The 54,628-nt window shown below is 61.9% G+C and carries 57 protein-coding genes, 1 tRNA gene and 1 pseudogene; 34 read left to right on the forward strand and 25 right to left on the reverse strand.

Going from position 1 to position 54,628, the window contains the following annotated elements:
• Positions 1-97: 97 nt before the first annotated feature.
• The gene (gene gpmA, locus GH665_RS01515) at positions 98-844 is read right to left on the reverse strand and encodes a 2,3-diphosphoglycerate-dependent phosphoglycerate mutase (protein ID WP_153134392.1); all 747 of its coding nucleotides are present in this window, start codon (positions 842-844) and stop codon (positions 98-100) included.
• 137 nt (positions 845-981) lie between these two features.
• Here gpmA and GH665_RS01520 point away from each other — a divergent pair, with 137 nt between their 5' ends.
• The 5 genes from GH665_RS01520 (at position 982) to GH665_RS01540 (ending at position 3,963) form a co-directional block, all read left to right on the forward strand.
• Complete coding sequence (locus GH665_RS01520; RefSeq protein WP_097393512.1) at positions 982-1,407, forward strand: rhodanese-like domain-containing protein; 426 nt, start codon at positions 982-984, stop codon at positions 1,405-1,407.
• Positions 1,404-1,664 (forward strand): glutaredoxin 3, encoded by a 261-nt coding sequence (gene grxC / locus GH665_RS01525; protein ID WP_028199035.1) that lies wholly within the window; start codon positions 1,404-1,406, stop codon positions 1,662-1,664. The genes GH665_RS01520 and grxC overlap by 4 nt, the downstream gene beginning before the upstream one ends.
• Before the next feature lie 164 nt (positions 1,665-1,828).
• Positions 1,829-2,299 carry a protein-export chaperone SecB gene (secB, locus tag GH665_RS01530; RefSeq protein ID WP_028199036.1) on the forward strand — a complete coding sequence of 157 codons (471 nt, stop codon included), beginning with the start codon at positions 1,829-1,831 and terminating at the stop codon, positions 2,297-2,299.
• 21 nt (positions 2,300-2,320) lie between these two features.
• On the forward strand, positions 2,321-3,319 hold the full coding sequence (locus GH665_RS01535) for an NAD(P)H-dependent glycerol-3-phosphate dehydrogenase (protein ID WP_153134393.1): 999 nt from the start codon (positions 2,321-2,323) through the stop codon (positions 3,317-3,319).
• A 95-nt stretch (positions 3,320-3,414) separates the two neighbouring features.
• Positions 3,415-3,963, forward strand: coding sequence for an O-acetyl-ADP-ribose deacetylase (locus tag GH665_RS01540; RefSeq protein WP_153134394.1), 549 nt, complete (start codon positions 3,415-3,417; stop codon positions 3,961-3,963).
• Here the strand turns inward: GH665_RS01540 and trmL are convergent.
• Together trmL and GH665_RS01550 are read right to left on the reverse strand one after the other, a co-directional pair.
• Positions 3,936-4,406 (reverse strand): tRNA (uridine(34)/cytosine(34)/5-carboxymethylaminomethyluridine(34)-2'-O)-methyltransferase TrmL, encoded by a 471-nt coding sequence (gene trmL, locus GH665_RS01545; protein ID WP_153134395.1) that lies wholly within the window; start codon positions 4,404-4,406, stop codon positions 3,936-3,938. The two genes, GH665_RS01540 and trmL, sit on opposite strands and share 28 nt — an antisense overlap.
• Before the next feature lie 18 nt (positions 4,407-4,424).
• Entirely contained in the window at positions 4,425-5,219 is a 795-nt protein-coding gene (locus GH665_RS01550; protein WP_153134396.1) for a ComF family protein, read from the reverse strand.
• Between the two features lie 84 nt (positions 5,220-5,303).
• Between GH665_RS01550 and GH665_RS01555 the strand changes: the two genes are divergently transcribed.
• The 8 genes from GH665_RS01555 (at position 5,304) to GH665_RS01585 (ending at position 12,564) form a co-directional block, all read left to right on the forward strand.
• A complete protein-coding gene (locus tag GH665_RS01555) occupies positions 5,304-6,269 on the forward strand; it encodes a methyltransferase domain-containing protein (RefSeq protein ID WP_153138164.1) in 966 nt (321 codons plus the stop codon).
• A gap of 312 nt (positions 6,270-6,581) precedes the next feature.
• Positions 6,582-7,055: a DUF2244 domain-containing protein gene (locus GH665_RS01560; RefSeq protein ID WP_063494650.1), complete on the forward strand. Its 474-nt coding sequence runs from the start codon at positions 6,582-6,584 to the stop codon at positions 7,053-7,055.
• A 66-nt stretch (positions 7,056-7,121) separates the two neighbouring features.
• Positions 7,122-8,759: a cytochrome c oxidase subunit II gene (gene coxB, locus GH665_RS01565; RefSeq protein WP_153134397.1), complete on the forward strand. Its 1,638-nt coding sequence runs from the start codon at positions 7,122-7,124 to the stop codon at positions 8,757-8,759.
• Positions 8,760-8,803: 44 nt separating this feature from the next.
• Complete coding sequence (gene ctaD / locus GH665_RS01570) at positions 8,804-10,417, forward strand: cytochrome c oxidase subunit I (protein ID WP_120297519.1); 1,614 nt, start codon at positions 8,804-8,806, stop codon at positions 10,415-10,417.
• A 120-nt stretch (positions 10,418-10,537) separates the two neighbouring features.
• Positions 10,538-10,672, forward strand: coding sequence for a cytochrome oxidase small assembly protein (locus GH665_RS38910; protein ID WP_217361855.1), 135 nt, complete (start codon positions 10,538-10,540; stop codon positions 10,670-10,672).
• 43 nt (positions 10,673-10,715) lie between these two features.
• Positions 10,716-11,330, forward strand: coding sequence for a cytochrome c oxidase assembly protein (locus GH665_RS01575; RefSeq protein WP_153134398.1), 615 nt, complete (start codon positions 10,716-10,718; stop codon positions 11,328-11,330).
• Positions 11,331-11,363: 33 nt separating this feature from the next.
• Positions 11,364-11,573, forward strand: a complete 210-nt coding sequence (locus GH665_RS01580; RefSeq protein WP_153134399.1) for a DUF2970 domain-containing protein — start codon at positions 11,364-11,366, stop codon at positions 11,571-11,573.
• Positions 11,574-11,706: 133 nt separating this feature from the next.
• Positions 11,707-12,564, forward strand: a complete 858-nt coding sequence (locus GH665_RS01585) for a cytochrome c oxidase subunit 3 (protein WP_153134400.1) — start codon at positions 11,707-11,709, stop codon at positions 12,562-12,564.
• 186 nt (positions 12,565-12,750) lie between these two features.
• Here GH665_RS01585 and GH665_RS01590 read toward each other — a convergent pair whose 3' ends face one another.
• On the reverse strand, positions 12,751-12,960 hold the full coding sequence (locus GH665_RS01590) for a twin transmembrane helix small protein (protein WP_007179452.1): 210 nt from the start codon (positions 12,958-12,960) through the stop codon (positions 12,751-12,753).
• A 111-nt stretch (positions 12,961-13,071) separates the two neighbouring features.
• Here GH665_RS01590 and GH665_RS01595 point away from each other — a divergent pair, with 111 nt between their 5' ends.
• From GH665_RS01595 to GH665_RS01615, 5 genes are all read left to right on the forward strand, one after another.
• Positions 13,072-13,788, forward strand: coding sequence for an SURF1 family protein (locus GH665_RS01595; protein WP_153134401.1), 717 nt, complete (start codon positions 13,072-13,074; stop codon positions 13,786-13,788).
• Positions 13,789-13,859: 71 nt separating this feature from the next.
• Entirely contained in the window at positions 13,860-14,522 is a 663-nt protein-coding gene (locus tag GH665_RS01600; RefSeq protein ID WP_153134402.1) for an SCO family protein, read from the forward strand.
• Positions 14,523-14,544: 22 nt separating this feature from the next.
• Positions 14,545-15,654, forward strand: a complete 1,110-nt coding sequence (locus GH665_RS01605) for a COX15/CtaA family protein (RefSeq protein ID WP_153134403.1) — start codon at positions 14,545-14,547, stop codon at positions 15,652-15,654.
• Positions 15,655-15,660: 6 nt separating this feature from the next.
• Positions 15,661-16,566, forward strand: coding sequence for a heme o synthase (gene cyoE / locus GH665_RS01610; protein WP_106352042.1), 906 nt, complete (start codon positions 15,661-15,663; stop codon positions 16,564-16,566).
• 5 nt (positions 16,567-16,571) lie between these two features.
• Positions 16,572-17,201 (forward strand): SCO family protein, encoded by a 630-nt coding sequence (locus GH665_RS01615; protein ID WP_106352041.1) that lies wholly within the window; start codon positions 16,572-16,574, stop codon positions 17,199-17,201.
• Between the two features lie 66 nt (positions 17,202-17,267).
• Here GH665_RS01615 and GH665_RS01620 read toward each other — a convergent pair whose 3' ends face one another.
• Positions 17,268-17,558 carry a YciI family protein gene (locus GH665_RS01620; RefSeq protein WP_153134404.1) on the reverse strand — a complete coding sequence of 97 codons (291 nt, stop codon included), beginning with the start codon at positions 17,556-17,558 and terminating at the stop codon, positions 17,268-17,270.
• A gap of 275 nt (positions 17,559-17,833) precedes the next feature.
• Here GH665_RS01620 and GH665_RS01625 point away from each other — a divergent pair, with 275 nt between their 5' ends.
• Together GH665_RS01625 and GH665_RS01630 are read left to right on the forward strand one after the other, a co-directional pair.
• A complete protein-coding gene (locus tag GH665_RS01625) occupies positions 17,834-19,390 on the forward strand; it encodes a methyl-accepting chemotaxis protein (protein WP_167530891.1) in 1,557 nt (518 codons plus the stop codon).
• Between the two features lie 144 nt (positions 19,391-19,534).
• On the forward strand, positions 19,535-20,347 hold the full coding sequence (locus GH665_RS01630; RefSeq protein ID WP_153134405.1) for a MetQ/NlpA family ABC transporter substrate-binding protein: 813 nt from the start codon (positions 19,535-19,537) through the stop codon (positions 20,345-20,347).
• Between the two features lie 91 nt (positions 20,348-20,438).
• Here GH665_RS01630 and GH665_RS01635 read toward each other — a convergent pair whose 3' ends face one another.
• A complete protein-coding gene (locus GH665_RS01635; RefSeq protein WP_153134406.1) occupies positions 20,439-21,365 on the reverse strand; it encodes a bifunctional helix-turn-helix transcriptional regulator/GNAT family N-acetyltransferase in 927 nt (308 codons plus the stop codon).
• A gap of 370 nt (positions 21,366-21,735) precedes the next feature.
• Here GH665_RS01635 and GH665_RS01640 point away from each other — a divergent pair, with 370 nt between their 5' ends.
• The 5 genes from GH665_RS01640 to nagE all read left to right on the forward strand — a co-directional run bounded on the left by GH665_RS01640 (position 21,736) and on the right by nagE (position 29,162).
• A complete protein-coding gene (locus GH665_RS01640) occupies positions 21,736-22,470 on the forward strand; it encodes a GntR family transcriptional regulator (RefSeq protein WP_028199058.1) in 735 nt (244 codons plus the stop codon).
• A 110-nt stretch (positions 22,471-22,580) separates the two neighbouring features.
• On the forward strand, positions 22,581-23,684 hold the full coding sequence (nagA, locus tag GH665_RS01645; protein WP_153134407.1) for an N-acetylglucosamine-6-phosphate deacetylase: 1,104 nt from the start codon (positions 22,581-22,583) through the stop codon (positions 23,682-23,684).
• Positions 23,677-24,684 carry an SIS domain-containing protein gene (locus GH665_RS01650; RefSeq protein ID WP_153138166.1) on the forward strand — a complete coding sequence of 336 codons (1,008 nt, stop codon included), beginning with the start codon at positions 23,677-23,679 and terminating at the stop codon, positions 24,682-24,684. Before nagA ends, GH665_RS01650 begins: the two co-directional genes overlap by 8 nt.
• Before the next feature lie 11 nt (positions 24,685-24,695).
• A complete protein-coding gene (gene ptsP / locus GH665_RS01655; RefSeq protein ID WP_153134408.1) occupies positions 24,696-27,287 on the forward strand; it encodes a phosphoenolpyruvate--protein phosphotransferase in 2,592 nt (863 codons plus the stop codon).
• A 96-nt stretch (positions 27,288-27,383) separates the two neighbouring features.
• On the forward strand, positions 27,384-29,162 hold the full coding sequence (gene nagE / locus GH665_RS01660; RefSeq protein WP_153134409.1) for an N-acetylglucosamine-specific PTS transporter subunit IIBC: 1,779 nt from the start codon (positions 27,384-27,386) through the stop codon (positions 29,160-29,162).
• 137 nt (positions 29,163-29,299) lie between these two features.
• Here the strand turns inward: nagE and cydX are convergent, their stop codons facing one another.
• From cydX to rpoH, 5 genes are all read right to left on the reverse strand, one after another.
• Entirely contained in the window at positions 29,300-29,416 is a 117-nt protein-coding gene (gene cydX, locus GH665_RS01665; RefSeq protein WP_028199063.1) for a cytochrome bd-I oxidase subunit CydX, read from the reverse strand.
• Positions 29,417-29,444: 28 nt separating this feature from the next.
• Positions 29,445-30,581 carry a cytochrome d ubiquinol oxidase subunit II gene (gene cydB, locus GH665_RS01670; protein ID WP_153134410.1) on the reverse strand — a complete coding sequence of 379 codons (1,137 nt, stop codon included), beginning with the start codon at positions 30,579-30,581 and terminating at the stop codon, positions 29,445-29,447.
• Between the two features lie 34 nt (positions 30,582-30,615).
• Positions 30,616-32,205, reverse strand: coding sequence for a cytochrome ubiquinol oxidase subunit I (locus GH665_RS01675; RefSeq protein WP_153134411.1), 1,590 nt, complete (start codon positions 32,203-32,205; stop codon positions 30,616-30,618).
• The gene (gene cydP, locus GH665_RS01680; RefSeq protein ID WP_153134412.1) at positions 32,195-32,455 is read right to left on the reverse strand and encodes a cytochrome oxidase putative small subunit CydP; all 261 of its coding nucleotides are present in this window, start codon (positions 32,453-32,455) and stop codon (positions 32,195-32,197) included. Before cydP ends, GH665_RS01675 begins: the two co-directional genes overlap by 11 nt.
• 362 nt (positions 32,456-32,817) lie before the next feature.
• Positions 32,818-33,753, reverse strand: a complete 936-nt coding sequence (gene rpoH / locus GH665_RS01685; protein WP_030099933.1) for an RNA polymerase sigma factor RpoH — start codon at positions 33,751-33,753, stop codon at positions 32,818-32,820.
• 361 nt (positions 33,754-34,114) lie between these two features.
• On the opposite strand from rpoH, the gene GH665_RS01690 reads away from it, so the two are divergent.
• Positions 34,115-34,678 carry an acyloxyacyl hydrolase gene (locus GH665_RS01690; protein WP_153134413.1) on the forward strand — a complete coding sequence of 188 codons (564 nt, stop codon included), beginning with the start codon at positions 34,115-34,117 and terminating at the stop codon, positions 34,676-34,678.
• A 43-nt stretch (positions 34,679-34,721) separates the two neighbouring features.
• Positions 34,722-35,105 carry a nuclear transport factor 2 family protein gene (locus tag GH665_RS01695; protein WP_028199069.1) on the forward strand — a complete coding sequence of 128 codons (384 nt, stop codon included), beginning with the start codon at positions 34,722-34,724 and terminating at the stop codon, positions 35,103-35,105.
• Positions 35,106-35,286: 181 nt separating this feature from the next.
• On the opposite strand, the pseudogene GH665_RS01700 reads toward GH665_RS01695, so the two are convergent.
• Positions 35,287-36,270: pseudogene (locus GH665_RS01700) on the reverse strand (2-isopropylmalate synthase); the annotation flags it as partial.
• A gap of 535 nt (positions 36,271-36,805) precedes the next feature.
• The gene (ybiB, locus tag GH665_RS01705) at positions 36,806-37,777 is read right to left on the reverse strand and encodes a DNA-binding protein YbiB (RefSeq protein ID WP_153134415.1); all 972 of its coding nucleotides are present in this window, start codon (positions 37,775-37,777) and stop codon (positions 36,806-36,808) included.
• Positions 37,778-38,018: 241 nt separating this feature from the next.
• Here ybiB and GH665_RS01710 point away from each other — a divergent pair, with 241 nt between their 5' ends.
• Both GH665_RS01710 and maiA read left to right on the forward strand, forming a co-directional pair.
• Positions 38,019-38,717 carry a fumarylacetoacetate hydrolase family protein gene (locus tag GH665_RS01710; RefSeq protein ID WP_153134416.1) on the forward strand — a complete coding sequence of 233 codons (699 nt, stop codon included), beginning with the start codon at positions 38,019-38,021 and terminating at the stop codon, positions 38,715-38,717.
• 25 nt (positions 38,718-38,742) lie between these two features.
• A complete protein-coding gene (maiA, locus tag GH665_RS01715) occupies positions 38,743-39,387 on the forward strand; it encodes a maleylacetoacetate isomerase (protein ID WP_153134417.1) in 645 nt (214 codons plus the stop codon).
• Positions 39,388-39,462: 75 nt separating this feature from the next.
• Here the strand turns inward: maiA and ftsY are convergent, their stop codons facing one another.
• Positions 39,463-40,641 (reverse strand): signal recognition particle-docking protein FtsY, encoded by a 1,179-nt coding sequence (ftsY, locus tag GH665_RS01720; RefSeq protein WP_153134418.1) that lies wholly within the window; start codon positions 40,639-40,641, stop codon positions 39,463-39,465.
• 239 nt (positions 40,642-40,880) lie between these two features.
• Here ftsY and rsmD point away from each other — a divergent pair, with 239 nt between their 5' ends.
• The 3 genes from rsmD (at position 40,881) to GH665_RS01735 (ending at position 42,444) form a co-directional block, all read left to right on the forward strand.
• Positions 40,881-41,495: a 16S rRNA (guanine(966)-N(2))-methyltransferase RsmD gene (gene rsmD / locus GH665_RS01725; RefSeq protein WP_153134419.1), complete on the forward strand. Its 615-nt coding sequence runs from the start codon at positions 40,881-40,883 to the stop codon at positions 41,493-41,495.
• 112 nt (positions 41,496-41,607) lie between these two features.
• Complete coding sequence (coaD, locus tag GH665_RS01730; RefSeq protein WP_153134420.1) at positions 41,608-42,123, forward strand: pantetheine-phosphate adenylyltransferase; 516 nt, start codon at positions 41,608-41,610, stop codon at positions 42,121-42,123.
• 63 nt (positions 42,124-42,186) lie between these two features.
• On the forward strand, positions 42,187-42,444 hold the full coding sequence (locus GH665_RS01735) for a YfhL family 4Fe-4S dicluster ferredoxin (protein ID WP_028199076.1): 258 nt from the start codon (positions 42,187-42,189) through the stop codon (positions 42,442-42,444).
• 103 nt (positions 42,445-42,547) lie between these two features.
• Here the strand turns inward: GH665_RS01735 and hisC are convergent, their stop codons facing one another.
• From hisC to GH665_RS01775, 8 genes are all read right to left on the reverse strand, one after another.
• Positions 42,548-43,627 (reverse strand): histidinol-phosphate transaminase, encoded by a 1,080-nt coding sequence (gene hisC, locus GH665_RS01740; protein ID WP_153134421.1) that lies wholly within the window; start codon positions 43,625-43,627, stop codon positions 42,548-42,550.
• A gap of 75 nt (positions 43,628-43,702) precedes the next feature.
• On the reverse strand, positions 43,703-44,305 hold the full coding sequence (pth, locus tag GH665_RS01745) for an aminoacyl-tRNA hydrolase (protein ID WP_028199078.1): 603 nt from the start codon (positions 44,303-44,305) through the stop codon (positions 43,703-43,705).
• A 149-nt stretch (positions 44,306-44,454) separates the two neighbouring features.
• Complete coding sequence (locus GH665_RS01750; RefSeq protein WP_153134422.1) at positions 44,455-45,075, reverse strand: 50S ribosomal protein L25/general stress protein Ctc; 621 nt, start codon at positions 45,073-45,075, stop codon at positions 44,455-44,457.
• 164 nt (positions 45,076-45,239) lie between these two features.
• The gene (locus GH665_RS01755) at positions 45,240-46,196 is read right to left on the reverse strand and encodes a ribose-phosphate pyrophosphokinase (RefSeq protein ID WP_028199080.1); all 957 of its coding nucleotides are present in this window, start codon (positions 46,194-46,196) and stop codon (positions 45,240-45,242) included.
• A gap of 45 nt (positions 46,197-46,241) precedes the next feature.
• Positions 46,242-46,318, reverse strand: a tRNA-Gln gene (locus tag GH665_RS01760).
• A 50-nt stretch (positions 46,319-46,368) separates the two neighbouring features.
• On the reverse strand, positions 46,369-47,250 hold the full coding sequence (ispE, locus tag GH665_RS01765; RefSeq protein WP_153134423.1) for a 4-(cytidine 5'-diphospho)-2-C-methyl-D-erythritol kinase: 882 nt from the start codon (positions 47,248-47,250) through the stop codon (positions 46,369-46,371).
• Positions 47,251-47,315: 65 nt separating this feature from the next.
• The gene (lolB, locus tag GH665_RS01770) at positions 47,316-47,948 is read right to left on the reverse strand and encodes a lipoprotein insertase outer membrane protein LolB (protein WP_153134424.1); all 633 of its coding nucleotides are present in this window, start codon (positions 47,946-47,948) and stop codon (positions 47,316-47,318) included.
• Positions 47,948-49,789: a tetratricopeptide repeat protein gene (locus GH665_RS01775; protein ID WP_153134425.1), complete on the reverse strand. Its 1,842-nt coding sequence runs from the start codon at positions 49,787-49,789 to the stop codon at positions 47,948-47,950. The genes lolB and GH665_RS01775 overlap by 1 nt, the downstream gene beginning before the upstream one ends.
• An 87-nt stretch (positions 49,790-49,876) precedes the next feature.
• Between GH665_RS01775 and mutM the strand changes: the two genes are divergently transcribed.
• Entirely contained in the window at positions 49,877-50,707 is an 831-nt protein-coding gene (gene mutM / locus GH665_RS01780; RefSeq protein WP_153134426.1) for a bifunctional DNA-formamidopyrimidine glycosylase/DNA-(apurinic or apyrimidinic site) lyase, read from the forward strand.
• Between the two features lie 6 nt (positions 50,708-50,713).
• Positions 50,714-51,829, forward strand: a complete 1,116-nt coding sequence (gene mutY / locus GH665_RS01785; RefSeq protein ID WP_408273362.1) for an A/G-specific adenine glycosylase — start codon at positions 50,714-50,716, stop codon at positions 51,827-51,829.
• 26 nt (positions 51,830-51,855) lie between these two features.
• Here mutY and GH665_RS01790 read toward each other — a convergent pair whose 3' ends face one another.
• The 3 genes from GH665_RS01790 to hprK all read right to left on the reverse strand — a co-directional run bounded on the left by GH665_RS01790 (position 51,856) and on the right by hprK (position 54,495).
• Positions 51,856-52,488, reverse strand: coding sequence for an LON peptidase substrate-binding domain-containing protein (locus GH665_RS01790; protein WP_028199086.1), 633 nt, complete (start codon positions 52,486-52,488; stop codon positions 51,856-51,858).
• A gap of 39 nt (positions 52,489-52,527) precedes the next feature.
• Positions 52,528-53,421: an RNase adapter RapZ gene (rapZ, locus tag GH665_RS01795; protein WP_028199087.1), complete on the reverse strand. Its 894-nt coding sequence runs from the start codon at positions 53,419-53,421 to the stop codon at positions 52,528-52,530.
• Positions 53,422-53,526: 105 nt separating this feature from the next.
• A complete protein-coding gene (gene hprK / locus GH665_RS01800) occupies positions 53,527-54,495 on the reverse strand; it encodes an HPr(Ser) kinase/phosphatase (RefSeq protein WP_007179412.1) in 969 nt (322 codons plus the stop codon).
• Between the last annotated feature and the right edge of the window lie 133 nt (positions 54,496-54,628).

Raw genomic sequence — 54,628 nt, forward strand, 5'->3', positions numbered from 1 at the left:
CCCCGGCCCGTCTTCGGCAACCCAGCGGCAACCCAGCGGCAACCCAGCGGCAACCCCGCGGCATTTTTCGGCGCAGGGTTGCGGCTCGAGAACGGGCTTAGCCCGCTTTGCCTTGCTTGGCCACGGCGGCTTGCGCCTTGGCGATCGCGTCCTGGTCGCCCAGATAGTAGTGCTTGATCGGCTTCAGGTTTTCGTCGAGCTCATAGACGAGCGGCACGCCGTTTGGAATGTTCAGGCCGACGATGTCTTCGTCCGAAATGTTGTCGAGGTACTTCACCATGGCGCGGATCGAGTTGCCGTGCGCGGCGATCACGACCTTGCGGCCCGACTTGATGGCCGGCGCAATCGACTCGTTCCACAGCGGCAAAACGCGCGCGACGGTGTCTTTCAGGCACTCGGTGAGCGGCAACTGCTCGCGCGGCACCTTGGCGTAGCGCGAATCGTTGTAGGGCGCGCGTTCGTCTGCCGGTTCCAGCGCCGGCGGCGGCGTATCGTAGCTGCGGCGCCAGACCAGCACCTGCTCGTCGCCGAACTTGGCGGCGGTTTCCGCCTTGTTCAGACCCGACAGCGCACCGTAGTGGCGTTCGTTCAGGCGCCATGAATGCACGACCGGCAGATACATCAGGTCCATCTGATCCTGCACGTGCCACAAGGTGCGGATCGCGCGCTTGAGCACTGACGTGTAGGCGATATCGAACGTGTAGCCCGATTCCTTCAGCAGCACGCCCGCTTGCTGCGCTTCACGATTGCCCTGCTCGGTCAGGTCGACGTCGACCCAGCCCGTGAAGCGGTTTTCCTTGTTCCACGTCGATTCGCCGTGGCGGATGAGAACGAGTTTGTACATGAGATTGCCGGTCGGTAGTAAGGAAGCGGTAAAGCGTTGCGAGGGTCCTCTAAAGGAGCGCCGCCATCGCGTCAGACGGTTATTTTATAATGGGTGGATTGCCCTTTTCGATTTCTCTCTTTTTCGGCGGATTTTCCGTGAAGTTTTTCACTGATTACACAAACCTTGTACTGATCGCAATCGTCCTCATCTCCGGTGGGTTGCTGCTGTGGCCAACGATCAGCCGGCGTGGCCGCGGTGGCCTGTCGGCCGCTGAGGCGACCCAGCTGATCAACCGGCGCAATGCGGCGGTCATCGATCTGCGTTCGTCCGCCGATTTTGCCAAGGGCCATCTGCCCGCGGCGCGGAACCTTGAATTTGCAGAGTTGCAGGCGAAAGTCGCGCAACTCGTGAAGAACAAGAACAACCCGGTGTTGCTGGTGTGCCAGACCGGCCAGCAGTCGAACAAGGCAGCGCGTATCGTGCAGGATGCGGGATACGGCGAAGTGCATGTTCTCGACGGCGGTGTCGACGCCTGGCAGAAGGCCGGTATGCCGGTTGTGAAACAAGGAGCAGCCAAGTGAACAAAGTGATCATGTACAGCACGCAGGTGTGCCCGTATTGCCAGATGGCCGAACGTCTTTTAAAGTCGCGCGGCGTCGAGCACGTTGAAAAGGTACTGATCGACAAAGACCCGGCCCGTCGCGAAGAAATGATGACCCGGACCGGTCGGCGCACGGTGCCTCAGGTGTTCATCGGCGAGACGCATGTCGGCGGGTACGATGATCTGTCCGCGCTCGATCGCGCGGGCGGTTTGATGCCTTTGCTCGAAGCTGCCTGAACGAAGCTGCCTTGCTCATGCGCCGGCTAGCGCGCGAGTGGGGCGGATGAAATACAAGTCGGCGCGTGTCGGCCCTGCCAGGGCAGGCGATGCGCCGCAACGATCTGGCGGTCCGTGAAGCCATGGGCCGCCGCCATGCATACCTATCAGGGAATCACTCAATCATGTCCGACGAGAACAATCAGCCGTTTTTCAACATCCAGCGCATCTACCTGAAGGACATGTCGCTCGAGCAGCCGAATTCGCCGGGCATCTTCCTCGAGCAGGAAATGCCGTCGGTTGAAGTCGAAGTCGATGTGAAGGCCGAACGCCTCGCCGACACCGTGTTCGAAATCCTCGTGACGGGCACGGTCACGGCCAAGGTGTCGGACAAGGTTGCGTTCCTGATCGAAGCCAAGCAAGCCGGCATTTTCGACATCCGCAACATTCCGGCTGAACAGATCGACCCGCTGGTCGGCATTGCCTGCCCGACGATCCTGTTCCCGTACCTGCGCTCGAACATCGCCGACGCGATCACCCGTGCAGGCTTCCCGCCGATCCACCTCGCCGAAATCAACTTCCAGGCGCTGTACGAGCAACGTCTCGCGCAAATGGGCGGCCAGGAAGGCGCGGTGCAAAACGGCGTCACGCATTAACGCGTCCGTTCGGTGCCGGCTATGAAGGTTGCTGTCCTCGGCGCCGGTGCATGGGGCACAGCCCTCGCCGGCCATCTGGCCGCGCGGCACGACACGGTGCTGTGGGCGCGCGAACCCGCGCTCATCGCCGATCTCTCCGCTTCGCACGAAAACGCCCGCTATCTGGCGGGCGTTGCTTTGCCGCCGTCCCTTCGCTATGAAACGGATCTGAACGCCGCGCTCGACCACGCGCTTGCCGACGACGCGTTGTGCGTCGTGGCAACACCGGTTGCCGGTCTGCGGGGTCTGTTCCGGGCGATGCACGACGCGGGCAAGGTGCCGGCGCACGTAGTGTGGTTGTGCAAAGGTTTCGAAGCCGACTCGCAGTTGTTGCCGCATCAGGTGGTCGCGGCTGAATTGCCGGGACATGGCAGCAACGGCGTGCTGTCGGGTCCGAGCTTCGCGCGCGAAGTCGGGCAGGGCTTGCCGGTCGCGCTGACGATCGCGAGTACGTCGTTGACGTGCCGCGAACGCACGGTGGCCGCGTTCCATCATGGCGCCATGCGTATCTATACCGGCGACGACATCGTCGGCGTGGAGGTGGGCGGCGCGGTGAAGAACGTGCTGGCGATTGCCACGGGTATTGCCGATGGCCTCGGCCTCGGTCTCAACGCCCGTGCGGCGCTGATCACGCGTGGCCTGGCGGAAATGTCGCGCCTTGGCGTGACGCTCGGCGGACGAGCGGAGACGTTCACCGGCCTGACCGGGCTGGGCGATCTGATCCTGACCGCCACGGGCGATCTGTCGCGCAATCGCACAGTCGGCGTGCAGCTCGCCGCAGGCCGTACGCTCGACGATATCCTCGGTGCACTCGGTCACGTGGCCGAGGGCGTGCGTTGTGCACAAGCCGTGCTGGCGATTGCTCGCGCTCATGCGATCGAGATGCCGATCACGCAGGCAGTCTGCGCCGTGCTGTTCGACGGTGTAGCACCTCGCGACGCCGTCAGCGCCCTGCTGCGGCGCGATTCGAAAGCAGAATAAGTCTTGTCTTTCAGCCGTTTAGCGCGAAAAGCGCTGAACGGCTGCCCGCTATCGCTGTCCACGTTTAATCGACGCTTCGGACCAGCGAGGTTCCCATGCCCAGTTTCAACAATTGCACACTGGAAGCGCGCCGGGTCGATATCACGACACTCGCGGTGGATGCGATCGTCAACGCCGCGAATACCTCGTTGCTAGGGGGCGGTGGCGTGGATGGCGCGATTCACCGTGCAGCCGGCAAGGAACTGCTGCATGAGTGCGAGACGCTCGACGGCTGCGCAACCGGCGACGCGAAGATCACCGGCGGCTACCGTTTGCCGGCCAAACATGTGATTCACGCGGTTGGCCCGGTGTGGCGAGGCGGTGGGCACGGTGAGGCAGACCTTCTCGCCTCCTGCTACCAGCGCGCGCTCGAAGTGGCGTATCAGGCGCACTGCACGAGCATTGCGTTTCCCGCGATTAGTTGCGGCATCTATCATTTTCCCGCCGACGAAGCAGTGAAGATCGCCGTTGGCACCGTGCTCGAAACCTTGCCGCGCACGCCGAAAATCGGGAGTGTGATATTCGCCTGCTTCGACGACACCATGCTCGCGCTCTACGAAGCTGAATTGGAGCGCCGTCAGGCGCCGCCGTCGAAACCGGTCTGACGCCAGGCTTCGAACACGACTACGGCAACCGTGTTCGAGAGATTCAGGCTGCGGTTGCCTGGCCGCATCGGCAGACGCACGCGCTGCTCGTTGGCGAACTGGTCGAGCACGGTGTCAGGCAGGCCGCGCGTTTCGGCGCCGAACACGAACCAGTCGCCGGATTGAAACGCGTGCTCGTGGAACCGTCCCGAGCCGCGGGTGGTGAAAGCGAACATGCGCGCCGGATCGGGTGTTTCCCTGGCGACGAACGCTGCCCAATCGGCGTGCACGTTCATCTGCGCATACTCGTGGTAGTCGAGTCCGGCACGGCGCAATTTGGCGTCGTCGAGCGGAAAGCCGAGCGGCTCGATCAGATGCAGGCGCGCGCCGGTGTTGGCGCACAGGCGGATAACGTTGCCGGTGTTCGGCGGGATTTCCGGTTCGACGAGAACGACATTGAACATGATGGCTTCAGGTAGGGACTAGTTTTTCGGCGTGCGCAGCGCGACGAAGTTGGTGACGCGCCGCGCACCGGCTGTTTTGAGCGTACGTGCCAGGGCTTCGAGGGTCGCGCCGGTCGTCATCACGTCATCGACGATGCCGACATGCAGGCCCTGCACCGGCTTGGCGACCGTGAACGCGCGGCCCACATTCAGCCGGCGTGCGTCCAGGTCGAGCCGTGATTGAGGCGCGGTGTGGATCACACGATGTAGCAAGGTCGCGTCGCTGCGCACATTGAGCGCGCGGGCCAGGGGCCTGGCAATCTGCCAGGCCTGGTTGTAGCCGCGCTCGGTCAGACGTTTGCTGGCCAGCGGCACGGGGGCGAGCACGTCGGGTTTTTCGGACGCGTCGACCCAGGTATCCTGCGCGAGACGCGCAAGGCGTTGTGCGAACTCGCGCGCCAGCATCAGCCGGGCGCGGAATTTCAGGCCAAGCGCCAGTGCGTCCAGCGGCTGGCGGTAATCGGCGAGAGCCAAGGTTGCCTCGAACGGCGGCGGCTCGCCGACGCAATCCGCACAACGATAGTGTGCGTGAGCCGCCCAGCGCATTCCGGACAGAGGGACCGCGCATACCGTGCAACGCAACCTGCCTTCGTTCCAATAAGTCTCGTCACAACCGGCGCACAACGTCTTGTGCGACAAATTGCCGCACAATGCGCACAGGTTGGGCAGCACGGCGTGCACCATATGCGGCCATGCCGAATACAAGCCACGCGTGAATCGTGCAAAACGTCCGTTCGCGCTGCCGGGAGACAAGGAATTTTTTCGGAATGGCATGATTGGACCGCCCGCGAAGGCCTTTCACGCTGAATGGAAGGAAGCGAACGAGTATACTTCGTGCTCTACGCCAGTACGACACCCATGCCCCCAACTACGTCTCAATCTGGCCGTCCGGCCTATGATTCCCGGCGCCTCAGGCAGATTTTCGACCGCCGTGCGGCTAGCTTCGACAACGTGGCGTTCCTGCCGCGCGAAATCGCGCAGCGCATGCGCGAGCGCCTCGACTACATCAAGGTTACGCCAGCGAGCGTGCTCGACGCTGGGTGCGGCGCGGGCGAAGACATCCCCGCATTGCGCGAACGCTTCCCCGAGGCGCCGGTGTTCGGCACCGACCTGTCGCACGGCATGCTCAGCCGCGCGCTGCGTCACGATTCCGGCGACACGAGCTGGCGGCGTTTTCTGCCGGCCACGCTCGGCAAGGCGCTCGGCGCCCGCGGCCCGCGTTTCGCCCAGGCTGACTTCTCGGCCCTCCCGTTCGCGGCCGGCGCCTTCGAATTCATCTGGTCCAATCTTGCCTTGCACTGGCACTCGCGGCCCGACGTCGTGTTTCCCGAGTGGCAACGAGTGCTGAAAGTGAATGGCCTGCTGATGTTCAGCACGCTCGGCCCCGATTCGCTGAAGGAGTTGCGTGGCGCCTACGCCGAGGTCGAGGCGGCGCACGGCGTGGCTTCGCGCAAGCATGTGATCGACTTTGTCGACATGCACGACCTTGGAGACATGCTGGTCGAGAGCGGTTTCGAGATTCCCGTGATGGACCAGGAAACCCTCACCATTACGTATAAGTCGCCCGGGTCGCTGCTCGCGGACGTGCGCCGCTGGGGCGCCTATCCGTTCGAACGCGAGGCCAGCTCGAATGCCGTCGCGCGTAGGCTGCACAAGGCTTTGCTGGCGGCGCTCGAGGCTCGCCGGCGGCCCGACGGCACGATTGCGCTGACCTTCGAAGTAATCTACGGACACGCCTGGAAAGCCGTGCCGCGCACCACGGCCGAAGGTCATGGGATCGTGCGGATCGAGGACATCGGACGAGGTTCGTCGAGGAGCCGGTGAGGAATCAGTGAAGCGGTAAAGAGGACATCTGTTATGTCTGAAATTACCGCTTCAAAAGACGCGTGAAAGCTGCGTCAAAACGGCGCGGAGGCTTGTCGCACCTGGCTTGTGGGCCGATTGAGGCTTGCTTGTGGATGCTATGGATCGCGCCTATAATGCGTCAGTTTGTCGCCCGGAGTTCCCACATTTGGGGCGGCAGGCCCGAGGTACAGGGCTGCAATATGACGTGACGCGGAGTGGATGGAGGAGCCGTTCAGCGGTCGCGAGTAATGGCCGCAGGCGGCGATTGGAGAGGGTCGGCAGGAGGCAGCGATGGAAGCATCAGATCTGCTGGCGGATTCAGAACCAGTTCTCAAAGACTGGACGATGAAACGCAACTGTTCGATTTCGCCGCGGCAGTTTGTATGTTTCTACGTATCGCTTGCGTTGTTCTCGTTGGCAATTGCTTTCATGCTGGTTCTGGTCGGCGCCTGGCTGGTGTTGCCGTTCACCGGTATCGAATTGCTGGCGGTGGGCATCGCGTTTGCCATATACGCGCGTCATGCTGTCGATTACGAGCGTGTCCGGCTGTTTCAGAACCGGCTCGTGATCGAGCAGGTCAGCGCCGAGCGGCTCACGCAGTTCGAATTCAATCCGCGCTGGGTGCGGATCGAACCGGGTGCAACGCCGCGTGACCAGATCAAACTGGTCTCGCGCGGCCAGACGATCATGATTGGGCAACATCTCGCGCAGTATCGGCGCGCGCAGTTTGCAGGCGAACTGCGTATGTGGCTCACGCGTTGTTAGACGTATCGGGACGCGCGGCGTTCACGGGGAGCGTGAGACAGCCTTCCAGCGGGGTCGAGGGTTTGAATGGAAATTTTGGGTAAGGAAGCTATGAAAACAATCAAGCGAGCCCTCATGGGCGTGCTGGCGATGAGCGGACTGCTTTTCGCCGGTGCGGCCCTGGCAGTGGGCGATGTTCCGGGCGGCCCTGCCGTCAACGAGATCAATCTCCAGCCGCCTGCGACAAAAATCGCTGAGGAGCTCTTCAGCCTCCACATGTTCATGCTGGTTCTTTGCCTGGTGATCTTCGTCGGCGTGTTCGGCGTGATGTTCTATTCGATCTTTGCTCACCGCAAATCGAAAGGTCACAAGGCTTCGAATTTCCACGAAAGCACCACCGTCGAAATCATCTGGACGATCGTGCCGTTCATCATCGTCGTGCTGATGGCGCTCCCCGCCACCAAGACCGTCGTCGCGATGAAAGACACCACGAATGCCGACCTCACCATCAAGGTCACCGGCTATCAGTGGAAATGGGGCTACGACTACGTGAAGGGCCCGGGCGAAGGCATCAACTTCCTGTCCACGCTGGCCACGCCGCGTGCGGAAACCGATGGCCGTCAGCCGATTTCCACCACGTATCTGCAGGAAGTCGACAATCCGCTCGTCGTCCCGGTCGACAAGAAAATCCGCATCATCACCACCGCGAACGACGTGGTCCACTCCTGGTACGTGCCGGCGTTCGGCGTGAAGCAGGATGCGATCCCGGGTTTCGTGCGCGATACGTGGTTCAAGGCTGACAAGACCGGCACGTTCCGCGGCTTCTGTACCGAACTGTGCGGCAAGGAACACGCGTTCATGCCGGTAGTGGTCGAAGTGCTGTCGGCAGACGACTACGCGAAGTGGGTCGACGTGCAGAAGCAGAAAATGGCGGCGAGCCAGGACGACCCGAACAAGACCTACACGATGGCCGAGTTGATGGAGCGCGGCGGCAAGGTGTATTCGGCGAACTGCGCGGTCTGCCACCAGCCGACCGGCAAGGGCGCAGGCGTGTTCCCGGCGCTGGACGGCAGCAAGATCGCCAACGGTCCGATCGCCGAGCACGTCAGCCTGGTGCTGAAGGGCAAGAACGCGATGCCTTCGTGGGCGCCGACGTTGAACGACGTCGAAATCGCTTCGGTCATCACGTACGAACGTAACTCGTGGGGCAACCACACCGGCGATATTCTCCAGCCGAAGCAGGTTGCGGACGCCCGTAACGGCAAGCTGCCGGAAGGCGGTAATCATCTGGCCGACGCAGGCGCGGCAGCGAGCGGTGCAGAAGCGGCTTCGGGTGCAGCGGCGGCTTCGGGCGCCTCGGGCACGGAAGCAGCGGCGGCCGGTTCGGATAGCGCGGCGGCAGCGGCGGCCGCACTCCCGGCAAGCATCTACTTCGACACCGGCAAGAGCACGCTGCCGGCCGACGCGAAAGCGGCGGTCGACGCAGCCGCGGCCTACGCGAAGGCACATCCGGACGCGAAGTTCACGCTGTCGGGCTTCACCGACGCCACCGGTTCTGCCGAAGTCAACGCGAAGCTTGCGAAGACCCGTGCCGAAGCCGTGCGCGACGCGCTGAAAGCAGCCGGCATTGCCGAAGATCACATTATTTTAAAGAAGCCGGAAACGATCACGGGCGGCAGCGATGCGAAAGAAGCCCGGCGTGTCCAGATCAGCCCGGCTGCCTGACGTGTTCATGGTCAGCACCGCAGTATTCGTATTAGGAGATTGTCATGTCTAGCATCGGACACGATGTAACCGCGGGCCACGAGCACGTGCACGGCGACCATGCCCACGAAACGCCGCATGGCTGGCGTCGGTGGCTGTTCGCAACCAATCACAAGGACATCGGTACGCTGTACCTGATCTTCTCGTTCACCATGTTCCTCTCCGGGGGCGTGATGGCGCTGATGATCCGTGCCGAACTGTTCGAACCGGGTCTGCAGATCATGCGCCCCGAGTTCTTCAACCAGTTGACCACCATGCACGGCCTGATCATGGTGTTCGGCGCGATCATGCCGGCCTTCGTCGGCTTCGCGAACTGGATGGTGCCGCTGCAGATCGGCGCCTCGGACATGGCTTTTGCGCGGATGAACAACTTCAGCTTCTGGCTGCTGCCGGTGGCCGCGGTGTTGCTGGTCGGTTCGTTCTTCGCACCGGGCGGCGCGACTGCCGCGGGCTGGACGCTGTACGCGCCGTTGTCGACGCAGATGGGCCCGGGCATGGACTTCGCGATTTTCGCGATCCACTTGATGGGTGCTTCGTCGATCATGGGCGGGATCAACATCGTCGTGACGATCCTGAACATGCGCGCGCCTGGCCTCACGCTGATGAAGATGCCGATGTTCGTCTGGACATGGCTGATCACCGCGTACCTGCTGATCGCCGTGATGCCGGTTCTGGCGGGCGCGATCACCATGGTGCTGTTCGATCGCCACTTCGGCACGTCGTTCTTTAATGCGGCAGGCGGCGGCGACCCGGTGATGTACCAGCATATTTTCTGGTTCTTCGGGCACCCCGAGGTGTACATCATGATCTTGCCGGCGTTCGGGATCGTGTCGCAGGTGATCCCGGCGTTCTCGCGCAAGCCGCTGTTTGGCTACAGCTCGATGGTGTACGCAACCTCGTCGATCGCGATTCTGTCGTTCATGGTCTGGGCGCACCACATGTTCGCAACCGGCATGCCGGTGACGGGCCAGTTGTTCTTCATGTACGCGACGATGCTGATCGCCGTGCCGACGGGCGTGAAGGTGTTCAACTGGGTCGCGACGATGTGGCGCGGTTCGCTGTCCTTCGAAACGCCGATGCTGTTCGCGGTGGGCTTCCTGCTGGTGTTCACGTTCGGCGGTCTGTCGGGCCTGATGCTCGCCATGGCGCCGCTGGATATCCAGTACCACGGGACTTATTTCGTGGTGGCCCACTTCCACTATGTGCTTGTTGCGGGTTCGCTCTTCGCGCTGTTCTCAGGGTGGTACTACTGGGCGCCGAAGTGGACCGGCTGGATGTACAACGAAACGCGCGGCAAGATCCACTTCTGGGCGTCGATGTTCTTCTTCAACCTCGCGTTCCTGCCGATGCACTTCGTTGGCCTCGCAGGTATGCCGCGTCGTTATGCCGACTACCCGGCACAGTTCACGGACTGGAACCAGGTGATCTCGATCGGTGCTTTCGGCTTCGGTCTGGCACAGGTCTACTTCCTGTTCGCGGTTGCATTGCCGGCCTATCGTGGCGGCGGTGAACTTGAAAAGGCTGGCGACAAGCCGTGGGACGGTGCAACGGGCCTCGAATGGACCGTGCCGAGCCCGGCTCCGTTCCATACGTTTGAGCACCCGCCGACCGTCGAGTAATCGCGGTTCCGCAAGGTTGCCGGTTCGGGTGGCGGCGTTGATATGTCGCCCGCCTGAACCTGGCAGCTACGCGAGCGGTGGCTGCGCCCTGTAGTTACGAAGGTATTCAGAAAGTCGAGCATGACGCGCAATCCTCAAGAAAGACGTACATCCGAGCAGATTCGCGCGGGCAACCGGCGCATAGGTATTGTGATGTTTGTCATCGCAGCGGCTTTTTTTGCGAGCGTCATCATCCATCAGAAGTGGTTCACCTGACGCGGCAGTTCGAGTCTGGTTTGCAAGTTTGTTGAGGATTGAGATGTCGACGCAACCGCCGGCTCAGGCCGATCGCTCTTTTAACCGTTCGATGCTGATCAAGCTGTTCGTCGTCGCGTTGATGATGTTCGGCTTCGGCTTCGCACTGGTGCCCATGTACCGCGCGATCTGCGAGGTCACCGGCATCAACAACCTCGTGCAGCGTGATGCCACGGCGCGCGAGGCGAAGAACACGCAGGTCGACATGAGCCGCACGATTTCAATCGAATTCGATGCGAACGCGCGCGGCCCGCTGGGTTTCAAGCCGGAGCAGCGCAGTCTCGACGTGCATCCGGGCGAAGTGACGACGGTGATGTACGAGGTCAGCAACGAACAGGCGCGCACGATTCAGGCGCAGGCCATTCCGAGCTACGCGCCGAAGCAGGCCACTGAGTACTTCAAGAAGATTGAGTGTTTTTGCTTTACGCAGCAGACGTTGACTGCGAATCAGACGAAGCGGATGCCGGTGGTGTTCGTGGTTGACCCGAAGTTGCCAAAGGATGTGAAAACGATCACGTTGTCGTACACGTTCTTTGAGTTGAGTACGCCGGCAGCGGCGACGGCCGGAAGTGCCTCACCCACGGCGAATACGGCGGCAACCACCGCCAATCCCGCTTGACGGTTTTTGCCGCAGGCGAAGGAAGAAGACGTAATGAGCGATAACAGCGGCGCCCCACGCAAGAGCAGTTTCGGCCAGTCGATGAAAGCCGTGTTCTGGTCGTTTTTCGGGGTGCGCAAGCGTCGGGATCTGGAAGCAGACGCTGTGCAGCTGAACCCGCTGCATGTGATCCTGGCGGCGTTGATCAGTGCGGCCATTTTCATCGGCGTGCTGATCCTGATCGTGCGCGCGGTGGTGGGTTGACGCGTTCGGGCTCACGGGGTAGTACGGGGCGCAGCAGAGCCTACGAATTAGAGTGAAGCGGTGCGGTATCGACGCGCCGCCGAAGATACAGCCGGAGATTCCGGAACAACTGGACTGAAGTGGAGAATCAAGAATGAGCGGTCAAAACGAGAGCCCGTACTATTTCGTACCGCATCCGTCGCGGCATCCGATCAGCGCCGCTGCCGGGTTGCTGGTCATGCTCGGATCGCTTGCGGCCTGGATCAACGACCATGAATTGGCGCCGCTCGGCGTCGTCGTCGGCCTGCTGTGGCTGCTGTATACGTTGTGGCACTGGTTCGGCGACGCGATCGCGGAATCCGAAGGCGGCATGTATGGCAAGAACGTCGACAAGTCGTACCGCTGGAGCATGAGCTGGTTCATCTTCTCCGAAGTGATGTTCTTCGGTGCCTTCTTCGGTGCGCTGTTCTACGCACGCGAAATCGCGCTGCATCAGCTCGGCAGTCTCGACTACAAGCTGATCTGGCCGGATTTCTCGGCGGTATGGCCGAACAACGGTCCGGCAGCGCTGGTTTCGACCTTCAAGTCGATGCAGCCGTGGCCGGTGCCGACCATCAACACGGCGCTGCTGCTGTCGTCCGGCGCTACGTTGACGGTTTCGCACCACGCACTGCGTGAAGATCATCGCAAGAAAGCGATCATCTGGCTGGCGGCTACGCTGGTGCTTGGCGTCTGCTTCCTGTTCCTGCAGGCTTTCGAGTATTTCCACGCGTATAACGAACTGAACCTGACGCTGTCCTCGGGTGTGTACGGTTCGACGTTCTTCCTGCTGACGGGTTTCCACGGTTTCCACGTATTCCTCGGCGGCACGATGCTGGCGGTGGTGCTGGTGCGGATGATTCGCGGCCACTTCACGGCGGAGCATCACTTCGCATTCGAAGGCGCCGCCTGGTACTGGCACTTTGTGGACGTTGTGTGGCTTGGGCTGTACATCGTCGTGTACTGGCTGTAACGCAGTCTGGCCTGCATACGTACTGGAAACCGACCGGTTTTTCCGAGTGCGTGCAGGCCGTTCGCGCATCGCCTCTTAAAGGCGCGGCGCACGAGCAGTACGCAAGTTATGCAGCGCCGCCCTCGACCCTGTCAGGGCGGCGTTTTGTTTGGTGAGTCTGATAGCGTGATGTGCTTTCCGCCGGGCTCAACGCCCGTAAGGAATGCCGGTCGACTGAATCCAGCCCATCCAGTGAGCGAACAGGATGAACAGGAACAACGAGATCGACAGGCCCACCCGCGTGGCGAGTGACCAGACCATCCGCTTGGTTTTGCCCTTGTCATGCATCATGAAATACAGCGCCGACACCATGCTGGCGATGATCAGGACGAAGGCGATGGGAACGAGAATGTGCATGGAACCAACTGAAACCAGAAAGCGCAGAGGCAAGACAGTTATTATCGCACCGCGCGCCGGCGTCTGCCGTTCGTTCCGGGCGGGTCCGCAGGTGGCGGTGGAGCGTGTTCGATGAAGTTTCGCCTGGTTCCCGCACTGCTGATTCTGCTTGTCATCGTGGTGACGGTGCGTCTCGGTTTCTGGCAGCGCGACCGCGCCCATCAGAAGGAAGCGCTCGAAGCGCAGATTACGCAGTTCGAAGACGCGCCCGCTCTGGCTGTTAGTGCCAGGCCGGTCGAACTGAAGGACATCGAATTCCATCGGGTGAAGGCGCGTGGCAGTTTCGTCGCGGACAAAGTTGTCTATCTGGATAATCGCCCGTATAACGATCAGCCGGGCTTTTACCTCGTGATGCCTTTTAAACTGGCCGACGGCGGTTATGTGCTGGTCAATCGCGGCTGGTTGCCACGCAACACGAGCAATCGCGAAACCATCGCGCCGTACACCACGCCGCAAGGCGAGATCGAAATCGAAGGCATTGCACGTGCCGATGCCTCGCGTGCTTTCGAGTTGGGGCAGGGCGGATCGGCCGCGCATCAGAAGATCCGCCAGAATCTGGATACGGCGGCGTACGCTGCCGAAACCGGGCTGCCATTGCAATCGTTCGTGATCCAGCAATTGAGCGACGACGGTGACAAGCTGGTGCGCGACTGGCCGGCGCCGACCACCGGTGTCGAAACCAACTACGGCTACATGTTCCAGTGGTGGGGCATGGCGGCCGCGGCCTTGGCCTTCGGCCTGTATGCCGCGCGCCGCGCCGCGAAGAAAGAGCACGCTCCGCGCGCATAACGCATCACCGCGGTTTCTCGTACTCCGAACAGGGGCCTTGAAGCCGCGCAATCATTGAAAGAGGTCCTGTAGTGTCGACGCAATCTCCCCGTTCGCCGCAAGCCGGCAAACCCGCAGCTCCGAAAGTGATGCCTGGTCAACCCAATGGCGGGGGATCGTGGAAGCGTGGCCGCTGGATGCTGCTGTTACTGGCGGTCATCTGTGCCGCACCGATCGCCGTGTCGTACTTCGTTTATTACGTGGTCAAGCCGACCGGCGGTAGCACGAGCTACGGCACGCTGGTCGAACCACAGCGGCCGATTCCGGATTCGCTCGTCGTGACGGGTGAAGACGGCAAGCCGCTTAAGCTCGCGTCGCTGCGCGGCCACTGGCTGATGATCTCCGTCGACAACAGCGCATGCGACAAAGCCTGCGCTACCAAGCTGTACTTCATGCGACAAATACGCGCAGCTCAGGGCCCGGAACGCGAACGCGTCGTAGAAGTGTGGCTGCGCACCGATGCAGGCAACGTGTCCGACGTGATACAAAAGGCCTATCCCGACACCGACATGCTGATTGCCAACCCGGCGGAGGTGTCCGCGTGGTTGCCGACCGACACCGGCACCCAACTCACCGACCACATCTACATGGTCGATCCGAACGGCAATCTGATGATGCGTTTCCCGAAAGATCCCAACCCCAGCAAGATCAAAGGTGACGTGACCAAGCTGCTCAAATGGTCGAGCATCGGTTGATGCCGCAACAAGGGTAAGAAAGATGTTCGTACTGCAACTGGCCCTGATTGGCTTTTGTATCGCGGCGTTGCCGCTGTCCTACGTTTGGGTCAAAGCCGACGACGGCAAATTCCGCAAGCTGGTGTGGCTTACCACCTTCCTGACGCTGGACCTGGTGATGTTCGGCGGCTTTACGCGGCTCACCGATTCCGGTCTCGGCTGCCCCGACTGGCCTGGTTGCTATGGCACGTCGTCGCCGTTCATCGCGCACGCCGCGATTACCGCCGCGCATCAATTGATGCCCACCGGCCCGGTCAGCATGACCAAAGCCTGGATCGAGATGATCCACCGCTACTTCGCGATGGCAATCGGCGTGCTGATCATCGCGCAGACCTTGATTGCGTGGACTGCGCGCATCAAGCGCCGTCCGCTGCATGTGTCGCCGTGGTGGCCGACTTCGCTGCTGCTGCTGATTCTCGTGCAGGGCGCGTTCGGTGCGTGGACCGTGACCATGAAGCTGCAGCCGATTATCGTCACGACCCATTTGCTGCTCGGCCTCGCATTGCTCGGCACGCTCGGCTGGCTGGCCGCGCGCCAAACGCCGCTGCCGGCCCATGAGCCCGAGGCCGCGCGCTGGCGTGCGGCGGCGCTCGCCGGTCTCGTACTGCTGGTCGTGCAGATCGCGTTGGGCGGCTGGGTCAGCACCAACTACGCGGTGCTCGCCTGCACGGACTTCCCGACCTGCAACGGCCAATGGATCCCGCCGATGGACTTCGCGCATGGCTTCCACTTGTGGCGCGCACTCGGCATGACCGGCGACGGCGACATGATCACGCAAGATGCGCTGGTCGCCATTCACTGGACGCATCGCACGTTCGCGATTGTCGTGGTCGCGTATCTGGTGTGGCTGGCGCTGAAACTGCGCCGTTTCGAGTCGCTGCGGCGCCCGGCCAACGGCGTGTTGCTGGTGGTGCTGATCCAGTTCATCACCGGCTTATCGAACATCGTTCTGCAATGGCCGTTGCCCATTGCGGTCGCGCATAACGGGGGGGCCGCAATCCTGCTGCTTCTGCTCGTTATGTTAAACTTTCGGATCGCTTATAGCCGTCCCGGCCGCGCCGTGTTGCCTGCGCGCGATGCCGCGCCAGCGTGACCCCACATGGACAGCACAACACTCTCCCAAACGCCCGGTAGCCGGGTCTCCCAGTACATCGCCCTGACGAAGCCGCGCGTCACGCAGCTCGCTGTGTTCTGCGCAGTCATCGGCATGTTTCTGTCGACGCCCGGCATGGTGCCGTGGACCGTTCTGATCGGCGGCACCGTCGGCATCTGGCTGCTGGCCGGTGCGGCGTTCGCCATCAATTGCCTGATGGAACAGAAGATCGACGCGAAGATGCGTCGCACGTCATGGCGGCCGTCCGCGCGCGGCGAAATCACGACCCCACAGATCCTGCTGTTTTCGGCCGTGCTCGGCGGCCTCGGCATGTGGACGCTCTACACGTTCGCCAATCCGCTGACCATGTGGCTCACGCTCGCCACTTTCGTCGGCTATGCGGTCATCTATACGCTGCTGCTCAAACCGGCCACGCCACAGAACATCGTGATCGGCGGCGCGTCCGGCGCGATGCCGCCGGCGCTCGGTTGGGCCGCGGTCACCGGCCACGTGCCGGGTGACGCATGGATTCTCGTGCTGATCATTTTCGTGTGGACTCCGCCGCATTTCTGGGCACTCGCACTGTATCGCCGCAAAGACTACGAAAACGCCGGTCTGCCGATGCTGCCGAATACGCACGGCGAAAAGTACACGCGCCTGCATATTCTGCTGTACACCGTGATCCTGTTCGCGGTCACGATGATGCCGTTTATCTCCGGCATGAGCGGCGTGGTGTACCTCGTGGCGGCCGTGTTGCTCGGTGCCGTATTCCTCGCGTATGCGTGGAAGATCTATCGGGAGTATTCCGACGATCTGGCGCGCAAGACTTTCCGTTATTCGATCGTCTATCTGTCGGTGCTGTTCGTCGCGCTGTTGATCGACCACTATGCGCGCGTCGTGATCGGCGCGTAACACCCATGCTTACACAACGCTTTGTGCGCAAGGCGCGTGCCGCCGCGCGTGTCACCCTGATCGCTTGCGCACTTGGCGGTGCGCTGCTGGTTGCGGGCTGCGGCAAGCAGCCGCCGGCTTTCCAGAATCTCGACATCACCGGCAACACGCAATTCGGTAGCGACTTTTCGCTCCCCGACACATCCGGCAAGATCCGCACAATGGCGGATTACAAGGGCAAAGTAGTGGTGCTGTTCTTTGGCTACACGCATTGCCCGGACGTCTGCCCGACCACGATGGCCGAGCTCTCGCAAGCTCTCCAGCAACTCGGTCCGGAAGACGCGAAGCGCGTGCAGGTGCTGTTCGTCACCGTCGATCCCGATCGCGACACACCGGCCCTGCTCGCGCAATACGTGCCGGCGTTTAATCCGACGTTCGTCGGCTTGCGTCCGGCGGACCAGGCACAACTCACCAAAATCACGAAAGACTTCCGCGTCTACTACGCGAAAGTACCGGGCAAGACACCCGATAGCTACACGATGGACCACACGGCGGCGAGCTATGTGTTCGACACAGATGGCAAGCTACGTCTGTTCGCGCGCGATGGTCAGGGCGCCACGCCGTGGGTGCACGATATCAAGCTGCTGCTCGATTGACGTATTGATGCAGACGGGCGCGTGCATCTGCCGCGCGCCCGTATTCAAATCCCTTCGCTGTAATCCTCAAGCCGGCATCGGCAAAGTCATTCCCGGCGCGAGGCGTGTCGCCCTGAACTCCGTCACCTCGTAACGCGCGAGCTTCTGCTGGGCAAACGGGTCGCTGGCGAGAATCTCATCCAGCTTATCGCGCTCGATGCGCACCGCCAGAATGATGCCGCCGTCGCGCGGTACTTTCGGCCCGGCAGCCACGAATACTCCCGATTCGAAGTGTCTTGTCAGAAACGTGCGGTGCGCTTCGAGCGCGTCGTCCACGCGTTCGAGCGATGCGGTGTAGATGAGATTGATGACGTACATGAGCGTTCTCGTAAGCGAATGGCTGGGCCGCATGGATTCGCGGGCAATGGCCTTCAATTATCTGTCACCGGACGATTCGTTGCGCACCATCAATACCTGCTCATGTTGTGCTCTCACGGTTGTCGCTTCCTTACAAGTTGCCTCAAGTTGAGCGGCTGACATGCCGATATACCTGTGGCAATCGTTTGCGCGTCAGGTCGTCAGCGCTCGCAGCGCGAGACGACGGCGACATCGGCATGCAAACAGAACACGACCACAAGAGAGAGATCACAGCAATGAGCAGGATGAGTTTGAATCGCAAACTATGGTTGTCGCTCGCGCTCGTCTGGCTGGGACTGCTCGGCGTCGGGCTGTGGAGCGCGGTTGAAACGCGCAGCACGATGCTGGCCGAGCGCAAGGCGGGCATGGTGAACCTCGTCGACGCGGCGCAGGGTGTTGTGAAGGGCTACTACGCGCTTTCGCAGAGCGGCAAGATGAGCGAGGCCGACGCCCAGCGCGAAGCGCTCGCCCGTCTCGCTACCATGCGTTACGGCGAATCCGGCTATCTGTTCGTGATGGACTCGAAGCCGGTCGTGCTGATGCACCCGACGCTGCCGCAAATGACCGGCAAGGCGGTCGGCGACTTCAAGGATCCGGACGGCAAGCTGCTGTATGTGACGATCGTCGACGCGGCCAAAGCAAGCGGCCGAGGCTTCGCTGAATATCGCGGACGCTTGCCGCACAGTGAAACCGCAGTACCGAAAATCAGCTACGTGGTGCGTTTCGCGCCATGGGACTGGAACATCACGAGCGGCGTGTTCATCAAGGACATCGACACGGTTTACTACGAAACGCTGCTGGGCCACCTGCTCGTCGTGCTGGTGATCGGCGCGATCATTTCGCTGGCGATGGTGCTGATCATCCGCAACGTGCGCGCGAGTCTCGGCGGTGAACCGGACCACGCGGCGCGTCTTGCCGCCAGCATCGCCAAGGGCGATCTCACCCAGGTAGTCGACGTTCGCGCGCAAGACAAGACCAGCATGATGGCGGCCATGCACGAGATGCAGAGCCGTTTGCAGCGGACCATCGGCGAGATTCGTCATTCGGCGGAATCGATTGCCTCGGCGACCCAGCAGATCGCCGCCGGCAATGGCGATCTGTCACAGCGCACCGAGCAGCAGGCGGCCTCGTTGCAGGAGACGGCGGCGAGCATGGAAGAGCTCACCGCGACGGTCAAGCAGAACGCGGACAACGCGCGCCAGGCGAGTGGCCTGGCTCACAGTGCATCGGAAATCGCGACGCGCGGCAACGACGTGGTGAGCCGCGTGATCGGTACGATGGGCGAGATCAACGACAGCTCGCGGCAGATTGCCGACATCATCGGTGTGATCGAAGGCATTGCGTTCCAGACCAATATTCTGGCGCTGAACGCGGCGGTCGAAGCCGCCCGCGCCGGCGAGCAAGGTCGCGGCTTTGCGGTGGTCGCAGGAGAAGTGCGCAGCCTCGCGCAACGCTCGGGAACGGCAGCCAAGGAGATCAAGCAGTTGATCGGCGCTTCGGTGGAGCGCGTGCACAACGGTTCGACGCTGGTCCAGCAGGCCGGCACGACGATGGGCGAGATTCTGCAAGCGGTGCAGCGTGTCACGGACATCATGGGCGAGATCGCGGCGGCCTCCGAAGAGCAGAGCAGCGGGATTTCGCAAGTGGGCCGCGCAGTCACGCAGATGGACGAAGTGACGCAGCAGAACGCCGCGCTGGTCGAACAGGCCGCGGCTGCGGCGGCATCATTGCAGGATCAGGCTGGGCGTCTGCGTGACACAGTGAGCGCATTTCGCGTAAACGCCGCCGCATAAGACGCATAAGGATATGCGATCGTGATATTTCCCATCTCGCTGGGCATATGAGACCATTTGCGGTCCAGTTGGCGGCGCGAGCGTAGCAGCGCTGCCGCCGGCTTCCACCCGAATCTGACATCGATCAGAAAAAGCGAGATTTACATGCAGCGCAGAAATATCCTCAAAGCCCTCTCGGCTGTGGTCGCCGGTGCGGCGATCTTCACCAGCCTCGGCGCACATGCCGACGACAAGGTCATCAAGGTCGGCACGATTGGCGGCCCGGATGCGCAAATCTGGGAAGTCGTCACGAAAGTAGCGAAGCGCGAAGGCCTGAACGTAAAGGTCGTCGAATTCAACGATTACGTGCAGCCGAACGCCGCGCTCGACGCAGGCGATCTGGACGCCAACAGCTTCCAGCACCAGCCGTACCTCGACAGCCAGGTCAAGCAGCGCGGCTACAAGATCGTCAACGCCGGTCTGACCTACATTTCGCCGCTCGGCATCTATTCGAAGAAGCTGAAGTCGCTGAAAGATCTGGCGCAAGGCGCGAAGATCGCGGTGCCGAACGATCCGTCGAACGAGAACCGCGCGCTGCTGCTGTTGCAGGCGCAAGGCGTGATCAAGCTGAAGGCGGGCGCGGGTACGGACGGCAATAACGCCACGCCGCTCGACGTCGCCGAGAACCCGAAGAAGATCAAGCTGGTCGAGCTCGACGCAGCCCAACTGCCGCGTTCGCTGTCGGACGTCGACGCCGCCGCGATCAACACGAACTTCGCGTTGGCAGCCGGTCTGCAGCCGACCAAAGACGCGATCGCGCTCGAAGACATCCACAGCCCGTACGCGAACCTGATCGCCGTGCGTGCGCAGGACAAGGACAAGCCGTGGGTCAAGAAGCTGGTCGCGGCTTACCAGTCGGAAGACGTGCGCCAGTTCATCAAGACGCAGTTCAAGGGTTCGGTGGTGCCGTCGTTCTAAGCGGCATCCTTACCTAAGTCGTAAAACGAAAACGCCACGGTCGCAAGCCGTGGCGTTTTTTTGTTCCCGCGTCGCGCATGGTTTGGCGAAGCTACAGATCCAACTCCCACCGCTCGATCATCAGATCCTTGCCGAAGCGCCGCTCCGCAGTCGTGCAGGCGAGCTGGAAGCCGGCGCGCTCGCATAGCCGCCTTGGCTCCTCGAGCGCGCTGGCCGTGGTCAGTGTGAGTTTGGTGTAACCCGCGCGTCGCGCGAACCGCACGCATTCGTTCATCAACTGCGAGCCGATGCCAAGACGCTGCACGTCCGGTTCGACCCACAAGAGCCGCACGCCCGCCACCGTCGTCGAGACCCCGACGATGCACACCGAGCCGACCACCATGCCGTCCTGATCGGCGACCCAGCACATTTCGCGCACTGGATCATGGCGTTGCGTGTAATCGGCGACGATGCGCGAAAGCAGGCCTTCGAACGATTGATCCCAGCCGTATTGCGTGGAGAACCACTGCGCCTGCCGATGCACGAGCCAACCGCAGTCGCCGGCACGGGGTTGTCGAAGGATCACGAGATCGTGTTTCGGCTTGCTGTCGAGCATCCGCTCGATCACCTTCATCGAGGTGATCAACTGTTCCTGCGAGAGCACGGTGAGGCCGTTCAGCAGCGTCGATACCTCTTCGATGGCTGCGGTATCGAGCGGCGCGTAGGCCGCGTGACCGTTGTCGGTGAGCGCAATGAGCGACTGACGCGCGTCCGAGTCGGACGGGCGCCGCGTAATCAGGTCGCGTCGTTCGAAGCTGGTCAGAAGGCGGCTGAGGTAACCGCTGTCGAGGCCGAGATTGCGCCCGAGCACCGACGCCGTCTGCGCGCGTCCGCGGGACAGTTCGTGCAGAACGCGTACTTCTGTCAGCGAGAAGGCGCTTTTAGCCAGATGCTCGTGCAGGGCACCGATGTGCTGGGTATAGAAGCGGTTGAAATGGCGGACGGCCTGAGCACGCCGCAGCGCCTCGGAATCTGTCAAATGCTGCTCCCCGGGGAGTTTTTGTGGCTTGCTACCCAGCACTATATTGGAAGGCATCTCATTAAAAAAGCCGCACGGCTTAAGGTCACATCAAAGTGGTATCAGACAGGTATCGCTCTCTTGGTATGCCGATGACCCGATAGAGGACCAGTGGGCCTGCCGGATACTCCGCACATCTCGAATACGGGTAAATCCCGATCCCTGTAAACCACCCTCCAGAGCCCGAAAATCGCCTTATAACGCCGATGCAGCAAGGCTTTCCGCCAATCCGCAGAAGCATGGGACCAGTTGATTGACTGGTATTATGTTGGTTATATAATGGGCTCTCATTTTCGTAGGCTGCATTCTTCGAGACGACCGCCGGAGCCCCATGGAAACTCGCTGGTCCGCACTGATGCCTGACGCTCGCAACGTCACGCCACTCTATCTGCAGCTCGCGCGCAATCTGGCGACGGCGATCCACTGCGGCGTGTGGTCGGCGGGGGAGGCGCTGCCGTCGGAGCGCACGCTCTCGGACGCGATCGGCGTGTCGCGCATCACCGCACGCAAGGCAATCGAGCTGCTGGTCGAGCAGGGTCTGATCCGGCGGGCGCGAGGCGCGGGCAGCTTCATTACGCCGCGTGTCGAAGACCCGCTGTCGCGGCTCACCGGTTTCACGAAGAAGATGCAGCAACGCGGCTTCCGGCCTGACTCGGTGTGGCTCGAGCGCGATATCCGCGCCGCCAACCGTGATGAGCTGGTGCACCTCGGCCTGTCGCCCGGCGCGGCGGTGACGAGCTTGCGGCGCCTACGGCGCGCGGACGGCATCGTCATGGCGGTCGAGCATTCGGCGCTGCCCGCCGCGATCGTGCCCGATCCGCAGGCGATCGGCGTGTCGCTTTACAGCTATCTCGAACAACGCGGCGCCGCCATCGTGCGCGCCTTGCAGCACTTTCGCGCGGTCAACGCCTCGAGCGAGATCGCCGCGTTGATGGATATTGAACCGCGCTCGGCGCTGCTGGTCATCACCCGTATCGGGTATAGCGCGGACCAGCGTGCGATCGAATTGACCGACACCTATTGCCGCGACGATTACTACGATTTTGTCGCTGAATTGCGCACCTGATCGATGTGCCTGACAGGCGCATGCGAGCAGGCCGCGCGGCTCGCTGTCATGTGCGGCGCCATCGAGCGCATTTCAGTCGCACCCCGCATTACGCCTCACCAGAGAGACTCATGCTGACCGGAAACATACTCACCACCGATGGGTGGATTCACGGCACGCTCGAATACGAAAACGGCCGCATCACGGCACTGACCGGCGAACGCGCCGATCCGGCGAAGAACGACGCGCCCTACATCCTGCCTGGCTTCATCGATCTGCACGTGCATGGCGGCGGCGGTTCCGACGTGATGGAAGGCGGCGACGCGATCGAAACCATCACCCGCACGCATGCGCGTTACGGTACGACCAGCCTGCTCGCTACCACGATGACCGCGCCGCGCGCCGAGCTGATGAATGTCGTCGCGGGGTTGGGCAACAACGCGCGGATTCGCACACCAGGCGGCGCGCGCGTGCTCGGCGTTCATCTTGAAGGTCCGTATATCAATCCCGGCAAACTCGGCGCGCAGCCGGACGCCGCCGTGTCCGCGGTGATGGACGAAGTGCTGAAGTATCTGTCGATCGCGCCGATTCGCGTGGTCACGCTGGCGCCGGAAATCGCCGGCCATATGGAGATCATTTCCGAGATGGCGGCGCGTGGTGTGCGCGTGCAGCTTGGCCATTCACTCGGCACTTACGACGACGCCGTCGCCGCGCTCAAGCACGGTGCATGCGGTTTCACACACCTGTTCAACGCGATGTCGCCGCTGCATCACCGTAACCCAGGCCTCGTCGGCGCCGCGCTCGCGCACGCCGAATTCGCCGAAATCATTCCCGACTTGCTGCACGTTCATCCGGGCGCGATCCGTGCCGCGTTGCGCGCGATTCCGCGCCTCTACGTGGTGACGGACAGCACTTCGGCCACCGGCATGCCCGACGGCGAATACCGCCTCGGCAGCCAGCATGTGACGAAGTGCCTCGGCGGTGTGCGTCTTGCCGACGGCACACTCGCCGGCAGCACCCTGACGATGGATCAGGCGCTGCGCAATCTTGTATCGATCGGCTTGCCGATCGCCGATGTTTCAAACCGTTTGTCGCGCTACGCCGCCGACTACCTCGGCATCGAAGACCGCGGCCGCATTGCACGCGGCGCGTGGGCCGATGTGGTCGTGTTCGATCGTGAACTGGCGTTGACCGCGACATACGTCGAAGGAGAATCAATTGTCGAATATGCTTAAAGAGGCGCTGGCGTCCGCTGAAACGGTCGCCGCGCAACTCGCGGACACCTCGCGCGTCGAGGCGCTGGCAGCGAAGCTCGCCCAGCAACCGCGCCATGTCGCACTGACAGTCGCGCGCGGCAGCTCGGATCATGCGGCGAGTTACTTCGCAAGCCTGACGATGAGCCGTCTCGGCGTGCCGGTCGCCTCGCTGCCGATGTCGGTTGCGACGCTTCAGCAAGCGCCGCTGCAGGTACGCGATCAGCTCGCGCTGGCGTTCTCGCAGTCGGGCAAGAGCCCGGATCTGGTCGGCACGATGGAAGCGCTGCGCAAGGCCGGTGCGTTGACGGTGGCTGCGGTGAACGCGCCGAACTCGCCGTTGGCGGACGCGTGCGAATTCCACTTGCCGCTCATGGCCGGCCCGGAACTGAGCGTTGCGGCAACCAAGAGCTATATCGCCATGCTGTCGATCTCCGCGCAACTGGTCGCTCACTGGCAGAAGGACGACGCGTTGCTTGGCGCGTTGAACACGTTGCCGGACGCGCTTCAGAGCGCCGGCAAGCTCGACTGGTCGAAAGCCGTGGACGAACTACGCGGCATCGAACGCATGATCGTGATCGGCCGTGGTCTGGGTCTCGCGATTGCGCAGGAAGCCGCGCTGAAATTGAAAGAGACGTCCGGCATTCAGGCTGAAGCGTTTTCGAGCGCCGAAGTGCGCCACGGTCCGATGGAACTGATCGACCGCGACTATCCGCTGCTGGTGTTCGCACCGCGCGGCCCCGAACAGGCCGGCCTGCTGCAACTCGCGCGCGACATGCAGGCGCGCGGCGCGCGCGTGCTGCTCGCAGCGCCGGGCGATGTGCCCGAAGCAACGCTGCCGCTTGCCACTACCGCTCATGCGGCGCTCGATCCGATCGCCGCGATCCTGTCCTTTTATGTGATGGCTGCCGGCCTTGCCGCCGCACGCGGGCGCAATCCTGACGCGCCACGCCATCTCAACAAAGTCACCGAAACTCACTGACGAGAAATCAGATGCGACGTGTCGAGGAGTCCCGCTTGATCAGCCATTCTGAAGGCCAAATTGTTTTGCTCGCGCCGATGACCGGTCCGGTCGTGCCGTTGGCGAATGTGCCCGACCCTGTGTTTTCGGGCGGCATGTTCGGCGATGGCATTGGCATCGATCCGCTCGAGGGGCGACTCGTCGCGCCGTGCGACGGCACGATCACCCATCTCGCGCGCACCGGCCACGCGGTCACGCTCGCGACAGCCGAAGGCGTGGAGATTCTGCTGCACATCGGCATCGACACAGTCGAGCTGAACGGTCAAGGTTTCGCGCCGATGGTCGCGCAAGGCGCAACCGTGCGCACCGGCGACATCCTGATCGAATTCGATCAGGACCGGGTCGCGCTGAACGCGCCGAGCCTCGTCTCGGTGATCGCGATCGCCAACTCGGATGCGTTCGAGATTGTCGAGCGCGCGCCGGGCGGCATGCTGAAGGCCGGTGAAACGCCGCTACTGGTGCTGCGTGCTCGCGGCGGAGAAGCGGCGCAGGCGTCGCGCCAGGCCAGTGCGACCAACGTGACCGAAGAGGCCCGTCAGCAAGTCACGCTGGTGCACGCAGGCGGTCTGCACGCACGGCCTGCCGCACGTGCTCGTGAAGCGGCGCGCGGTTTCGATGCGCGTGTCGAGGTGCGTTACGAAGGGCGCAAGGCGGCAATCGAGAGCGTGGTCGGTTTGCTAGGCCTCGGCGCGGGCGAAGGTGCGACGGTCGAGTTGCTCGGCGTCGGTCCGCAAGCCAAAGCCGCGATCGAAGCGATCGCCCATGAATTGACACGTGAAGCGCACGGCGAAGTCGAAGAAAAACCGGCACGTCAAAGCTCGCCGGCGCCGCAAGCCGTTGCCCACGCAGCGGGTGAAACGCTTGCGCCGAATACGCTCGCGGGTGTGTGCGCGGCGCCGGGCGTCGCGGTCGGCAAGCTGGTGCGTTGGGACGATGCGGATATCGATCCGCCGGAAAAGGCGAATGGCACGTCGGCGGCTGAAAGCCGTCTGCTGGACAAAGCGATTGCTACCGTCGACGCCGATCTCGGTACCACGGTGCGCGATGCGTCGCAACGTGGTGCGGTGGGTGAAGCGGGTATTTTCGCGGTGCATCGCGTCTTGCTTGAAGATCCGACCCTGGTCGATGCCGCGCGCGATCTGATCAGTCTCGGCAAGAGCGCCGGCTTTGCGTGGCGCGAAGCGATCCGTGCACAGATCGCCATCCTGATGAATATCGAAGACGCCTTGCTCGCAGAGCGTGCCGCCGATCTGCGCGACATCGAAAAACGTGTGTTGCGCGCGCTCGGTTATACGAATGCGGCGGCGCGCACGCTGCCGGACGAAGCGGTTCTGGCGGCCGAAGAGTTCACGCCTTCCGATCTTTCCACGCTGGATCGCTCGCGCGTCACGGCCCTCGTGATGGCGCGCGGCGGAGCGACCTCGCATGCGGCGATTCTCGCGCGTCAGGCCGGCATTCCGGCGCTGGTGGCAGTCGGCGATGCATTGCATGCGATCCCTGAAGGTACGCAGGTCGTGGTGAACGCCACTACCGGCCGCCTCGAATTTGCTCCGACCGAACTCGACGTCGAACGCGCGCGTCTTGAACGTAGCCGCCTCGCCGGCGTGCGCGAAGCAAATCGCCGCACGTCGCAACAAGCCGCGGTCACCGCAGACGGCCGCGCGATCGAAGTCGCCGCCAACATCGCCACGCTCGACGATGCGAAAACCGCCGTCGACAACGGCGCGGATTCCGTCGGTCTGCTGCGCACCGAACTGCTGTTCATTCACCGCGCCGCAGCGCCGACCACCGACGAACATCGCCAGAGCTACCAGGCCATCGTCGATGCATTGAGCGGCCGCACCGCGATCATTCGCACGCTGGACGTCGGCGCGGACAAGGAAGTCGACTACCTGACGCTGCCGCCCGAACCGAATCCGGCGCTTGGGCTGCGCGGCATCCGCCTCGCACAGGTGCGCCCGGATCTGCTCGACGACCAATTGCGTGGTCTGCTGGCGGTGCAGCCGCTCGGCGCCGTCCGCATCCTGTTGCCGATGGTGACCGATGTGGGCGAGCTGATCCGCATCCGCAAGCGCATCGGCGAATTTGCCCGTGAATCGGGCCGTACGGAACCGATTGAAGTTGGCGTGATGATCGAAGTGCCGTCGGCCGCGTTGCTCGCCGATCAACTGTCGCAGCACGCGGATTTCCTCTCGATCGGCACCAACGATCTGACGCAATACACGCTTGCCATGGATCGCTGCCAGGCCGACCTCGCCGCTCAGGCGGACGGTTTGCATCCGGCGGTGCTGCGTTTGATCGCAGCGACCGTGCAGGGCGCGAACAAGCATGGCAAATGGGTCGGCGTATGCGGCGCACTGGCGGGCGATCCCGTTGCCATGCCGCTGCTCGTCGGCCTCGGTGTGACCGAGCTTTCGGTGGACCCGGTGTCGGTGCCTGGCATCAAGGCGCGCGTGCGCAACCTCGATTATCAGCTGTGCCGCCAACGCGCCCAGGATGCCCTGGCGCTCGAATCGGCGCAGGCGGTAAGAGCAGTAAGTCGCGAAACCTGGCCTTTGGACTGAACCCACACAGTCCGCAACCAGTTTCGCATAGTCAGGACGTATCGCTACAAAACTCAACGACGACAGTCGACAACGAGACAAGGATTGGAGGTGTCAATGGATGGGAATCCGTTTCTGAAGATTCAGCGCCTGGGCCGGGCGCTGATGTTGCCGATTGCAGTGCTGCCGGTTGCCGGCTTGCTGCTGCGATTGGGCCAACCCGATGTGTTCAACATCAAGATGATCGCCGACGCCGGCGGCGCGATCTTCGACAACCTGCCGTTGCTGTTCGCAATCGGCGTGGCGGTTGGCTTCGCGAAAGATAACAACGGCGTGGCGGGTCTCGCGGGTGCGATCGGTTATCTGATCGAAATCGCGGTGATGAAGGACATCAACGACAAGCTCAACATGGGCGTGTTGTCCGGGATCGTGGCGGGTATCGTCGCGGGCTTGCTGTACAACAAGTACAAGGACATCAAGCTGCCTGACTACCTCGCATTCTTCGGAGGGAAACGCTTCGTGCCGATTGTCACCGGCGTGGTCTGTCTGGTGATAGGCATTGTGTTCGGCTACGTATGGCAGCCGGTGCAAGGCGTGATCGACACGGCCGGTCATTGGCTGACCACCGCGGGTGCGCTCGGTGCGTTCGTGTTCGGTGTGCTGAACCGTTTGCTGCTCGTCACGGGTCTGCATCACATTCTCAATTCGCTGACGTGGTTCGTGTTCGGCACCTTCACGCCGCCAGGCGGTGTTCCGGTGACGGGCGACCTGCATCGCTTCTTTGCGGGCGACCCGACTGCGGGCACGTTCATGACGGGCTTCTTCCCGGTCATGATGTTCGGCCTGCCGGCCGCGTGTCTTGCGATGTATCACGAGGCACCGAAAGAGCGTCGCGCGATGGTGTTCGGCCTGCTGGCCTCGATGGCGCTCACCTCGTTCCTGACGGGCGTGACCGAGCCGATCGAATTCAGCTTCATGTTCCTCGCACCGGTGCTGTATGCGATCCATGCGGTGCTGACGGGCTTGTCGCTGGCAATCTGCTCGGCGCTCGGGATTCATCTCGGCTTTACCTTCTCGGCCGGCTTTATCGACTACGTGCTGAACTACGGCTTGTCGACCAAGGGCTGGTGGGCGATTCCGCTCGGCGTTGTGTACGCGGTGGTGTACTACGGCCTGTTCCGCTTCTTCATCCGCAAGTTCAACATGGCGACGCCGGGTCGTGAACCCGCCGCTGAAGAAGAACAGATCGAGTCGTTCGAGGCTGGCGGTTTTGTGTCGCCGGTTGCGGGCGCCGCGGTGCCGCGTGCGCAGCGTTATATCGCTGCGCTGGGTGGTGCGTCGAATCTTTCAGTGGTGGATGCCTGCACGACGCGTCTGCGTCTGTCGGTGGTCGATGCCAACAAGGTCTCGGAAAGCGAGCTGAAGACGATCGGCGCGCGTGGTGTGCTCAAGCGCGGTGCGACTAACGTGCAGGTGATTATCGGACCTGAAGCGGACATCATCGCCGATGAAATTCGTACGGTGATCGCACAAGGCGGTGGCGAAGCGGTGAAGCCGGCAGTTGCGGCCGCGCCTGCTGTTGCTGCGGCTCCGGTGGCGGCTGCAAGCGGTGCCCAGAGCGGTGCGCTCGACCCGGACCCGATGCGTTGGCTCGCCGTGTTCGGCGGCGCGGGCAACGTTGTTTCGCTGGATGCGGTGGCGGCAACGCGTCTGCGTATCGTGGTTCGCGATCCGTCGGCGGTTGATCGTCAACGTCTCGCTACGCTCGACACGGCGTGGGTTTCGGCCGACACGTTTCACATCGTAGTGGGTGACGCAGCCCAGCGTTACGCCGCACAACTGGCGACGCGTCTGTCGCCCGGTGCGGGTGCCGGTACGGCGCCGCAACCCGCGTAATCGCATCAAGACTTCGAGCTGAGCTGACTTCGGTCTTCCGTCGAGCTTCGTCGAAGTAAGGACGCGAACAAAAAAGCGGCACCTTGGATCAAGGTGCCGCTTTTGCGTTTACCGGTGCTCAACTGGCAATGGATGCATCAACGTGCTTTCTGCTTGCCCGCTTCCAGAGGCCGGCGCGATTCCAGCCACATCACGTTGATTACGCCGAACGCCAACGCCACGCCAATGCCGAGAAGCCAACTGAAGTACCACATCACAAACTCCTGTTATCCGTATTCCTGATCAATACATCGAATGATGATTTTCCTTGAGCGCCGCGGCGGTAACCTTGCCTCGCATCACGCGATACACCCAGCTCGTGTAGATCAGGATGATCGGCAGGAAGATGATCACGGCGACGAGCATGATCTGCAGCGTCATGCGGCTCGAGGTCGAGTCCCACACCGTGAGACTGCTGCGGCCGTCGAGCGAGGAGGGCATGATGAATGGGAACATCGAGAAGCCCGCCGTCAGAATCACGCCGATGACCATCAGCGAAGTCGACAGGAAGGCGCTCTTTTCAAAGCGTGAGCGCGCCAGCAACAAGGCGAGTACGCCACCGGCAATGCCCGCCACCGGCGCGGCCACCATCCACGGATAGTGCGCGTAGTTGTTGAGCCAAAGGCCAGGTGCGCCGATCACGTTCTTCAGCAGCGGATTGGCCACCGTGTCTAGCGGCGCGGCGTCGACGATCTGATAGCCGCCGATCATCGTGGCGATAAGCGCGCCCGCGAGCAGGAACAGCACCACGGCGGCGAGCGAAGCGATCCGCAGCGCGAGCGATGCACGCTCGGCGACGACGTCGTCCGCTTTCATCTTCACGAAGGCCGCACCGTGCGCGGCCAGCATCGACACACTGACGAGCCCGCACAGCACGGCGAACGGGTTGAGCAGTGCGAAGAAACCGCCGTGATACGTGACGCGCAGATCGGTGTCGAACGAGAACGGCACGCCTTGCAGCAGGTTGCCGAACGCCACACCGAACACCAGCGCGGGTACAAAACCGCCGACAAACAACGCCCAATCCCATGCGCTGCGCCAGCGCGGGTCTTCACGTTTGCTGCGGTAGTCGAAGCCGACCGGCCGGAAGAACAGTGAGAACAGCACCAGCAGCATCGCGAAGTAGAAGCCCGAGAAGGACGCGGCGTACACCAGCGGCCACGCGGCGAACATCGCGCCGCCCGCGGTGATGAGCCACACCTGATTGCCTTCCCACGTTGCGCCAACCGTGTTCACGACAATGCGCCGCTCCGCGTCGGTTTTGGCGATGAACGGCAGCAGAATCGCCGCGCCCATGTCGAAGCCGTCGGTGAGCGCGAAGCCGATCAGCAGCACGCCGATCAACACCCACCAGATCAGTTTGAGGGTTGCGTAATCCATGATGATCTTTCCCTTGGAACAGAGTGGCGGCGAATCATGCGGCCGTGTTGGTCGGCAGCGGCTGATTCAGCGGCTGTTCGTGGTGATAGCGCCCAGTGTGCAGCGACGAAGGGCCGAGTCGCGCGTACTTGAACATCAACATGATTTCGATGATGAATAGCACTGTGTAGAACACGACGAAGCCGGCAATGCTCAGGTAGAGATCGCCCGGCGTCAGGCTCGAGGCGGACAAGGCGGTCGGCAGAATACCGGCGATGGTCCACGGCTGACGGCCCACTTCAGCCACAATCCAGCCGAACTCAGCCGCAAGCCACGGCAACGGAATGGCCCACACGGCCCAGCGCAGGAACCAGCGGCGCTTCTCCAGCAGCAGCGAGCGCTGCGCGCAGAACCAGAACGCCAGTACAAAGGTCGCGAGGAACAGGATGCCGAGGCCGACCATCAGGCGGAACGAGAAGAACACGGGTGCCACCGGCGGGATGGTCTTTTTGGCGGCCTGCGCGATCTGATCCGGCGTGGCATCGGTGACGTTCGGCGTGAACTGCTTGAGCATCAGGCCGTAGCCGAGATCTTCTTTGTGCGCGTCAAAAGCGGCTTTGGCTTCGTCCGTGGCGTCGCCGAGCTTGAGCTTCTGCAACGCGGCGTAGGCGAGCATGCCGTTCTTGATGCGCACTTCGTTCTGCGCCATCAGGTCTTTCAGGCCGAGTACCGGTTCGTCGATCGAGCGCGTGGCGATGAGGCCGAGCGCATACGGAATGCGGATCGCATAGTCGGTGCGTTCTTCCTTCTGGTTCGGAATGCCGAAGATCGTGAACGGCGCGGGTGCGGGTGCCGTTTCCCATTCGGATTCGATGGCGGCCAGCTTGACCTGCTGAACTTCGCCGGTGCGATAACCGGATTCGTCGCCAAGCACGATCACGCATAACGTCGAGGCCAGGCCGAAGCCGGCGGCAATAGCGAACGAGCGCAACGCAAACTCGGTGTCGCGGCGTTTCAACAGATACCACGACGACACACCGAGCACAAACATCGAGGCGGTCACGTAACCGGCCGATACGGTGTGCACGAACTTCACCTGGGCGACCGGATTGAACAGCACCGAGAAGATGCTGTCGAGCTCCATGCGCATGGTCTGATAGTTAAAGGTTGCACCGACCGGGTTGTTCATCCAGCCGTTGGCCACCAGAATCCACAGCGCCGACAGGTTCGAGCCAAGTGCCACGAGGAACGTGACGATCACGTGCTGAACTCTCGAGAGCCGCTTCCACCCGAAGAAGAACAGGCCGACGAAGGTGGACTCGAGGAAAAACGCCATCAACCCTTCAACGGCCAGCGGCACGCCGAAGATGTCGCCGACATAGTGCGAGTAGTACGACCAGTTGGTGCCGAACTGGAATTCCAGGGTAAGACCGGTGGTGACGCCCATTGCAAAGTTGATGCCGAACAGCTTGCCCCAGAACTGGGTCATGTCTTTGTAGATCTGCTTGCCGGTCATCACATAGACAGACTCCATGATGACGAGCAACCAGGACAGACCGAGCGTGAGTGGCACGAACAGAAAGTGATAAAGCGCCGTGATGGCGAACTGGAGGCGCGACAGTTCTACGACTTCGCTAACGGGCATGTTGATCACCTTGGGACGGATGCGGGGCAGGCACGGACAGCAGCGCCTGCGCGACTTGATCAGGCGGCAGCGACATATGCTCCGCCTGCGGATGATTGAAGAACGCGTACTTGAGCACCATCAGTAATGCGAATTTGATGGCGAGGACGATGGCGATATCCCGTGCCAGCGTCGGACCGCGCGCCCAGGCGGCGAACCGTTTGCGCAGGCTCGGGCGAGGGTTGCTGTTGCGATTCAGGGCTATGGTCATTATCGGTCGAAGGCAACTTCACGCCGGTGAATCCGGCTGGAACCAGGCCACTTGAGTGGTCTGGCAAGTGCATCTCGATTTTAGGATCGAGGACCTTGTACGTATAAGTTCGACGCTGCGGCATTGGGTCGCGAATGTCAGCCCGTGCGAACAGTATTGCTATGAGGTTTGTGATACGTCAAGAAACACATGTTTGAAAGGCATGTTCTTGAGTGAGGGCGACGGGCGTCGCGATTGAGTGCGAGCCTTATTGAGCGGGCACAAAAAAGCCCTGCCTTCTTGCGAGGGCAGGGCTTTGCGGCTAGCCTATGCGCACCGGACTAGCCAGTACGACCAAATGTTTAAGTCCTGGCTTTTAAGCCTTACGCATATTCGGCTAATGCGCCACGCATTTTCTTCATTGCGCTCGCCTCGATCTGGCGAATACGCTCAGCCGACACGCCGAATTCGTCGGCCAGTTCATGCAGCGTCGAGCCACCCGAACCGTCGTCTTCCACCTTCAGCCAGCGTGCTTCGATGATGCGGCGGCTGCGGGCGTCCAGCGCGTCTAGTGCGCTCGCGATACCGTCGCTTTGCAGCTTGTCGCGCTGACGCGAAGCCAGCACTGCAGTCGGCTCGCTATGCGAGTCGGCGAGGTAGGCGATCGGCGCATACGACTCTTCGCCGTCTTCGACCTGACCTTCCAGCGCGATATCGCCGCCGGACAAGCGCGTTTCCATCTCGGCCACTTCTTCGCGCTTCACGTTAAGCTCCTGGGCGAGACCTTCGATCTCGTCCGGCGTGAATGCGCCAAGGCCCTGCTTGTGGCTGCGCAGGTTGAAGAACAGCTTGCGCTGCGCTTTGGTGGTGGCGACCTTCACCATCCGCCAGTTACGCAGAATATATTCGTGGATCTCAGCCTTGATCCAGTGCATGGCATACGACACGAGCCGTACGTTTTGCTCCGGATCGAAGCGCTTCACGGCCTTCATCAGGCCGATATTGCCTTCCTGGATCAGGTCGGCGTGCGGCAGTCCATAACCGAGGTAATTGCGCGCGATCGAGACGACCAGCCGCAGGTGCGACAGGACGAGGCGGCGTGCGGACTCAAGGTTGTCCTGCTCGCGAAATTCGGTGGCGAACTGGCGTTCTTCCGCCGGCGTCAGCATCGGAATCCGATTTACGGCCTGGATGTAGGCGTCGATATTGCCCAGTTGACCGGGCAGCAGCGAGGAATGCGAGAGCGCCAGTGCACCTGCCGAAGCGGCCTTAGCCGACGACGGGCTCAAAGTACTCGGAAGGGTCATTGCATGGCTCACGTAGGAAACTCCTTTGGAATCAGACAAAAGCGTATTCAGTTAACGACTCCAGCGTTGGATGTTAGCACTCTGATTTGCCGAGTGCTAATACTTAGAAGGCGTAGGGGCATCCAAGTTCCGCAAATTCCTATTGAAATTTAGAGTTTGATAGCCAATTGGAGGCTCCGCACTAGATTTTCAAGAGCGCGTATGATTTTCCTAACAAAGCGCTTTCGCTCTCATAAATGACCGATTTTTTCTAAAATTGAAGTGACTAATTGCGAGAATTTGCCTTTCTTCATACGAAGCGCCAGATGTACATTGTCTCTAAAATAGGGACTGTGGTCCGCTGATCAACGTTCGGCTAGCTCTCGGGTGTCCGATGAAGAACAAAAAAAATGCGTTGCGTGGTCTGACTCTAAAAAGCGTTTCGGCGGCTATTCTGTTCACTGCTTCGGGACTGGCTGCAGCTGACCAGTTCGGCGTGCAGATTGCCGGCGGCGTAGGCGATCACCACATTAAAAAACTCGATCTCGGCTTTGTTTGGGATCCGAATCTGACCTGGTGGCAGATCGGCGACTGGCACTTTGCGCTGATCGGCGAAGCGCACGTGGCCTGGTGGCACACCAACGAAGGGAATGTGCACGAAAACATCGGGGAGATCGGTGTGACGCCGATCATTCGCTTCATCAAGGCCGCGGGAGCGATTCGCCCTTATATCGAAGCGGGCGCCGGTGTCCGCCTCCTGACGAGTCCCAGAATTTCTTCTGACCTCACGTTCGCCACAGCGTTCCAGTTCGCCCCCATGGCGGGCGTCGGCCTGCAATTCGGCAGCCACCAGCAGTACGAGGCCGGCTATCGCTTCCAGCATATTTCCAACGGCGGTATCAAAGAGCCCAATCCTGGTATAAATTTCCACCAGCTATATTTGCAATATAACTTCTGACGACCGAGGCCACGTTCGGCTTACCGGTGCAAGGGGCTGAGCAATGGCGGCAAAGATAATCGAAGCGATTCGCGGGCTGGAGCGAGAACGCTTTCGTGCGATGGTCGACGGTGACGGGCAGTTGCTCGATACGCTGCTCGCGGACAACGTGAGCTACGTCCACACGAACGGCAAGCGCGAAACGAAGCGACAGTTCATTGACGGTATTACGGCGGGGCGCCGCCGCTATCGGCAGATCGAGGTGCAGTCGCAAGAGGTGCTGCCGGTGGGGCGCGAGACCTGCGTCGTCACCGGCCGCGCGCTGATCGAAATGGAGGCGAATAACGGGGCGCTGCTGTTTCCGATCGCGTACACGGCGATTCACACCCAGGAAGACGGGCAATGGCGTCTGATCGCGTGGCAGGCGACGCGTTGCGCGATCGAGTGAGAGTGAGCCTTTTGAGCTCACCGTATTTCGCCGCATCGCACCGGTTACGCCTTGTGAGCGCCCGGTGGGCACAAGCCGGCGGGTTGCGCCGCGTGTGCTGAATTGTGGTTGCCCCGTTTCAGGCCGCTCAGGCAGCTGCGCGCTGCAGATCCTCATCGCGCCACACCGGCCTATGCGCCGCATCCCCCGCGTACGGGTGCCGCGGATGCACCGGAATCTGGTTGCAGCGCTCAACCACGCGCCGCACCGCGCCAATATCGGAGAAGTCGAGGCCTGAGTCGACGCCCTGCGCGTGAAGGTTCATCGCGACCGTAACAAGGTCTACGTTACCGGTGCGCTCGCCATTGCCGAACAGACATCCTTCAACGCGATCCGCGCCGGCCAGCAGCGCCAATTCCGTAGCGGCTACGGCGGTACCGCGGTCGTTATGCGGATGCACCGACAGTACGATGCTGTCGCGGTAGCTGAGATTGCGGTCCATCCATTCGATCTGGTCGGCGAACACGTTGGGCGTCGCGGCCTCGACGCTCGCAGGCAGGTTGATGATCATCTTGTGATCGCGCGTGGGCCGCCATGTCTGCGCGACCGCGTCGCATACTTCGCGGGCGTATGGGAGTTCGGTCGTGTTGAAGGTTTCGGGCGAATACTGGAAGATCCAGTGCGTACCGGGCCGCGCCTCGGCGTGCTCCTTGATGATGCGCGTGCCTTCTACCGCGAGCGCCTTGATCTGCTGCTTCGACTGGTTGAAGACGATCTTGCGAAACGACGGGCAGATCGCGTTGTACAGATGCACGATGGCGCGCGGTGCGCCTTCGAGCGCTTCGAACGTGCGCGCGATCAGCTCAGCGCGCGAGGGCACGAACACTTCGATCGTCACGTCGTCGGGAATGCGCTTTTCTTCGATCAGTTTACGGACGAAATCGAAATCGGTTTGCGAGGCCGACGGAAAACCGGCTTCGATCTCCTTGAAGCCGATCGCCACCAGCATTTCGAAGAATTCGAGCTTTTGCGCGGCATTCATCGGTTCGATCAAGGCCTGATTGCCGTCACGCAGATCGGTACTCATCCAGATCGGGGCCTGGTTGATCGTGCGGCTCGGCCATTTACGGCCGGTGAGGCGCACAGCGGGGAAGGGGCGGTATTTCTCAGCGGGATTGCGCAACATGTTGAGCCTCGTTCGTTGTGTCGTATGCGAAAGGGTGTGGCCTCGAGCGGCTGGCGCGCTGCCACGAATGCACGGCGCGCCAGCCGGTGGCTAGCGGCAATAACGAACGGGCGCGAACGAATCCCGTCGTGTTGACGGCGAAAACGAACGTGGATGCTGCCCATGTGACGTGCATTGGATCCTCGCGCTTCGTCCGAACGGTAAACGGACGAATGCAAACGACTACAGGTTGTGAAGAGCTACGGTTGGAGGTGAAACGGGAACTGCGGAACTGCTTTGAAGACCGCGCTTTGGGCAACGCAAGCTGCCAACGCGCGGCGCTACGCCTGGCTTACGCTAGACGTAGCGATAGGGGCCGCGCTAGGCGGCCGGAGGTAATTCGGAGGGTGTTCGGAAGGGAACGCATAGGTCTAATGTATGACGGCTTGCAGCGGCCTGTCAACCCGCGGTCGTCATCTCCTGCGTGCGAGTACGGCGTGTGCGCACGGCGGCGCAAGCGCTGCGTTGCACTCACGCCGGGCACGTTGCGCGGGCGCTACGTGGGCATTTGCGCGACATCCACGATCAACTCCACCTGCCGTTCGATCGCACTCGGCACGGGCGCCTCGCCGCGCAGCACGGCATTGATCCACGCGGCCGTCGTCGCAGCGTCGCGAGCTTCGGGCAAGTCGACTTCCGGCGCGTCGGGCGAAGAGCGCTCATGCGGCACGCGCGTTTCGCAGATGCCGTCATGCAGCCAATCCACCTGCACCTGGCGCCGTGTGTCGGCCACCGCTTCGCCTTCGGTGCCGCGCGCGAGCAGGGCGCCGCCTGTCGCGGCGTCCGGGTGCGTATTGAACAACTGCGTGAGACTGTCACGGTAGGGCGGATGCGTGTAGTTCACGAGCCGCAGCCCCGCAGGCGCGAACGGTTGCAGGATTTTCACCAGCGTGTGCGTGGAATTGCGCACGCCCATTCGCCGGCGCAACGAAAGAAGGTGCGCGAGCTTCGGTGCCAGGACGTCGATCGGTGCGAACGCGAGGCGCCGCTCGGCGAGACCGTCTTCGATATCGGCGTGCGATTGCGCGTGCGGGATCTGCAGATGCGTGAAGATTTCGGCGCTTGTCACGCGGCCCGGATCTTCTGTGACGCCATGCACCAGCACCGGCACACCCTCGCGTGCCAGCAGCAGCGCCAGCAGCGGCACCAGGTTGGGCTGCTTGCGCGCGCCGTTGTAGGTGGGTATCGAGACGGGGCGGAACGCCGCATGCGGCAAATGAACCGGCTCGAACGATGCATGCGCGCTAGCCAGCATGGCGGCGAGTTCGTCGGCGGTTTCGCCCTTCACGCGATACGCGAGCAACACGGCGCCGAGCTCGAGTTCGGCCACGCGGCCGTCGAGCATCGCGGTGTAGAGCGCACGCGTGTCCTCGGCGGTCAGCGCGCGGGCGCCGTTCGGGCCGCGGCCGATTTCCTTGATATAGCGGGCACAGGGGAACGGATTGACGGTATCGGCGGAGTCGGTCATCGGGCGCAGTGGGACGAGGGCGTACCGCCTTAGGGCGGTCGGCCACGGTATTTAAAGGACACTATTCGGTGTGAGTATCGCATCTATGGCGGTCCGGCGGTCCGGCAACCCCGCGAGACGATGCGCCGGGACCGTCGGTCCGCACATGCCCGTGCCGATTGGCTGCAGCGCGCTTTGCCGCGCGTTACACTCGATGTTTTATCGCCGCGCGCGCGGCACAATCCAGAAAACGGAGAACGGGATGAGTTACGTATTTGCACCCGCACCGGTGGTCGCGGTGCCGGTCGTGGGGTCCAGCGAGCAGTTCGCGGTGCGTCGCATCTACTGTGTGGGCCGCAACTACGAGGCGCACGCGCGCGAGATGGGGCACGACCCCGACCGCGAACCGCCGTTCTTCTTTGCCAAGCCGGCCGACGCCGTGCTGTATGTCGCGCCGGGCGCGACTGGCGAATTCCCCTATCCGTCGCTGTCGAAAAACGTTCACTTCGAGATGGAGCTGGTGGCCGCTATCGGCAAAGGCGGCAAGGACATTCCGGCCGAGAGCGCACTCGACCACGTGTACGGCTATGCGCTCGGTCTCGACATGACGCGCCGCGATCTGCAGGCCGAAGCTAAGAAGCTGGGCCGTCCGTGGGATACCGCGAAGGGCTTCGACCACTCGGCGCCGCTCGGCCCGATTCATCCGGTAACGACCGTCGGCCATATCGACAAGGGCGCGATCTGGCTATCGGTGAACGGCGAGGAAAAACAGAATTCAGACGTATCGCAACTGATCTGGTCGGTGGCCGAGACGATCGCCTATCTGTCGACGCTGTTCGAATTGCAACCGGGAGACCTGATTTTCACCGGCACGCCGGAGGGCGTCGGCGCCGTAGTGCAGGGCGACCTCATGAAAGGCGGTGTGGACGGGCTCGGCGAGCTCAGCGTACGCGTTGTCTGAAGCGCGGCTGGAGGAGACCCATAACATGAAGCTTTACAGCTATTTCCGCAGCTCGGCGTCTTATCGCGTGCGTATCGCGCTGAACCTGAAGAATCTGCCATACGACTACGTGCCGGTGCACCTCGTGCGCGACGGCGGCGAGCAGTTGAAGCCCGAGTACCGCAAGGTGAATGTGGACGGCATCGTGCCCACGTTCGTCGACGGTAACGACGTCATGCCGCAGTCGCTCGCGATTATCGAGTATCTGGAGGAAACGCATCCGGAGCCGCCGCTCCTGCCCGGTACGCCGGCCGACCGCGCTTATGTGCGCGCGGTGGCGTTGCAGGTGGCGTGCGAGATTCATCCGCTGAATAATCTGCGCGTGCTGAAGTACCTGAAACACACGCTGCATGTCGACGACGAAGCGAAAGACGCGTGGTACAAGCATTGGGTCGAAGCGGGTTTTGCGACGCTCGAGGCGCATCTGGCAGGCGATCCGCGCACCGGCAAGCTGTGCTTTGGCGACACCCCGACGTTGGCCGATGCGTGTCTGATTCCGCAGGTGTTCAACGCACAGCGCTTCAAGGTCGATACGGCGAAGTTTCCGACCATTCAGCGTATCTACGATCACGCAACGCAACTTGACGCGTTCGCTCGTGCAGCACCGGGTGTTCAACCCGACGCGGAATAATCCGGTGGTTGGAATGAAAAAAGGGCGCTCGAAAGAGCGCCCTTTTTGCTGGTTTCGCGACGAACGCCGCCAGGTTCAACCGCCCAGCAACGCATCCGAAAATTCTTCCGCGCTGAAAGGCTGCAAGTCCTCCACCTTTTCGCCGACGCCGATGAAGTACACCGGGATCGGACGCTGGCGTGCGATTGCCGCGAGAATGCCGCCCTTCGCCGTACCGTCGAGTTTGGTGACGATCAGGCCGGTGAGGCCGAGCGCGTCGTCAAAGGATTTCACCTGCGCGAGCGCATTCTGGCCGGTGTTCGCATCGATCACCAGCAGCACCTCATGCGGCGCGCCATCTTGCGCCTTGCCGATCACGCGCTTCACCTTGCGCAGTTCTTCCATCAGATGCAGCTGGGTCGGCAGACGGCCGGCCGTGTCCGCCATCATGACGTCGATCTTGCGCGCCCGCGCGGCGCCAACCGCGTCGAAAATCACGGCGGCCGGATCGCCGCTTTCCTGCGACACCACCGTAACGTTGTTGCGCTGGCCCCAGATCGCGAGTTGCTCGCGTGCGGCGGCGCGGAAGGTGTCGCCCGCAGCCAGCAGCACCGACTGATCGAAACTTTGCAAATGCTTGGCGAGCTTGCCGATGCTGGTGGTTTTGCCCGCCCCGTTCACGCCTGCGATCATCACGACGAGTGGTTGCGCGTGGCCGAGCATCAGCGATTTTTCCAGCGGCTTCAGCAGGTCGATCAGCAGCGTGCGCAGCGCCGCTTTCACCTGCTGGGGATCGGTGAGACGCTCGGTGCGCACTTTCTCGCGCAACGATTCGAGCAGGAACTCGGTGGCCTCGACGCCGGCATCCGACATCAGCAATGCGGTTTCGAGCTCTTCGTACAAATCCTCGTCGATCTTCGTGCCGACGAAAATGCCGGTCAGGCTCGAACTCGTTTTCGACAAACCAGTTTTCAGGCGAGTGAGCCAGGAGCGCTTGGCGCTCGCGTCCTGCTGGGGCGGCGGGACGATTTCGACGGTTTCGAGCGCGGCCGCTTCAGGTTCATTGGTGGACGGCGCGGCAGCCGGCTGCGTATCGACGCTAGCGGGCACAGCCGGCCGAGGCGCGGGGGGCGTGGCGGGCGCAACTGGCATAACCGGCACAATCGGCGCCTCCGCGGCGGGTTCGGCCGCCAAGGCTTCCGGCGCGGTCTGCGATTCTTCTGGCGCGTTATCGGACTCTTTCGAACCCTTGAATCGTTTGAAAAAGCTGAACATGATCTGGCGTGGTGAGAGCGCGCGCCGATGCGCGCAGCCGGGACAAGCCCGTGGGAGCGGCAGACAGCGTTGCGATGCGGGATGCAAGGCGCTGGAAGCGGCACATTTTATCAGGCGCGCCGCCAGCCGTCGTATTGGCCGAATGGCCAGGCTGGACGCCGCGCGCCCCTGTGGTAACGTTGGCCCTCCAGCCCCCACGCATCGGCGCGCGGGCCCTCTTATTACGTATTCGAAACTGCATGCCCCGTTCTGCTCCCTCACGCGCCCACGGCGCCTCGTCCAAAGGCGGCAAGCCGCACGCCATCCGTATCATTGGCGGCGACTGGAAGCGCACACCGCTGCCCGTGCTCGACCTCGACGGCCTGCGCCCCACCCCCGACCGTGTACGCGAAACGCTATTCAACTGGCTTGGCCAACGGCTGGACGGCCAGCGTTGCCTCGATCTGTTCGCCGGCAGCGGTGCGCTCGGCTTCGAGGCCGCCTCGCGCGGTGCGGCACAAGTGCTGATGGTCGAGCGCAACGCACGGGCAGCGAGCCAGTTGCGCGCGAACCAAGGGCGCCTGGCGGCACGTACGATCGAAATCGCGGAAGCCGACGGTTTGCGCCTTGCCGCGAGTCTCGCGCCGGGATCGTTTGACGTGGTTTTCCTCGATCCGCCGTTCGGCGACGACCTGCTCGACAAGGCGCTCGCACTGGCGGTGCCGCTGCTCAGCCCGGAAGGCTTTCTGTACGTGGAGGCGGGCGCTGCGCTCGATCTCGAGGGGAACGAAACACTCGCCGGTTGGGAAATCGTGCGGCAAGGCAAAGCGGGCGCTGTCCACTTTCATTTGCTGCAGCGCGAAAATAAGGAATAATGCGCGTTCCAAAACAAGCGGCGGACAGGTTACTGTCACGCGTGCGGTCGGTGCCAAATGCGTCGCGTGGACGCTTTGACGTGCCCATTTGTCTGAAGAGAGGAGAAGTCTCATGGTAGTCGCCGTGTACCCGGGCACGTTCGACCCGCTGACGCGCGGTCACGAAGACCTCGTTCGACGCGCGTCGAGCATTTTCGACACGCTGGTGGTGGGCGTTGCCGACAGCCGCAACAAGAAGCCGTTTTTCACCCTGAAGGAGCGTCTCGATATCGCTCATGAAGTGCTCGGGCACTACCCGAACGTTCAGGTGATGAGCTTCAAAGGGCTATTGAAAGACTTTGTCCGCAGCAATAACGCGCGGGTGATCGTGCGCGGCCTGCGTGCCGTTTCGGACTTTGAATATGAGTTCCAGATGGCCGGTATGAACCGCTACCTGCTGCCGGACGTCGAAACCATGTTCATGACGCCCTCCGATCAATACCAGTTCATCTCCGGCACCATCGTGCGTGAAATCGCGCAACTGGGCGGCGACGTGAGCAAGTTTGTGTTCCCGTCGGTCGAAAAATGGCTGAAGGAGAAGGTTGCTGCGCTGGATCCGAATGACGGTATCTCGGCGGGACAACCGTAACCGGCGTAAACTAGCGGTTTGACGGATCAAAGCTGGCTTCGGCCGGCGCGAAGTGAGAGAAGTATGGCCTTGATGATTACCGACGAGTGCATCAATTGCGACGTGTGCGAGCCCGAGTGCCCGAACGACGCAATTTCGATGGGCGCGGAAATCTACGTGATCGACCCGAAGAAATGCACCGAGTGTGTCGGCCATTTCGACGAGCCCCAGTGTATTCAGGTGTGTCCGGTCGAGTGCATTCCGCGCGATCCCGAGCATCTGGAGACGGCGGAAGGTTTGATGGCGAAGTATCACGCACTACAGGCTGCGAAGAGCGCCTGAGAGAGCGTTGGATGAGAGAAAACGGCGAGGCGCCTGCCTCGCCGTTTTCTTTTGCGGCAACGTTTTGGGCTACACGCCGGATTAGCCGATCACTGACCGATCTTTATCCGACATACCCGCTGAAAATGTCGCGCAGCGCATCCAGCAGAATGCCGCATTCGGCGTCCGTGCCGACCGAGATACGCAGATGCTGGTCGATTCGCGCCGCCTTGAAGTGGCGCACGAAGATTTCCTTTTCCCTAAGCCGTGCCACGAGCGTTGCTGCGTCGTAGCCGTCGTGGCGCGCGAACAGCAGATTCGCCGCCGACGGCACCACCTCGAAGCCCAGCGCTGTCAAGCCTGCCGCCAGCCGCTCACGGCTGGTAATTACCTTGGCACAGTTGCCGCGGAACCACGCGTCGTCTTCGTATGCTGCGATGGCCGCGACTTGCGCCAGCCGGTCGAGCGGATACGAATTGAAGCTGTCCTTCACGCGGTTCAGTGCGTCGATCAGTTCCGGATTGCCGAATGCGAAGCCGACGCGCATGCCGGCCAGCGAGCGGGACTTCGATACCGTCTGGATTACCAGTAGGTTGGGATAGCGGTCGATCAGAGCGATGGCCGATTCGGCGCCGAAATCGACGTAGGCCTCGTCGATTACCACCACCGATTCGGTGTTTCTTGCCACCAGGCGCTCGATATCGGCGAGCGGCAGCGGTCGTCCGGTCGGCGCGTTCGGGTTCGGGAACAGTACGCCGCCGTTAGGCGCAGTGTAATCGTCGACATGGATGGCGAAGCTGTCGTCGAGTGCGATAGTCCGATAATCGATTTCGAAGAGCCGCGCGTAGGTCGGATAGAAGCTGTAAGTGATATCGGGAAACAGCAGCGGTTTGTCGTGCTTCAGCAAGGCCTGAAAGGTCAGCGCGAGCACTTCGTCCGAACCGTTGCCCGCGAACACCTGCTCCGCGCGAATGCCGTGATAGGCGGCTACCGTTTCGCGTAACTTGCGCGCGCTCGGGTCGGGATAGCGCCGCAGTGACTCCCCCGCGGCGCCCAATTCCTGCCGGATCGCTTCCAGCACGCGCGGCGATGGCGGATAAGGATTTTCGTTGGTATTCAGCTTCACCGGATGCGCAACCGCCGGTTGCTCGCCCGGCACATACGGCGTCAGACGGTGGACGATGTCACTCCAGTAGCGGCTCAAGCGATTCTCCTGTCGATGGCGGTACGGCAAGTCGGGCAAGTCAGGCGATGTGGATGCGGTGGGTGAACCGGCCGTTCAGGGATTGCGATGCAATTGCATCATCGCCCGCTCGAGTTCGCCTTTGATGATTTGCGGCATCACGGCCAATGCCCGTTCGACCGACGCATCGATTACGTCCTGTTCTTCCCGCCGCGGCGGTTTCAGCACGTAATTGGCGACGTCCGGCTTGGCACCGGCTCGCGCGCTTTCGGGAATCAGGTCGCGCGGATGGCCGATGCCGATCCGCAGCCGCCAGTACTGTTGCGAGGACAAATGCGCGGTGATGTCTTTCAGCCCGTTATGGCCGCCGCTGCCGCCGCCGAGCTTCAGCTTGACGCTGCCAGGCGGCATATCGAGTTCGTCGTGCGCGACCAGAATTTCGTCCGGAAGAATTTTGAAGAACTGTGCAAGCGCCACAACGGACTGCCCCGAGCGATTCATATACGTCTGCGGTTCAAGCAGATGCACTTCTTCGCCGTGAAGCCGGGCCTTCGCGTAGAAACCGTGGAAGCGCCGCTCGTCGCGCAGCGTCGTGCCTGCTTCGCGCGCCAGTTGATCGACCAGCCAGAAGCCGGCGTTGTGGCGCGTCGCGGTGTACTCAGCGCCCGGATTGCCGAGCCCGACGATCAGCTTGATCATGATTGTGTAGGTCCATCTGGCCCAGACGTCGAATGCGGCCGAGCCGAAAAAAACCGAAAAAAAAACCCGCCGGGGCGAACCTCGGCGGGTCACATCGACCGTTTCATTGAAACGGCTCGAGAGGATTGCTCGCTCAGTGCCAAAAGGCCTTAGGCAGCCGGCGTTTCGCCTTCGCTTGCAGCAGCGGCGTCGCCTTCAGCGATTGCGCCAGCCGGGATCGTTGCCGAAGCGACGACCGGGTTTTCTGCTTCAACGTGAGCAACCAGCGCCACGCCTGCCGGCAGGACGATGTCCTTGGCGTGCAGCGAGTGACCCGCTTCGATCGTCGCCAGGTCAACTTCGAGGAATTCCGGCAGTGCCGACGGCAGGCACTCGATTTCGATTTCGTTGAGGACGTGCGAGATCACCGCGCTCGACAGCTTCACTGCCGGGTTGGTTTCCTGGTTCATGAAGTGCAGCGGCACCTTGGTGTGCAGCTTCTTCTTCGCGTCGACACGTTGGAAGTCCACGTGCAGCACGAGCTGACGGAACGGGTGGTATTGCACGTCGCGCAGCAGAACCTGTTGCGACTTGCCTGCCACTTCCAATTCGAGGATCGACGAGTGGAAAACTTCTTTCTTCAGCGCGTGCCAAAGTGCGTTGTGGTCCAGTTCGACCAATTGCGTTTCAGCACCAGCGCCATATACGATGCCCGGGGTCTTACCCGAGATACGCAGGCGGCGGCTCGCACCCGTACCTTGCAAAGAACGCTCGAAAGCGACTACTTTCATGTTGAATCTCCAATGCACTGCCCGCGACCAGGCAGTAAAAACGGGGCCTCCAAGCCGTTATGGCTGAGGCCCCAGAGCGATGGCACGAACCTTCGTTCGTTCATGCCAATTGTGCAAAAGCGCAGCGTGCGGTACTGCAATGCGCGCTGCGCCTTCGCAAATACTTAACTTTCAGCGAACAGCGACATCACCGAATCGCCGCGGCGAATCCGCGAGAACGTTTCGGCGAGCAAGCCGGCGCTGCTCAACGAACGGATCTTTGCGCACGAGCGGGCTTCTTCGCCGAGCGGGATCGTATCGGTGACAACGAGTTCGTCGAGTGCGGAAGCTGCAATACGCTCGCCTGCACCGCCCGACAGAACCGGGTGGGTGGCGTAAGCGAACACCTGCTTCGCACCGCGTTCCTTCAAAACCTGAGCTGCCTTGCAGAGCGTGCCAGCGGTATCGACCATGTCGTCCATGATCACGCAGGTGCGGCCTTCGACTTCACCGATGATGTTCATCACTTCGGCAACGTTCGCCTTCGGGCGGCGTTTGTCGATGATCGCGAGATCGCAATTCAGTTGCTTGGCCAATGCACGGGCACGCACCACGCCGCCGACGTCCGGCGAAACGACCAGCAGGTTCTCGTAGTTCTGCTTGCGCAGATCGCCGAGCAGCACGGGCGTAGCGTAGATATTGTCGACCGGGATGTCGAAGAAGCCTTGAATCTGGTCGGCGTGCAGATCCATCGTAATGATCCGCTCGACACCGGCGATTTCCAGCATGTTCGCCACGATCTTCGCCGAGATGGCGACGCGCGCCGAACGCGGGCGTCGATCTTGACGGGCATAACCGAAGTAGGGGATGGCGGCGGTGATCCGGCCGGCGGATGCGCGCTTGAGCGCATCGACCATGATCATCAGTTCCATCAGATTGTCATTCGCCGGCGCGCACGTGGATTGCAGGACGAAGACATCCTTGCCACGCACGTTTTCCTGAATCTCGACCTGGATTTCACCGTCCGAGAAACGGCTAACCATTGCTTTGCCGAGGGGAATACCGAGGATTTTGACGACTTCCTGTGCAAGCGCGGGATTTGCGTTGCCAGTAAAAACCATCAGGCCGTCATGGCTGCTCATCGTGCACCTACTTCAGGCTGGGGGCGAGGGAAATGCGAGAATTTTTGGCAGGGGAGGAAGGAGTCGAACCTTCGAATGCCGGAATCAAAATCCGGTGCCTTAACCAACTTGGCGACTCCCCTACACTAACTTTGAGCTTCACCGAACGAGGGAACGTTCGACGACGCAAAACTTATGACGCGAAAGCAAAGAGTGGATGCTGATCGAGACCTGCAGTCACTGCGCTGTTCCATTCGCTGGGCACTTTGGCTTGCGCCGCTTCTGCTTCAGCTTTACTACGGAACGCTGCAAATACACTTGCACCTGACCCAGACATCCGCGCTGGTGCGATGTTTTCAAACCACCGCAGCACTTGCGCTACTTCCGCGTATTTTCCCACGACAACCTGCTGCATGTCATTGCGGCCAAAACTTTCTGGCCAATCAGTGTTGCAGCTAAGTTCTGCAGGAAAGTCCGTAATTATGAGGGGTTTCGAATCTCTTGTCAACGCTTTTTCGGAAAAAATCGCTGCAGTCGGAACATGAACCCTCGGCGTTACGACCAGGAAATGACGCGGCGGCAATTGTACAACGTCTAAAGCCTCTCCGACACCCTGTGCGAACGCATTTTTCCCAAAAACAAAGAATGGCACGTCCGCGCCGAGTTTCAACGCCAGCGCCTGCAACTCCAGTCGCGGCAAATCGAGTTTCCAGAGACGGTTCAGCGCGAGCAGCGTGGTTGCCGCGTCGGAGCTGCCACCGCCAAGGCCCGCACCCATCGGCAGGCGCTTCTCGATTTCGATATCGACACCCTCGGGCGAGCCGGTATGCGCTTTCAGGAGCGTTGCCGCGCGCACAGTAAGGTCGTGTTCGGGCGGAACGTCGGCGATTTCGGTGCTGCGCGTGATAAGGCCGTCGTCGCGCCGCCTGAAGTGCAGCGTGTCGCCCCAGTCGAGTAACTGGAAGACGGTTTGCAGTGTGTGATAGCCATCCGGGCGGCGCCCGGTGATGTGCAGGAAGAGGTTGAGTTTCGCTGGCGCGAGGCAATCGCGCAGCGAATCGGTCGTTTCAATCATGAGTTAGGGCTACATGCGCCATCGCGACGCGGAAGAAGCGGTAAAGGTTGCGCGAACAGGCGCGACTACTGATCCAGCACGAGCTTGATGTCGAGCGGCGGTTCCGAGCGGCTCAGGTTCAGACGCTTCACGCCGGTGGCCGGTGCATCGGCATAGGCCAGGTAATCGATCGTCCAGCCGTCCTGCATGATCTGCTTCAGGCGCGAGGGCTGCTCCGGATCCTTCTCGGTCCTGGCGCGCGAAGTGGGGGCCGGCGAAGGCTGCAGCCAGTAGCGCAGTCCTTCGACCGGCAGCGCGAAGCCGAGTGCGTTCTGCATGAGTGTCGAGACGTTGTCGGCGGTGAGCGGTTGACGGTTCGGCAGTTCGAGCGTGGCGGACGCCGGCGACGAGGTCACGATCGCCAATGTCTGGCCGAGCGGGTTGCGCAATTGCAAGGTGACCGTATCACCCGTTTCCTGCCAGGTGAAATTGCCGTAAGCATTGCGCTGCTGGCCGTTCTGATCGTTGTACTGGATCGCGAAACGGCCCTGATACGCGCGGCTTGTCTGCGCAGTGACGGCCGTCGCCGCATTCGACGTGGACGGCCCTTGCGGCTTCACCGATGCACAACCGGCCAACGCGACAACCGCTGCCGCTACGAATCCGAGCGCCGCGCCACGCGGCGCCCGGAGGAAGGAGATCAAGCGGGAAAGACGCATCAAAGATCGTTTACCTGAAGGCGTTGCAGCGTTTTGACTAGCGTGTCGTTGTCCGGTTCGAGCTTGCGCGCGTCACGGAAGGCGGCGCGAGCCTGATCCTGCGCGCCGGTTTTCCACAGCACTTCGCCGAGGTGCGCGCCGATTTCGGCGTTCGGCTGGAGGTCGTACGCTTTGCGCAGCAGCTTGATTGCATCTGTCGTATCGCCCATCCGGTACTTGACCCAACCGACGCTGTCCATGATGAAGGCGTCGTTCGGCGCCAGTGACGAGGCTTTCTCGATCAGCTTGTCGGCTTCCGGCAGGCGCTGATTGCGATCGGCCAGCGAATAACCCAGCGCGTTATACGCCTGCGGATTATCCGGCTGCGTCTGGATCAGCTTGCGCAGTTGTGCTTCCATGACATCGTAATGACCGGTCTTTTCGGCGGCCATGGCGTAGTCGTAGGTCAGATCGGGATCGTCGGGGAAGGCCGCCGTTGCTTGTTGCAGGCGTGTTTCCGCCTCCGGGTAGCGCTTCGCGTCGAACAGAATCGCCGCGTCGGTGCGGGCAATCAGCGCCTGGTCGCGCGGGTCGGGCGATTGCAGGCTGGCCAGCAGCTTGCGCGCGTCGTCAGTCTTGCCCTGCTTGGCGAGCAGTTGCGCCCGTGTGATCTGCGCCGGCATGAATTGCTGGCTCGACGGTGAAACCTTGTTCAACCAGTCGGTCGCCGCCGCTTCGTTCTTCTGTTCGAGCGACAGTTGCGCAAGATAGATATACGCCTGGCCCGGATCGGCACCCGGCGTTTTCTCGGCTTGCTGCGCGTACTGGGTCAGGTAGGTTTGCGCGTCGTTGAAATTCTTCTGCTGGATCTTGATCAGCGCGAGCGCCATCAGCGGCGTGAGATCGGCCGCGTTGTTCTTGTGCATGACCTCGAACTGCTTTTGCGCGTCGTCCAGACGGTCGCTCGCGAGATACATCTGGGCGAGCGCGAGACGGGCGTCATGCGATTTCGGATTCTGCTGCACATACTTTTCGAGCGATGCGATGCCTTCCTTGCGCTCCTCCGGACCCATCTGCGACAGCATCAATGCGGCCGGCAAATAGTCGGGCTTGAGCGTGAGCGCCTGTTCGAGCGACTTGCGCGCGCCCGGCGCGTCGTCGGAAACGAGTTGCTGGCGGGCGATAGCCAGTTGCGCTTCCGGCCGGTTCAGGTCGTCTTTCAGCAGATCTTGCAGCACATGCAAACCGCCGATCCGGTTGGGACCGCGCGAGAGCAGCAGTTGCAGCGCCAGAATCGCGCTGCCGCGATTGTCGGCCGGCACTTTCGCGAGTTCTCGCGCGAGGATCGGCGAGGCGTCGTCAGGCTTGCCTGACAATACGAGCAGGGACGCGTCGAGTTGCGCGGCGCGTTCCGAATTCGGCGCATACTGCTGCCACAATTGCGCGGCGGCCAAAGCGTCCGACGGACTTTGCGCGGCCAGCGCGATTTCCGTGGCGCGTTGCGCCATGCGCGGGTCGTGCGTATCGCGTGCGAGCGCGAGGTAGGTTTGATAGGCAGGCGCCGGCTGGTCGCGTTGCAAGGCGACTTCGGCGGCGAGCACCTGGAATACGATCTGGCTGGACAGCGGCACATTCGGCAGCGACTTCTGGTCGTCCGCCGTTGCCGGGCCTAGTGGGTCCGGCAGCGTGACGGAAGTGTCATCCGAGTCGGGCGATGGATCCTGCGCGTGCGCGGGCACGGCAGCCAGTGCCCAGACGGCGAGCGCGGCGGCACCGAGCATACGGCGAGCGGACACGGCGTGCGGCACGCGGAATGCGCTAGCCGGGCGCTTCGAAAACAGCTTCACGAAGGACAAGTTCATGGAAATCCGTTCAATGTTTCGGACGATTGTAACGCGCTCGCTACAATAAGCGCACAACCACTCACGCAAGTTGCACACCAGTTAGACATGCCAGAGTTACCAGAAGTTGAGGTTACCCGAAGGGGAATTGAACCGTATGTGTCCGGGCGCAAGGTTGAACGCGTCGATGTGCGCACGCCCGCGCTGCGTTGGCCGATTCCGGCTGACCTTGCGAAAACCTTGCGCGGCAGCGTGGTGCGCAAGGTCGAGCGGCGCGGCAAGTATCTGCTGTTCGAAATCGATGCCGGCTGGTTCATTGTGCATCTCGGCATGACCGGCACGCTGCGGGTGTTGCGCCATGTGCCGCATCCGCCGGCGGCGGCGAAGCACGACCACATCGACTGGATTTTCGACGAATTCATTTTGCGCTATCGCGATCCACGCCGCTTCGGCGCGGTGCTGTGGCATCCGCGTGAAACCGGCGACGTGCTCGGGCATCCATTGCTCGCGGGGCTCGGTGTCGAGCCGTTTTCGCCGGGTTTTTCCGGCGCGCTGATGCACCGGCTTACGCGCGGGCGCAAGGTGTCGGTGAAGCAGGCGTTGCTGGCGGGGGAGATCGTGGTCGGGGTGGGTAATATCTACGCATCCGAAAGCCTTTTTCGCGCCGGTATCCGGCCCGCCACCGCGGCGGGTCGGGTCTCGCTCGTGCGCTACGATTTGCTGGCGGACGCGGTCCGCGTCACGCTCGCCGCCGCGATCGAGAAGGGTGGCAGCACGCTGCGCGATTTCGTCGGCAGCGATGGCGAAAGCGGTTACTTCCAGCTCGACTATTTCGTCTATGATCGCGCGGGGCTGCCATGCCGTGTGTGTGGAACGCCGATCAAACAGATCGTGCAGGGGCAGCGCTCCACGTATTTTTGTCCCACCTGCCAGCGCTAATTTTCAATGCCATCTCGCTTACGCCCGTCTGCTCCGTCCGTTGCTCCAGCTTTCCCGCTTATGTCTGATTTTTCCGCGCGGCTGATTGCGTGGCAGCGCCAGCATGGCCGTCATGATCTGCCATGGCAGAACACGCGTGACCCATATCGCATCTGGCTGTCGGAAATCATGCTGCAGCAGACGCAGGTATCGACGGTGATTCCGTACTACGCAAAGTTTCTTGCGCGTTGTCCGGATGTCGCCTCGCTTGCCGCCGCGCCGGCGGACGATGTGATGGCGTTGTGGGCCGGCCTCGGTTATTACTCGCGCGCGCGCAATCTGCACCGCTGCGCGCAGGTGGTCGTCGAACAGCATGGCGGCGCGTTTCCCGCATCTGCCGATGAACTCGCGGAATTGCCTGGCATCGGCCGCTCCACGGCAGCGGCGATTGCCTCGTTCGCGTTCGGCGCGCGGGCCACGATTCTCGACGGCAACGTGAAGCGCGTACTGGCACGCGTATTCGGCGTCGAAGGTTTTCCAGGCGAAAAGAAAGTCGAGAATGCGATGTGGACGCTGGCGGAATCGCTGCTGCCGTCCAATGCATCGGAAGATGAGGTCAGTGCATACACGCAAGGTCTGATGGACCTCGGCGCAACCTTGTGCGTGCGCGGCAAGCCGGATTGTCTGCGCTGTCCGTTCGCCGTCGACTGCGTGGCCAACGTAACCGGACGTCAGCGTGTACTGCCTACAGCAAGGCCAAAGAAGGCTGTGCCGACGCGCCGCACATGGATGCTGGTGCTGCGCGACGGCAATGCCGTGATGCTGGAAAAGCGCCCGCCGTCGGGCATCTGGGGCGGTTTGTGGAGCCTGCCCGAAGCCGCCGACGAAGCCGCGCTCGCCGAACGTGCGCGCGCCTTCGGTGGCGACGGAGCGGCTTCGCCGCTCGCACCGCTCACGCATGTTTTCACGCATTTCAAGCTGGATATCGAGCCGCGGCTGGTTGAACTGGATCGCGGCGCGGGTGCATTCTCGGCGCTAGGCGACGCGGATACCGCATGGGTCCCACTGAGCGATCTTGACTCTTTCGGCGTGCCTGCGCCGGTGCGCAAACTGCTGGACGGCTTGCAGGGCTCGTTGATCTAGGCAATCACAGCAAAACGCACGTCACATCAAAGCAGTTGATGCTGCTGCATATAGTGATGAACCACGTCGATTCGCGCGCCTGCGTCTTGCAATTCCATTAGTTTCTGTCGTGCGCGAAGGGCGATCGGCAGCACTTCCGCGAGCCGGTTCGATACCCATGACGGATCTTCGAGCCTGAACGGCTCAGCGAACGGCAAGCTATCGGGATCCCGCTCGCGAATCGTAGCGATAATCCGTTCGAGCACTTCCGCGCACGCGCCAAATTTGGCCAGTTGCTCATTACCCTCGAGCGGGATGTCTTCTCCAAGCGGCTCGGCCATGCCTACGAGCAAGCCACTCGCCTCCACACGATGCGACAGCAGGCGAAATCGTCGCGTGCCTCGTGCTCGAATCAGCAGCATGCCGAACGCTTCGACATCGCACTCTTCGATTTCGGCGAGACAGCCAATTGCTTCGGGGACCGAAGGCTCTTCGGCGCGTGCCACTTCGGCGCCGCTCTTCAGCAGACACACGCCGAACGGCGTCTTGTCACGCAGACAGTCGCGCGCCATGTCGAGGTAGCGCGCTTCGAAGATTTTCAGTGGCAGCAGTCCATCGGGAAACAGCACCGTATGCAGCGGAAACAGCGGCACATCGGCAAGCACAGTAGAAGAAGACATGGCGCAACGCTTCGAGTTGAGGCCGCGCGACGCGGCCGGTTAAGCCACTAACTTCGATGATTCGCCGATGGGAACCGGCGCATCGCGGTGCCGCACAATGACATTCGCCGACGTTGCGAGACGCGCGGCAAGCGTCTCCGCAATAAACACCGAGCGGTGCTGGCCGCCCGTGCAACCGATCGCGACTGTCAGGTAACTACGATTGTCGTCGCGGAAATGCGGAAGCCATTTGACGAGGAATTTCTCGATGTCGTCGATCATTTCATGCACGACCGGCAGCGCGTCGAGAAAATCCATCACCGGTTTGTCGAGACCCGTGAGCGGACGCAACTCATGATCGTAGTACGGATTCGGCAGCGTGCGTACATCGAAAACAAAATCGGCGTCGAGCGGCACGCCACGTTTGAAACCGAAGGACTCGAACATCAGCACGAGCCCCGCATCTTCCTGTTCGATGAAGCGCTTCACCCATGCACGCAGCACATTTGCGCGCAGATTGCTGGTGTCGATCTGATGGCCAAATTCGGCGAGTCCTGCCACGAGTTCGCGTTCGCGTTCAATTGCTTCGGCGAGCGACGTCAACAAGCCGACGTCCGCATCATGCGCGGTGGAGCCGGACAGCGGGTGGCGGCGGCGCGTTTCGGAGAAGCGTTGAATCAGCGACTGCGTGCTTGCGTTCAGGAAGAGCACCCGGACGTCGTGGGCGCGCGACAGATCGCGGATCATCGCGGGCATTTCGTCGAGCGAAGCGCTCGAGCGCGCGTCAATGGCGACCGCGAGGCGCTCCTGGCCATCGTCGGCGAGATAGTTGGCCAGTTGCGGCAAAAAACGCGGCGGCAGATTGTCGACGCAGTAATAACCTGCGTCTTCTAGCGCGTTCAGGGCAACTGACTTGCCGGAGCCGGAAATACCGGTGATCAGGATTATGCGCATGGGGTCGTGAAATCCGTACAGTTCATCATAGCATCTGGTCCCCGCGCGCGTGCCGCTGTAGCCGCCATTCGCGGCTCTGGCACGGCGCCGCGGAGTGTCGCGGATTCAGATCAATTTGCCGGGAAACTGGCTGTCCGGGTCCTGCATGGCCAGACGCTGGCGATCCATGAAGTCGCGCAGCGTATCGATGCCGCGTAGTTGCAGGATCGTGTTGCGCACGGCCGCTTCAACCAGCACGGCGAGGTTGCGGCCGGCCGCAACCTGAATCGTGACTTTGCTGATCGGCAAGCCGAGCACGTCGACGGTTTGGCTTTCCAGCGGCAGCCGCTGGAATTCGCCGTCGGGGCGGCGCACCAGTTGCACGATCAGTTTCAGCTTCATTTTGCGGCGTACCGCGGTTTCACCGAAGATCGTCTTGATGTCGAGCAGGCCGAGGCCGCGTACTTCGAGCAGATTCTGCAGCAGCGGCGGGCAGCGTCCTTCGACGAAATCCGGGCCGAGGCGCACGAAATCCACTGCGTCGTCGGCGACGAGGCCGTGGCCGCGGCTGATCAGTTCCAGCCCGAGTTCGCTTTTGCCGAGCCCGGAATCGCCGGTGAGCAGCACACCCATGCCGAGAATGTCGAGAAACACACCGTGCAGCGTGGCACGCGGCGCAAGAATGCGCGACATGTAGAGGCGCAAGCTGTCGATCACCGCGGCGGCGGACATGGGGGTGGTGAACAGCGGTGTGGACGAGCGCGTGCAGCGCAGCACCAGTTCAGGGGGCGCCGCGACGCCGCCTGCCACCACCAGAAATGGCGGCTCCAACGCGATCAGCTCGGCCATGTGGCGCGAGCGGTCTTCGTCGGTTTGGCGCTTGTAGTAGTCAATTTCAGCGTCGCCGAGTACCTGGATCCGGTTTGGGTGGATCAGATTCAAGTGGCCGACGAGGTCGGCGCTCGACGTGGCATTGGCGACCGATTCCGAAGAAAAGCCGCGCTCCCAGCCTTCATGCCCCGTCAGCCAGCTCAGCTTCAGCGTGGCGGCGTTGTCGTCGAAAATGCTCTGGGCGTTGATGCTGGACGTATCCATGAGTCAGTGACTCCAGTGTGGGCCGCTTGCCGGGCAAAGGGTGGCGCTAGCGCGGACCGTTTTCCTTGCCCAACTCTACCCGCACGCCGGCGGGTAACCCGCTGCATGAGCAGGTGGATAAGCAGGCGGGTAA

The sequence above is a fragment of the Paraburkholderia agricolaris genome, assembly GCF_009455635.1.
GTDB lineage: Bacteria > Pseudomonadota > Gammaproteobacteria > Burkholderiales > Burkholderiaceae > Paraburkholderia > Paraburkholderia agricolaris.

Excerpts from the sequence above, each read along its gene's own strand:
- GH665_RS01605 (WP_153134403.1), top strand. The coding sequence starts at position 14,545 with ATGTTCGTACTGCAACTGGCCCTGATTGGCTTTTGTATCGCGGCGTTG.
- GH665_RS01615 (WP_106352041.1), top strand. The coding sequence starts at position 16,572 with ATGCTTACACAACGCTTTGTGCGCAAGGCGCGTGCCGCCGCGCGTGTC.
- GH665_RS01695 (WP_028199069.1), top strand. The coding sequence starts at position 34,722 with ATGGCGGCAAAGATAATCGAAGCGATTCGCGGGCTGGAGCGAGAACGC.
- ybiB (WP_153134415.1), bottom strand. The coding sequence starts at position 37,777 with ATGACCGACTCCGCCGATACCGTCAATCCGTTCCCCTGTGCCCGCTAT.
- GH665_RS01690 (WP_153134413.1), top strand. The coding sequence starts at position 34,115 with ATGAAGAACAAAAAAAATGCGTTGCGTGGTCTGACTCTAAAAAGCGTT.
- GH665_RS01710 (WP_153134416.1), top strand. The coding sequence starts at position 38,019 with ATGAGTTACGTATTTGCACCCGCACCGGTGGTCGCGGTGCCGGTCGTG.
- maiA (WP_153134417.1), top strand. The coding sequence starts at position 38,743 with ATGAAGCTTTACAGCTATTTCCGCAGCTCGGCGTCTTATCGCGTGCGT.
- GH665_RS01640 (WP_028199058.1), top strand. The coding sequence starts at position 21,736 with ATGGAAACTCGCTGGTCCGCACTGATGCCTGACGCTCGCAACGTCACG.
- hprK (WP_007179412.1), bottom strand. The coding sequence starts at position 54,495 with ATGGATACGTCCAGCATCAACGCCCAGAGCATTTTCGACGACAACGCC.
- GH665_RS01755 (WP_028199080.1), bottom strand. The coding sequence starts at position 46,196 with ATGAGCAGCCATGACGGCCTGATGGTTTTTACTGGCAACGCAAATCCC.
- GH665_RS01675 (WP_153134411.1), bottom strand. The coding sequence starts at position 32,205 with ATGCCCGTTAGCGAAGTCGTAGAACTGTCGCGCCTCCAGTTCGCCATC.
- GH665_RS01555 (WP_153138164.1), top strand. The coding sequence starts at position 5,304 with ATGCCCCCAACTACGTCTCAATCTGGCCGTCCGGCCTATGATTCCCGG.
- cydX (WP_028199063.1), bottom strand. The coding sequence starts at position 29,416 with ATGTGGTACTTCAGTTGGCTTCTCGGCATTGGCGTGGCGTTGGCGTTC.
- GH665_RS01790 (WP_028199086.1), bottom strand. The coding sequence starts at position 52,488 with ATGTCTTCTTCTACTGTGCTTGCCGATGTGCCGCTGTTTCCGCTGCAT.
- ftsY (WP_153134418.1), bottom strand. The coding sequence starts at position 40,641 with ATGTTCAGCTTTTTCAAACGATTCAAGGGTTCGAAAGAGTCCGATAAC.
- pth (WP_028199078.1), bottom strand. The coding sequence starts at position 44,305 with ATGATCAAGCTGATCGTCGGGCTCGGCAATCCGGGCGCTGAGTACACC.
- GH665_RS01560 (WP_063494650.1), top strand. The coding sequence starts at position 6,582 with ATGGAAGCATCAGATCTGCTGGCGGATTCAGAACCAGTTCTCAAAGAC.
- coxB (WP_153134397.1), top strand. The coding sequence starts at position 7,122 with ATGGAAATTTTGGGTAAGGAAGCTATGAAAACAATCAAGCGAGCCCTC.
- ptsP (WP_153134408.1), top strand. The coding sequence starts at position 24,696 with ATGCGACGTGTCGAGGAGTCCCGCTTGATCAGCCATTCTGAAGGCCAA.
- GH665_RS01540 (WP_153134394.1), top strand. The coding sequence starts at position 3,415 with ATGCCCAGTTTCAACAATTGCACACTGGAAGCGCGCCGGGTCGATATC.
- cydP (WP_153134412.1), bottom strand. The coding sequence starts at position 32,455 with ATGACCATAGCCCTGAATCGCAACAGCAACCCTCGCCCGAGCCTGCGC.
- GH665_RS38910 (WP_217361855.1), top strand. The coding sequence starts at position 10,538 with ATGACGCGCAATCCTCAAGAAAGACGTACATCCGAGCAGATTCGCGCG.
- rapZ (WP_028199087.1), bottom strand. The coding sequence starts at position 53,421 with ATGCGCATAATCCTGATCACCGGTATTTCCGGCTCCGGCAAGTCAGTT.
- GH665_RS01625 (WP_167530891.1), top strand. The coding sequence starts at position 17,834 with ATGAGCAGGATGAGTTTGAATCGCAAACTATGGTTGTCGCTCGCGCTC.
- GH665_RS01775 (WP_153134425.1), bottom strand. The coding sequence starts at position 49,789 with ATGAACTTGTCCTTCGTGAAGCTGTTTTCGAAGCGCCCGGCTAGCGCA.
- mutY (WP_408273362.1), top strand. The coding sequence starts at position 50,714 with ATGCCATCTCGCTTACGCCCGTCTGCTCCGTCCGTTGCTCCAGCTTTC.
- GH665_RS01750 (WP_153134422.1), bottom strand. The coding sequence starts at position 45,075 with ATGAAAGTAGTCGCTTTCGAGCGTTCTTTGCAAGGTACGGGTGCGAGC.
- secB (WP_028199036.1), top strand. The coding sequence starts at position 1,829 with ATGTCCGACGAGAACAATCAGCCGTTTTTCAACATCCAGCGCATCTAC.
- lolB (WP_153134424.1), bottom strand. The coding sequence starts at position 47,948 with ATGCGTCTTTCCCGCTTGATCTCCTTCCTCCGGGCGCCGCGTGGCGCG.
- GH665_RS01595 (WP_153134401.1), top strand. The coding sequence starts at position 13,072 with ATGAAGTTTCGCCTGGTTCCCGCACTGCTGATTCTGCTTGTCATCGTG.
- gpmA (WP_153134392.1), bottom strand. The coding sequence starts at position 844 with ATGTACAAACTCGTTCTCATCCGCCACGGCGAATCGACGTGGAACAAG.
- GH665_RS01620 (WP_153134404.1), bottom strand. The coding sequence starts at position 17,558 with ATGTACGTCATCAATCTCATCTACACCGCATCGCTCGAACGCGTGGAC.
- rsmD (WP_153134419.1), top strand. The coding sequence starts at position 40,881 with ATGCCCCGTTCTGCTCCCTCACGCGCCCACGGCGCCTCGTCCAAAGGC.
- coaD (WP_153134420.1), top strand. The coding sequence starts at position 41,608 with ATGGTAGTCGCCGTGTACCCGGGCACGTTCGACCCGCTGACGCGCGGT.
- nagA (WP_153134407.1), top strand. The coding sequence starts at position 22,581 with ATGCTGACCGGAAACATACTCACCACCGATGGGTGGATTCACGGCACG.
- GH665_RS01630 (WP_153134405.1), top strand. The coding sequence starts at position 19,535 with ATGCAGCGCAGAAATATCCTCAAAGCCCTCTCGGCTGTGGTCGCCGGT.
- GH665_RS01580 (WP_153134399.1), top strand. The coding sequence starts at position 11,364 with ATGAGCGATAACAGCGGCGCCCCACGCAAGAGCAGTTTCGGCCAGTCG.
- GH665_RS01585 (WP_153134400.1), top strand. The coding sequence starts at position 11,707 with ATGAGCGGTCAAAACGAGAGCCCGTACTATTTCGTACCGCATCCGTCG.
- GH665_RS01550 (WP_153134396.1), bottom strand. The coding sequence starts at position 5,219 with ATGCCATTCCGAAAAAATTCCTTGTCTCCCGGCAGCGCGAACGGACGT.
- GH665_RS01735 (WP_028199076.1), top strand. The coding sequence starts at position 42,187 with ATGGCCTTGATGATTACCGACGAGTGCATCAATTGCGACGTGTGCGAG.
- ctaD (WP_120297519.1), top strand. The coding sequence starts at position 8,804 with ATGTCTAGCATCGGACACGATGTAACCGCGGGCCACGAGCACGTGCAC.
- ispE (WP_153134423.1), bottom strand. The coding sequence starts at position 47,250 with ATGATTGAAACGACCGATTCGCTGCGCGATTGCCTCGCGCCAGCGAAA.
- GH665_RS01590 (WP_007179452.1), bottom strand. The coding sequence starts at position 12,960 with ATGCACATTCTCGTTCCCATCGCCTTCGTCCTGATCATCGCCAGCATG.
- cyoE (WP_106352042.1), top strand. The coding sequence starts at position 15,661 with ATGGACAGCACAACACTCTCCCAAACGCCCGGTAGCCGGGTCTCCCAG.
- GH665_RS01535 (WP_153134393.1), top strand. The coding sequence starts at position 2,321 with ATGAAGGTTGCTGTCCTCGGCGCCGGTGCATGGGGCACAGCCCTCGCC.
- GH665_RS01650 (WP_153138166.1), top strand. The coding sequence starts at position 23,677 with ATGCTTAAAGAGGCGCTGGCGTCCGCTGAAACGGTCGCCGCGCAACTC.
- cydB (WP_153134410.1), bottom strand. The coding sequence starts at position 30,581 with ATGGATTACGCAACCCTCAAACTGATCTGGTGGGTGTTGATCGGCGTG.
- nagE (WP_153134409.1), top strand. The coding sequence starts at position 27,384 with ATGGATGGGAATCCGTTTCTGAAGATTCAGCGCCTGGGCCGGGCGCTG.
- mutM (WP_153134426.1), top strand. The coding sequence starts at position 49,877 with ATGCCAGAGTTACCAGAAGTTGAGGTTACCCGAAGGGGAATTGAACCG.
- trmL (WP_153134395.1), bottom strand. The coding sequence starts at position 4,406 with ATGTTCAATGTCGTTCTCGTCGAACCGGAAATCCCGCCGAACACCGGC.
- GH665_RS01575 (WP_153134398.1), top strand. The coding sequence starts at position 10,716 with ATGTCGACGCAACCGCCGGCTCAGGCCGATCGCTCTTTTAACCGTTCG.